This is a genomic window from Mesorhizobium sp. M1399, assembly GCF_040317735.1.
In the GTDB taxonomy this organism is placed as follows: Bacteria; Pseudomonadota; Alphaproteobacteria; order Rhizobiales; family Rhizobiaceae; genus Mesorhizobium.
Map to the genome: position 1 here is coordinate 55,231 of NZ_JAMYKZ010000019.1, position 40,647 is coordinate 95,877.

Annotated in this window: 37 protein-coding genes (1 of these 37 only partly in view); 21 read left to right on the top strand and 16 right to left on the bottom strand. The window is 60.1% G+C overall.

The genetic code is table 11. The features are described from left to right. The 16 genes from NKH05_RS27140 to NKH05_RS27215 form a co-directional block, all read left to right on the top strand. On the top strand, positions 1 to 919 hold the 3' portion of the coding sequence (locus NKH05_RS27140; protein WP_352590940.1) for a LysR family transcriptional regulator. 53 nt of this gene lie to the left of the window's left edge; only the last 919 of its 972 coding nucleotides appear in the window; the start codon falls outside the window, past its left edge; its stop codon occupies positions 917 to 919. Beyond that, positions 916 to 2,370 carry an NAD(P)-binding domain-containing protein gene (locus NKH05_RS27145; RefSeq protein WP_353026470.1) on the top strand — a complete coding sequence of 485 codons (1,455 nt, stop codon included), beginning with the start codon at positions 916 to 918 and terminating at the stop codon, positions 2,368 to 2,370. Before NKH05_RS27140 ends, NKH05_RS27145 begins: the two co-directional genes overlap by 4 nt. An 8-nt stretch (positions 2,371 to 2,378) precedes the next feature. Next, positions 2,379 to 2,849, top strand: coding sequence for a CMD domain-containing protein (locus NKH05_RS27150; protein ID WP_198023648.1), 471 nt, complete (start codon positions 2,379 to 2,381; stop codon positions 2,847 to 2,849). Then, positions 2,846 to 3,409 carry a peroxidase-related enzyme gene (locus NKH05_RS27155; protein WP_352590934.1) on the top strand — a complete coding sequence of 188 codons (564 nt, stop codon included), beginning with the start codon at positions 2,846 to 2,848 and terminating at the stop codon, positions 3,407 to 3,409. The genes NKH05_RS27150 and NKH05_RS27155 overlap by 4 nt, the downstream gene beginning before the upstream one ends. A gap of 55 nt (positions 3,410 to 3,464) precedes the next feature. Then, entirely contained in the window at positions 3,465 to 4,205 is a 741-nt protein-coding gene (locus NKH05_RS27160) for an amino acid ABC transporter ATP-binding protein (RefSeq protein ID WP_031212966.1), read from the top strand. Between the two features lie 24 nt (positions 4,206 to 4,229). Next, positions 4,230 to 5,057 carry a transporter substrate-binding domain-containing protein gene (locus tag NKH05_RS27165; RefSeq protein WP_352484295.1) on the top strand — a complete coding sequence of 276 codons (828 nt, stop codon included), beginning with the start codon at positions 4,230 to 4,232 and terminating at the stop codon, positions 5,055 to 5,057. A gap of 69 nt (positions 5,058 to 5,126) precedes the next feature. Then, positions 5,127 to 5,843: an amino acid ABC transporter permease gene (locus NKH05_RS27170; RefSeq protein ID WP_352484294.1), complete on the top strand. Its 717-nt coding sequence runs from the start codon at positions 5,127 to 5,129 to the stop codon at positions 5,841 to 5,843. Positions 5,844 to 5,862: 19 nt separating this feature from the next. Continuing rightward, positions 5,863 to 6,555: an amino acid ABC transporter permease gene (locus NKH05_RS27175; protein WP_352484293.1), complete on the top strand. Its 693-nt coding sequence runs from the start codon at positions 5,863 to 5,865 to the stop codon at positions 6,553 to 6,555. A 784-nt stretch (positions 6,556 to 7,339) separates the two neighbouring features. After that, on the top strand, positions 7,340 to 8,251 hold the full coding sequence (locus NKH05_RS27180) for a carbohydrate ABC transporter permease (protein ID WP_352590931.1): 912 nt from the start codon (positions 7,340 to 7,342) through the stop codon (positions 8,249 to 8,251). Beyond that, positions 8,251 to 9,150: a carbohydrate ABC transporter permease gene (locus NKH05_RS27185; protein WP_352590928.1), complete on the top strand. Its 900-nt coding sequence runs from the start codon at positions 8,251 to 8,253 to the stop codon at positions 9,148 to 9,150. Before NKH05_RS27180 ends, NKH05_RS27185 begins: the two co-directional genes overlap by 1 nt. Before the next feature lie 47 nt (positions 9,151 to 9,197). Beyond that, on the top strand, positions 9,198 to 10,727 hold the full coding sequence (locus tag NKH05_RS27190) for an ABC transporter substrate-binding protein (RefSeq protein WP_352548605.1): 1,530 nt from the start codon (positions 9,198 to 9,200) through the stop codon (positions 10,725 to 10,727). Between the two features lie 65 nt (positions 10,728 to 10,792). After that, entirely contained in the window at positions 10,793 to 12,322 is a 1,530-nt protein-coding gene (locus NKH05_RS27195) for a xylulokinase (protein WP_353026473.1), read from the top strand. Beyond that, positions 12,315 to 13,640 carry an iron-containing alcohol dehydrogenase gene (locus NKH05_RS27200; protein ID WP_352590922.1) on the top strand — a complete coding sequence of 442 codons (1,326 nt, stop codon included), beginning with the start codon at positions 12,315 to 12,317 and terminating at the stop codon, positions 13,638 to 13,640. The genes NKH05_RS27195 and NKH05_RS27200 overlap by 8 nt, the downstream gene beginning before the upstream one ends. 80 nt (positions 13,641 to 13,720) lie before the next feature. After that, positions 13,721 to 14,803, top strand: a complete 1,083-nt coding sequence (locus NKH05_RS27205) for an ABC transporter ATP-binding protein (protein WP_023722153.1) — start codon at positions 13,721 to 13,723, stop codon at positions 14,801 to 14,803. Beyond that, complete coding sequence (locus NKH05_RS27210) at positions 14,804 to 15,859, top strand: hypothetical protein (protein WP_352590919.1); 1,056 nt, start codon at positions 14,804 to 14,806, stop codon at positions 15,857 to 15,859. 99 nt (positions 15,860 to 15,958) lie between these two features. After that, on the top strand, positions 15,959 to 16,957 hold the full coding sequence (locus NKH05_RS27215) for a sugar-binding transcriptional regulator (RefSeq protein ID WP_023722155.1): 999 nt from the start codon (positions 15,959 to 15,961) through the stop codon (positions 16,955 to 16,957). Positions 16,958 to 17,009: 52 nt separating this feature from the next. On the opposite strand, the gene NKH05_RS27220 is transcribed toward NKH05_RS27215, so the two are convergent. The 5 genes from NKH05_RS27220 to NKH05_RS27240 all read right to left on the bottom strand — a co-directional run bounded on the left by NKH05_RS27220 (position 17,010) and on the right by NKH05_RS27240 (position 21,892). Further along, entirely contained in the window at positions 17,010 to 17,741 is a 732-nt protein-coding gene (locus NKH05_RS27220) for an ATP-binding cassette domain-containing protein (protein WP_031194992.1), read from the bottom strand. A gap of 2 nt (positions 17,742 to 17,743) precedes the next feature. Next, positions 17,744 to 18,724 carry an ABC transporter permease gene (locus tag NKH05_RS27225; protein WP_352590914.1) on the bottom strand — a complete coding sequence of 327 codons (981 nt, stop codon included), beginning with the start codon at positions 18,722 to 18,724 and terminating at the stop codon, positions 17,744 to 17,746. Positions 18,725 to 18,928: 204 nt separating this feature from the next. Beyond that, entirely contained in the window at positions 18,929 to 19,912 is a 984-nt protein-coding gene (locus NKH05_RS27230; protein ID WP_352484285.1) for a sugar ABC transporter substrate-binding protein, read from the bottom strand. A gap of 39 nt (positions 19,913 to 19,951) precedes the next feature. Next, positions 19,952 to 21,157 (bottom strand): mandelate racemase/muconate lactonizing enzyme family protein, encoded by a 1,206-nt coding sequence (locus tag NKH05_RS27235; RefSeq protein WP_353026478.1) that lies wholly within the window; start codon positions 21,155 to 21,157, stop codon positions 19,952 to 19,954. A 15-nt stretch (positions 21,158 to 21,172) separates the two neighbouring features. Beyond that, complete coding sequence (locus tag NKH05_RS27240) at positions 21,173 to 21,892, bottom strand: FadR/GntR family transcriptional regulator (protein ID WP_352484283.1); 720 nt, start codon at positions 21,890 to 21,892, stop codon at positions 21,173 to 21,175. Positions 21,893 to 22,243: 351 nt separating this feature from the next. On the opposite strand from NKH05_RS27240, the gene NKH05_RS27245 reads away from it, so the two are divergent. Next, complete coding sequence (locus NKH05_RS27245) at positions 22,244 to 23,233, top strand: Tim44 domain-containing protein (RefSeq protein WP_352591060.1); 990 nt, start codon at positions 22,244 to 22,246, stop codon at positions 23,231 to 23,233. Between the two features lie 276 nt (positions 23,234 to 23,509). On the opposite strand, the gene NKH05_RS27250 is transcribed toward NKH05_RS27245, so the two are convergent. From NKH05_RS27250 to NKH05_RS27270, 5 genes are all read right to left on the bottom strand, one after another. Further along, positions 23,510 to 24,625 carry a Fic family protein gene (locus tag NKH05_RS27250; protein WP_352885455.1) on the bottom strand — a complete coding sequence of 372 codons (1,116 nt, stop codon included), beginning with the start codon at positions 24,623 to 24,625 and terminating at the stop codon, positions 23,510 to 23,512. A 128-nt stretch (positions 24,626 to 24,753) separates the two neighbouring features. After that, complete coding sequence (locus tag NKH05_RS27255) at positions 24,754 to 26,766, bottom strand: AAA family ATPase (RefSeq protein WP_352590905.1); 2,013 nt, start codon at positions 26,764 to 26,766, stop codon at positions 24,754 to 24,756. Beyond that, positions 26,763 to 27,902 (bottom strand): metallophosphoesterase family protein, encoded by a 1,140-nt coding sequence (locus NKH05_RS27260; protein ID WP_352790344.1) that lies wholly within the window; start codon positions 27,900 to 27,902, stop codon positions 26,763 to 26,765. The genes NKH05_RS27255 and NKH05_RS27260 overlap by 4 nt, the downstream gene beginning before the upstream one ends. 168 nt (positions 27,903 to 28,070) lie before the next feature. Then, positions 28,071 to 28,322, bottom strand: coding sequence for a BrnA antitoxin family protein (locus NKH05_RS27265; protein WP_352590899.1), 252 nt, complete (start codon positions 28,320 to 28,322; stop codon positions 28,071 to 28,073). 479 nt (positions 28,323 to 28,801) lie between these two features. Next, the gene (locus tag NKH05_RS27270; RefSeq protein WP_031194806.1) at positions 28,802 to 29,014 is read right to left on the bottom strand and encodes a cold-shock protein; all 213 of its coding nucleotides are present in this window, start codon (positions 29,012 to 29,014) and stop codon (positions 28,802 to 28,804) included. Between the two features lie 520 nt (positions 29,015 to 29,534). Here NKH05_RS27270 and NKH05_RS27275 point away from each other — a divergent pair. Further along, the gene (locus tag NKH05_RS27275; RefSeq protein ID WP_352496499.1) at positions 29,535 to 30,407 is read left to right on the top strand and encodes a ferritin-like domain-containing protein; all 873 of its coding nucleotides are present in this window, start codon (positions 29,535 to 29,537) and stop codon (positions 30,405 to 30,407) included. Between the two features lie 342 nt (positions 30,408 to 30,749). Here NKH05_RS27275 and NKH05_RS27280 read toward each other — a convergent pair whose 3' ends face one another. The 6 genes from NKH05_RS27280 to NKH05_RS27305 all read right to left on the bottom strand — a co-directional run bounded on the left by NKH05_RS27280 (position 30,750) and on the right by NKH05_RS27305 (position 37,553). Then, entirely contained in the window at positions 30,750 to 32,381 is a 1,632-nt protein-coding gene (locus NKH05_RS27280) for an ABC transporter ATP-binding protein (protein WP_353026482.1), read from the bottom strand. Next, a complete protein-coding gene (locus NKH05_RS27285) occupies positions 32,371 to 33,237 on the bottom strand; it encodes an ABC transporter permease (protein ID WP_502896978.1) in 867 nt (288 codons plus the stop codon). The genes NKH05_RS27280 and NKH05_RS27285 overlap by 11 nt, the downstream gene beginning before the upstream one ends. A 14-nt stretch (positions 33,238 to 33,251) precedes the next feature. After that, positions 33,252 to 34,298, bottom strand: a complete 1,047-nt coding sequence (locus tag NKH05_RS27290) for an ABC transporter permease (protein ID WP_031194803.1) — start codon at positions 34,296 to 34,298, stop codon at positions 33,252 to 33,254. A gap of 100 nt (positions 34,299 to 34,398) precedes the next feature. Beyond that, positions 34,399 to 36,006: an ABC transporter substrate-binding protein gene (locus NKH05_RS27295; protein ID WP_352590893.1), complete on the bottom strand. Its 1,608-nt coding sequence runs from the start codon at positions 36,004 to 36,006 to the stop codon at positions 34,399 to 34,401. 99 nt (positions 36,007 to 36,105) lie between these two features. Further along, positions 36,106 to 36,459: a Rieske (2Fe-2S) protein gene (locus tag NKH05_RS27300; protein ID WP_292653661.1), complete on the bottom strand. Its 354-nt coding sequence runs from the start codon at positions 36,457 to 36,459 to the stop codon at positions 36,106 to 36,108. Between the two features lie 11 nt (positions 36,460 to 36,470). Next, positions 36,471 to 37,553 carry an amidohydrolase family protein gene (locus NKH05_RS27305; protein WP_352496495.1) on the bottom strand — a complete coding sequence of 361 codons (1,083 nt, stop codon included), beginning with the start codon at positions 37,551 to 37,553 and terminating at the stop codon, positions 36,471 to 36,473. 134 nt (positions 37,554 to 37,687) lie between these two features. On the opposite strand from NKH05_RS27305, the gene NKH05_RS27310 reads away from it, so the two are divergent. From NKH05_RS27310 to NKH05_RS27320, 3 genes are all read left to right on the top strand, one after another. After that, positions 37,688 to 38,545, top strand: a complete 858-nt coding sequence (locus NKH05_RS27310; protein ID WP_352496494.1) for a LysR family transcriptional regulator — start codon at positions 37,688 to 37,690, stop codon at positions 38,543 to 38,545. Between the two features lie 88 nt (positions 38,546 to 38,633). Next, positions 38,634 to 39,713, top strand: coding sequence for an FAD-binding oxidoreductase (locus NKH05_RS27315; RefSeq protein WP_352790339.1), 1,080 nt, complete (start codon positions 38,634 to 38,636; stop codon positions 39,711 to 39,713). A gap of 513 nt (positions 39,714 to 40,226) precedes the next feature. Beyond that, entirely contained in the window at positions 40,227 to 40,469 is a 243-nt protein-coding gene (locus tag NKH05_RS27320) for a hypothetical protein (protein WP_352590887.1), read from the top strand. Positions 40,470 to 40,647: the final 178 nt, after the last annotated feature.

Sequence of the window (40,647 nt, forward strand, 5' to 3'; positions counted from 1 at the left end):
TACCAAGGCGGCTGATATGCTCGGGCGTTCCCAGCCCGCAGTGACACGCACCATTCAGGATCTCGAGGCCGAGCTTGGCTTCCAATTGCTGCACCGGGTCGGTCGACGGGTGCAGCTGTCTGAAGAAGGTGTCGCCTTCGAGGAAGAAGCGCGGCGACTGCTGATGTCCTTCACCGAACTCGCAGCGCGGGCCAAAATGATCGCCGCCGGCAGGGGGCGGATCCTGCAGATCGTCACTACCTCTGCGATCGGTACTGGCTTGATCCCGACGGCAATGGCTGAGCTCAAAGGTGTCGAGCTTCCGCACGAGACGCATCTCGGGCAGTTTCTTCCCTCGATCGTCGCCCAGGAAGTGCGCAGCGGACGTGCCGAGATCGGGTTTTCAAGCCTGCCGCTCGATACGCCCGGTTTGGATGTCCTGCGGCTCTATTCGGCACCTGATGTTGCTGCCGTGCGGGAGGACGATCCGCTGGCTGAACTTGATGTCATACCGCTTTCGGCTTTTGCCGGTCGCCGCGTCGCGACGTTGCTCAATCCGCTGCGTTTTCAGTTGCATGTCGCCAAGGCACTGGCGGCCCGGGGCATCGACACCGGACCAGTGATCCGGACCAACACTGCCTACGGCGCGTTGCAGATCGTGCGCCATACTGGTGTCGCAGCCGTCATCGATCCGCTCACGGCCTACGGCGTGGCCCTGCCTGGGGTCGTCATTCGCCCGATCGACGTAACCGTTCTCTTTTATTGGGGCGTTGTGGCTGCCGAAAAACGTCCCCTTCGCCCAGTCGCGCAGGCGCTGATGGATGCGGTCGAAGCGGTGGCTGAACGGTCGATCGCCGGTTTCAGGAAACTCGATCCAGCTTTGGCCGGCCAATTGGTCACCGATCCCGCCTCGGGCACAAATAACGGAACTGGAATATGAAGCATACTCCCACCCCGGCAGCATCGACGGGCCTTGCCGCGTTGGAAGCCCAACTCGCGCAGGATCTCGACGTGCTTGAGTTGCCCGCCAAGCCTTGGGTCCCCACACGCATGCAGGAGGGCGCCCCGGTCCGTGATGTCGTTGTCATTGGCGCTGGCATGTGCGGACTTGCCGCCACAGCAAAGCTGGTGCTGACCGGGATTACCAACGTCGTCGCCTATGATGCGGCGCCTGCCGGGCTCGAAGGACCGTGGGTAACGTTTGCCCGCATGCAAACACTCCGGTCACCGAAGACCCTCAACGGTCCGTCGCTCGGCCTGCCGCAGTTGACGTTCCGCGCCTGGTTCACGGCACAGTGGGGCGTCGAAGCCTGGCAGTCGCTGGACAAGATCCCCAGGGGCCAGTGGATGGATTACCTGGTCTGGTATCGCAAGGTCCTTGCTCTGCCAGTGCGCAATAGCGTGCGCATGACCGGCCTCGCACCCGTTGGAAATCTGATTGCGATCGATATCGAGGGCGCGGAAACCGGCCGGGTTCTCACTCGTCATCTCGTTCTGGCCACTGGTCGGTCCGGCCTGGGCGGTTTTGCCGTGCCCGATTTCCTTAAGGGTATCGATCGCGCCTATTGGGCCCATTCTGCCGACGACATCGATTTCGGTGCGCTGAAAGGTAAGCGTGTCGCGGTCATCGGCGCTGGTGCCTCGTCCATGGACAATGCAGCAACGGCGCTCGAGGCTGGCGCCGGCTCGGTGGACATGTTGATCCGCCGCAAGGAAATGCCACGCATCAACAAGCTGACCGGCATCGGCAGCCAGGGCGTTGTACACGGCATCTATCACCTACCCGATGACTGGAAGTGGAAGTTTTTCGACTACACCGCCTCGACCCAAACACCGCCGCCGCGTTCATCGACCCTTCGCGTGTCTCGTCATGCGAATGCTCGGTTCTTTCTGGACTGTGGCATAGTCGCGGTAAAGCAAGATGCCGAAGGCCTTCTGGTCGAAACCACACAAGGGCCGATGCGCTACGATTTCATGATCGCGGCAACCGGCTTTTCCAACGACTTCAGCGACCGCCCGGAATTTGCAGCACTCGCCCCATACATCCGCACCTGGTCGGATGGTCGATATTCGCCGGATATGGGGCCGGCTCGTACAGGCATGTCGGAGGCGCCAGATCTCGGTCCCGCCTTCGAATTTCGCGAACGCGTTCCCGGCTCCTGCTCGATGCTAGCACATATCCACTGCTTCAACGACGCCGCCATGCTGACCCACGGCAAGGTCTCCGGCGATATCCCGGCCGTCAGTGCCGGCGCCGACCGTCTGGTCCGCGGCATTGCCGCGTCGCTGTTTGCCGAAGATGTCGAAACCCACTTCGCCAATCTGATCGCCTACGACACGCCCGAGCTTCTGGGCGACGAATGGGTCGATTCAACAGAGGCCGCGCTGTGATCGACGCAATGGACAAGGCCGCCGGTATTTCGCCGAACGATGCACTTTTCGCTGCGCGGCGGTTTCGGCCCGAATTTGTGCAAGGGGCGGAGGAATGTCGCCTCTCCGTCCTGCAGCCGGCAAACGATCAGGGGCTGGCGCCGAATTTGAGGGTTGCTCTGGCCCGTCGCATGGCCGCTCTGAATGCCGATCCCGTCCTGATGGCCGAATATGATGTGCAACTGGCCCAACTTGGTCCGACAGAGCAGCTCAGAGCATTGGCTCGGGGCGAAACGGATCTCGATGAGCCATTGGCGACCATCGCCCGTCACGTCGACCTGATCACGCTGATGCCGAAAAAGGCGGAAGCGAGCCATATCGCCCTCCTCGCCAAGGCCGGATTGAACAATCCTCAAATCGTCGCGCTCTCCGAACTGATTGCCTTTGTGAACTTCCAGACACGGGTGGCGGCCGGCTTGCGCCTGATGAGGTCGATATGATTTCCTCGGTTCGCCTGAAGCCATTGAATTGGCACCCGTACATCGCGCCGGTCGAGCTCTCCGGGGCGACGCCGGAACAGCTTGAAGCGATGAAGGTTACGCCATCGGCCAAGAAAGTTTCGGAATATGTGCGCACCCTTGTGCATGACCCAGAGAGCTATCTTGCCCGCACGATTCTGTTCAACGCGATCATGTATGTCGAAGGCGGGCTTGCCCGTCCCGACCGCGAACTTGGCGCATTGGGTGCCTCGATCGTCAATGGCTGCAAATTCTGCGCCGTTGTTCACGCCCGCCGCCATGCAGAGCTGACCAAGAGCGATGATGTGGTCACCGCGCTTTATCTCGACAAACCCGAGGCGCTCGGGCCGCGCGATGCGGCAATCTACAGCTTTGCCCGCCGTCTGTCGGCGGCGCCGTCGGAAGCAACGGTAGACGACATCGCCTCGCTGCGTGCCGTCGGCATGAATGATGCCGAGATCATCGACCTTGTCCACGCCATAGCGATCTTCGGCTGGGCAAACAGGCTGATGCACGTTCTCGGCCACGCGGAGAGCGGATGATGACGTCGCATACGGTCAAAGCAGTCCGTCCCCCACTCTGAAGGACCAACCAGAAATGCTTGAACTCAAAGATGTAAAGCTGTCTTACGGAAGCACGCAGGTCCTGAACGGCGTCAATCTCTCGGTAAAGCGGGGTGACGTGGTGTCGATCATCGGCCCCAGCGGCACCGGCAAGACCACGCTGCTGAAATGCATCAACTACCTGGCCAAGCCGTCGTCAGGAACCATCGCGTTCGACCAGATTCGGATGGACTACCAGCGCGCCGACAAGACCGCTGTCCAGGCGATCCGGCTTCGCACAGCGATGGTCTTTCAGCAGTTCAATGTCTTCAAGAACATGACCGTCCTCCAGAACGTGATGGATCCGCTGGTCGTCGTGCAGCGCAAGTCAACGGACGAGGCGCGTGAAATCGCGCTGCGAGAGCTTGACCGGGTCGGTCTCTCAGCGAAGCGGGACAGCTATCCGTCCCAGCTGTCGGGCGGCCAGCTCCAGCGCACCGGCATCGCGCGTGCGCTGGCGGTTCGTCCCAACGTGATGCTCTTCGATGAGCCTACGTCATCGCTGGATCCTGAACTCGTCGGTGAAGTTCTGAAGGTGATCAAGGATGTCACGTCGTCAGGGATCACTTCGCTGCTCGTGACCCACGAGATGCAATTCGCAAAGAACATCTCGAACCGGATCGTCTTCATGGATCGTGGCGTGGTTGCCGCCGATGGCAGTCCAGCTGAGATCTTCGATGCACCATCCAGCCCACGACTTGCTCAATTCCTGCAGTCAGAACTCGCTTTTCAATAGCTCAACAAGAAGGGAACCTAAGAAATGTCTGCAATCACATCCAGTTTTTCCCGTCGCGCTGCCCTGGCTGTTGCCGGCGGCATCGCAATTGCTCTTGCAACCGCGGGGATCAGCAATGGTCAGACCGTTCGCACGATCAAGATCGCGACGTCTGCCGAATCCAAGCCGCTGGCATGGGGTGCGATCGGCGTAGAGCCGCAAGGCTATGAACCCGATCTTCTGAGAGCGATCAACGCAAAGCTGCCGCAGTATAAGTTCGAAATGGAAGGTGTTTCGGATATCGCGCAGGAAACCGGCCTCGCCACGGGCAAGTACGACATCGCCGTCGGTGGCTACTACAAATCCCCTGAGCGCGCCAAGCAGTTCTTCATTCCGGAAAACCCCATGGGCGCCAGCCTGATGAAGATCTACAGCAAAAAAGGCAGCGGCATCAAGGAAATGAAGGACCTGGTCGGCAAGAGGATCGTTCCGACCACGGCCGGCGGCGGCACCTACAAGTTCATCATGAACTGGCAAAAAGAAAATCCACAATACAAGCTTGATGTTACGGCATCGAGCGCCGGTATTCCCTATCCCAACCGACTGGACGAAGTTCAGAACGGCAAATTCGACGCGCTTGTTCTGCCTTCGAATCTCGGTGAGCAGACCGTCATCGAGGAAAAGAAGCTCGATATCGTGGCGTCCGATCCGGTCTTCAGCAACAACACCTACATGCTGATTCATAGGTCGGACGAAAACAAGGTTTTAGCCGACGATGTGAACAAGGTTCTCAAGGAATTAAAAGACGATGGCACGATCGAAAAGCTCTCGCAGAAATGGTTCGGCGAGGACATCGTCAAATACATGAAGTAACAGGACCTTTTCCCAACCATGTAGCGATAGCCAGCGGTAAGGCTGAATTGCAAGAAGGAGCGTTTCAAAGTGGATGTTTCTGCTATGATTCCCGAGTTGGTCTCGGCGTTGCCGCTGACTCTCGCCATCACCGTTACGGCCATGGTCGTCGGCTTTTGCTTGGCTCTCGTCGCGACAACACTCCGAGTTCAGAGGATACCGGTGATCAGTCACCTGACTGACCTCTACGTGTCCTATGCCCGGAGTGTTCCCGTCGTCCTGCAGTTATTCGTCGCGTTCTACGGGCTGCCCTTGTTGGTGATCCTGTTCGGCGCCGAGGATTTTATTTCTGCAACGATCGCTGCGATGGTGGGGCTGAGCCTCTATCATGGAGGGTATCTGTCGGAAGTCATGCGACCTGCATACCTGGCCGTCGATCGCGGCCAGCATGATGCGGCCGACAGTCTGGGATATACCTTCCGACAGAAGATCACCCGCGTAGTCGGCCCGCAAGCGGTGCACTTCGCATTGCCGGGCTATGGAAACGCCATCATCTACCTGATCCATAACGTTGCGCTGGTCATGTACATCGGGGCAGCGGATGTGATGGCGACCGCGCACTTGATCATGGAGCGCGACTATAACCAGTACCAGTTCGAAACGTACCTCGTGCTGGCGGTTATCTATTCGCTGATGTGCCTCGTCGCGTGGCTCATCGTGCGCTTCTTCGAGCTTCGCTCGCCAATGCAAGCGCCAGAGGCGACGACAACAGCTCAGCTCAAGAACGCGGCCGTCGCGAGCGTGTGACGTAAGGGGTAATCCGACCATGTTTGATACCGATATTCTGCTCCAGGACTCGCAGGAAATTCTGGGCGCCGTACCCGTGACGCTCGGCATGGCTTTCACGATTTTCATCCTGTCCACGATCGTCGGCAGCCTTTTTGCGCTCGTCGAACATAGGCGGATCCCCGTGCTGCGACAGCTCATCATGGCCTATAAGGTCGTCTTCAAAGGCGTTCCGATGGTGATCGTGATTTTCCTCGCCTATTTCGGTCTGCCCCCGGCATTCCAGTTCCTGCTCTCGTTGCTCGCGATCAACTTCAACGCCCACGAAACGCCCAACTGGGTAATCCTTGTCATTGCAGTCACCGGCTGCGTTGCGGCGTTCCAAGCGGAAATCATCAAAGGAGCCCTGAACGCCTTCGACACCGGTCAGTCGGACGCCGCCCATTCGCTCGGCTATACAAGCGGCCAACTGTTCCGACGGATCCTATTTCCCCAGGTGGCCCTCACCGCAATTCCCGACCTGACAACCTCGATGATGGTCATCATGAAGGCGCTTTCCCTCGGGTTCGCCATCGAGGTTGTCGATATCTTCGCCCAGTCCCAATTGACCGCCGCGCTGAACTACTACTACCTAGAAGCCTTCGTGATTGCCGTCGTGATCTACATGGTGATTGCCTATATCGTCACCCAGATTGCCGACAGGCTGGAGCAGGCGCTGAGGGTGCGGACGTGATAAGGATGCGGGATAGAATCGCCAAGCTTCGGATATCGAGCCGCACCTGGGAGACAATTCTTTCGGAGATGAAAAGCTTGAGGAGAAACCCGAGTAGCCGATGTATGTACAGATGATTTTGGTGCGATTTGATTGACCGCATTGTTTGCGCTGCTGGCTGGCTTCATGCCGACTGGAGCCACTGATCGCCCCGACGCAACGTTGCGCATGTACCGACGATAGCGGCAACCCGTAGGAAGATCAGCTTCTCCTCAACTGAAACGCGCGTCGATTCCGTTTATGTCTCCCATTTGCGCAGCAAATCGACCGGCGGTCCTCGGAAGCCCACCATAAATCAACAATATCAATGCGCTACTCGAAGGTTCGCCAGCTACGGACTTGGCTAACTGAGCCAAAATATAGCGCTAAACCATTGATAAATAACGACAATGATGGGCCTGGAGGAGTTCCAAAAACCCCGGGCTGTCCTCCCGATCTCCTCGATGATTCTGTAGCTTTCCTTGGGCTGCTAAAGTTGGCGGCGGCCCTGAGCGCTTTCGATGCTGCTACACGGCATTTACTGCCGCGTTCCCTTCAAAAACAACTCCATGCCCGGCCATGACCGCATCCTCGGGGACCACGAGCAAATCCCTTGAGCGCTGATGGAACCGACACTTGACAAATTGGCGGTCGTCCGACACGTTCTTAACAAAAGGCACAACAAACTTACAAAAGTTCAAGTTGGCACAATCTGGCCGATAGGGAGAAGGCCGATGCATCTCGGTCACCGAGCGGAGACTTGCGCGTGAGCAGCGCAGCCCTCACGCGGCCGACCTCCAGGTGGGCGCTACCCCGGTTCATGACGGCCGAGCATCCTTTCCCCTGGCTCGCGCCGATCACGGTGATGCTTCTCGTTTTCGGCATCTATCCCCTCGCCTATTCGGTCTGGCTATCGTTTCACAAACGCAATGTCGTCTCCCGGCAGCTTGACTTCGCCGGGCTCCACCAGTGGACGCGCGCCTTCTCGGATGCGCGTATGTGGTATTCGCTGGAAACCACGCTGATCTACACCTTCGTCGCGCTTGCGGTTCAGCTTGCGCTCGGCATCCTCATCGCGCTTCTGCTTGACACCGATCGCAAAGGTTACGGGGTGCTGCGGGCGCTGATGACACTGCCGCTGGTGGTGCCGCCTGCGGTGACCGGAATGATGTTCCTGCTGATGCAGGACGGCTCTTTCGGCGTCCTGTCGTTCTACCTCTATGCCGTCGACCTGATCTCGCCGGCGCAGCCGATCCTGACGCAGCCCGGAACCGCATTGGCGGCGATCCTGCTGGCAGACATATGGCAATGGACGCCGTTCATGGTGCTCATCATCCTGGCAGGGCTCAGGGCGCTGCCGAAGGAACCTTTCGAAGCCGCGGCGATCGACGGCGCCAGCGGCATCCAGACGTTCTTGCGGCTCACATTGCCGATGCTGCGCAAGGTGATAGCGGTCGCGGTGCTGATCCGCGGCGTCGATCTCTTTCGCATCTACGACTACGTCTACATCATCACCGCCGGCGGGCCTGGCACGGCCACCGAGACGCTTTCATTCTACGCTGGCCGTATCTACTTCACCGGAGACTTTCCCTATGCGGCGACCCTGTCGCTGATCGTGCTCGTCGTCTTGATCGTCGTGTCGAACCTGTTCGTCAGGCTGTTCAAGGTGAGGTTCTGATGGAACCGTCGCGCGCCCAAACCATCGCCCGTGACGTGCTCGCCGTCCTGGTGGTGGCGATTTTCATGTTCCCGATCGCGTGGTGGGCGCTGTCGTCCATCAAACCCTATTCGGCGATCTTCGACCGCAGCGGACCGGTCTACGTCGATTTCACGCCGACGCCGGACAATTACCGTGTGACCTTGCTTGGCGTTTCGCGCGTCGACATCGGCATGGAACAGGGCGGCGAGGCGGCCGGGGTCATCAAGGGTGGCGCCAGCTCCTACGATTCCCGCCAGTCGCTGCTCGACAGCGCCGTCATAGCCGTCGGATCGACGGCGCTGACGCTGCTGCTGGCCACTCTGGCCGCCTATTGCCTGTCGCGAATGCAGTTCAGCGGCCAGCAGTCCTTCCTGTTCTGGATTCTCTCGCAGCGCTTCATGCCGCCAATCGCGATCGTCATTCCGATCGTTTTCATGTTCCGGGATCTCGGCTTGCGCGATACCTATACGGGGCTCATCCTTGTTCACAGTTTGATCAACCTGCCGCTGGCGGTTTTGCTTTTGAAGTCGTTCTTCGACGATGTTCCGCGCGAGGTTGATGAAGCGGCGCTGATTGACGGCGCGACGCGCTGGCAGACGTTCCGACGCGTGGTCCTTCCCATGGTCAAGGGCGGCATCGCTGCGACGGCCGTGCTGTGTTTCATTTTTTCGTGGACCGAGTTCCTGCTCTCACTGTTCCTGACAACGTCGATCCGCACTGTGCCGGTGAAGATCTCGACCTTTGTCACCTCGACCGCGACCGAGTGGGGCTACATCACAGCGCTCGGCACGTCCGCGATCATACCCAGCTTCATCTTTATCCTGCTGGTTCAACGGCATCTGGTCCGCGGCCTCACCCTCGGGTCCCTGAAGGAGTGAGGCGCAGACGAGAACAACGACGACAAAACCGCAACGGAGGAACGATCATGAGCTTCAGTGAACACGACAAGAAGACATTCGTCACCGATACCTGCAATGACTTTACGGCGCGCCGAATAACCAAACGCGACTTCATGAGGAAGATGGCGCTCGCAGGTGTCGGCTTTTCTGCCTTCGGATCGGCTATGCTAGGTGGTGGCCGCACCAATCGGGGGATGCTGGGCCTCGGGGTTGAAGAAGCCCGCGCCCAGGACGCCGATATGCTGAAGTGGCTGGCCGACGTCGGCAAACCATACGCCGGCACCAAAATCCGCTACACTTCGGAAGCGACGCCGCCAACGATCGTGGCCAACCAGCTTGTCGCGGGTGAATTCACCAAGGCAACCGGCATTGAGGTGGAAGTCGAGATCGTGCCGCTGGAGCAGGTTCTCGCCAAAGCTACGCAAGACGTACAGGGCCAGCTGGGCACCTACGACGTCTACTATCTCGACCAGTCCTGGATGGCGACATTTGCACAAGATGTCGTCGATCCGCGCGAATATTATGACCAGAACAAAGAACTGGCGATGCCCAACTTCGACTGGGACGATTTCTCCAAGCCGCTGGTCGACGGCATTGCCATGTACAACGGCAAACAGTGCGGAATTCCATTCGATATTCCGATCTTCATCCTGATGTACCGCAAGGATCTTTTCGATAAACACAATATCGCGCTGCCGACAGACCTCGACGCCTATCTCAAGGCCGTGCAGGCGCTCACAGAGGCAGAAAAAAGCAACGGCATCTTCGGCACAGCGTGCCAGGCGAAGTCCGGCCACTATTCGCTGGAATGCGACTGGACCTTCGCATTGTGGGGCCATGGCGGTTCGATCTTCAACAAGGACAAGAAGTTTGTCGGCAATGACGAGCGCGGCGTGGCCGGACTGCAATTCTATCAGGAGCTGGTCAAAAACTCGCCGCCCTCGGCGACGACTTGGACCTGGGACGGTCAGGGACAGGCGTTGACACAGGGTCAGGCCGCCATGGCAATCACCTGGGGCGAAGATTTCCCCGGCTTCGACGCCAACGATTCCAAGGTCAAAGGCCTGTTCGAGGCCCTGCCCGCGCCCAAGGAGGTTCCTGGCCGCCGCGCCGCCGCCGATTGCGGCTTCAACGAAATCCCGGCCGTCGGCCACCAAGGTGGCTCGACGATCTCGCTGTCGCAATATTCCAAGAACAAGGAAGCAGCATGGCTGTTCATGCAGTGGGTCTGCTCGAAGGATGTGATGGCGCGGGTATCGACGCTCGGCGGCGGCGCCTCGCCGATGCGCAATTCCTCTTTTACAGATCCTCGGGTCAAGGCGAAGGCCGTTGTCGGGCCCGGAACGACACGCCATTTCGAGGCGATCAAATACACTATCGACAACCAGATGGGATCGGAGCCGGACATGCCGATCTGGGCGGATCTGTCGAACAACGACATCCCGGTTGAACTCGGCAAATTGCTTACGGGCCAGGACTATGGCGGCGATGCCAAGGCATGCCTGGATGCCATTGCCGGCATTGTCGACGGCAAAGTCAAGGATGCCGGTCTTTAGCGGCTAGTCGGTGATTTGGGCGAAGGCGGCTTCGGCCGCCCTCGCCGTTTGGCAATGTGGCGGCAATGGTTCCGGATCTCGTCATCGGCATCGATTCCTCGACCTCGGCAACCAAGGCGATCGCCTGGGACCGCAGTGGTCTGGCCGTGGCTGAAGGTCGTGCACCGCTTGCAATGTCCAACCCGCGTTCGGGCTATTTCGAGCAGGATCCGGCCGAATGGTGGGCCTCGACGGTCACGGCGCTTCGTTCTGTCGCGGCAACAGTTTCGCCCGCACGCATTGCCGCCCTTGCGATTGCCAACCAACGCGAGAGCTTCGGCCTTTTCGACGAGCAGGGCCAAGCCGTCGGGCCGGCAACGCTCTGGCTCGATGAGCGCGCCCGGCGGAAAGCACGCCGCTTCGGCGAGAGCTTCGGCGCGGCACGCGTCCACGCAATATCCGGCAAGCCGCTGGACGTCATTCCTTGCCTTTACCGCATGATCTGGTTTCGCGAGGAAGAGCCCGAGATTTTTGCCCGCGTGGAGCGAATGGCCGAAGTCCACGGTTATCTGGTCTTTCGCTTGAGCGGCCGGTGGGTGACGTCCACCGCATCCGCCGACCCGATGGGCATACTCGATATGCGAGCTATGGACTGGTCGAACGAAATACTCGCCGCAGCGGGCATCGCCCGGCGCATGATGCCGGACCTGGCAAGGCCCGGCACCGTTCTGGGCCAACTGACTTCGGAAGCGGCCATTTCGACCGGCCTGCGCGAGGGCACGCCGATCGTCGCCGGCGGCGGCGACGGTCAATGCGCCGGAACGGGCGCTGGTGTGTTGCAGCCGCGATGCGCTTACATCAACCTCGGCACGGCGGTCGTCTCCGGCAGCTTCGGCACGGACTACGTCCACGACCAGGCCTTCCGCACCGAGACGGCGGTCGCCGATGACGGCTATATCTATGAGACGTGCCTTCGCGCCGGCACTTTTCTCGTCGACTGGATGGCGCGCGAAATGCTTGGCGTCGATCTGCATGGCGCAAGCGATGCTCTGGAGGCGCTCGAGGCCGAAGCCGCTGCGAGCCCGATCGGCGCAGGCGGCATAATGCTCCTGCCCTACTGGCAGGGCGTCATGGACCCGCACTGGGATAGCGCGGCCCGTGGTGTGATTGCCGGGCTATCCGGCTCCAGCCGCCGCGGCGACATCTATCGCGCCGTGCTGGAAGGCATAGCGCTGCATCAGGCCGCGACAAGTCAGCGGGCCGCTGCGGCTGCCGCCCAGACCATCGACCAGTTCATAGCCATCGGTGGAGGAGCGAAGTCCGACCTGTGGATGCAAATTCTGGCGGATGCACTCGATCGTCCCATAAAGCGTTCGACGACGGTGGAAGCCTCCTCGCTTGGCGCGGCGATGGCGGCGGCAAAGGGCGTGGGCTGGTTTTCCACCATCGCCGAAGCGTCCTTGGCAATGGCCAGCGAGCCGGCCAAAACCTTCGAACCGGACACGAGACGGGCCGAGCTCTACGCCGAACTTCTTGCGATCCATGCCGATCTTTGGCCAACGCTTTCAGCCTGGAACCAGCGCCTCGCGGCCTTCATGGGGACCGATCATGGCTGAAACGACCAACTGGAACGCGTTGATCGAGGACGTTGTCGCGGGACGCTGGACAGATCCCAAGACCGGCGCGGCCACGATCCTGCCGTTCCAGACGATCGAATTGCTGGAGACGACGGAGGGCCGCGAGGCGGATCTCGTTGCGCCCCTGGCGCTAGGCAGCCGCATCGCAGTTGTGTCCGATATCAACACCGTCGATGTGATGGGCCGGCGCGTCGCGAAGGCGCTGCGTGCCATCGCCAACATCGACGAAATCGTGCTGCCTGACGGACTCGACTGCGATGAGGCAACGATCCAGATGGTCAGAGAGAAGACGCGTCATGCCGACGGGGTCGTCGCCGTCGGGTCCGGCGTCCTCAACGACAGCTGCAAGCATGCAACCTTCCTCGACGAGCGGCCCTATGCCGTCTTCGGCACGGCCGCCTCGATGAATGGCTACGGCGCCTCGACAGCATCGGTGACCTTGGCCTCCGGGCTCAAGATCTCGCTGCCCTCGCACGCGCCGCGGGGCATCTTCCTGGACCTTGGCGTGTCGGCTGCAGCACCCGCCTGGCTCAGCGCCGCCGGGCTTGGCGACAGCCTCTGTCGTCCCACCGCCCAGATCGATTGGTGGGCTTCGCATCGGCTGTTCGACACCTACTATTCTGCCGTGCCCTACCTGCTGCAGGCGGGCGATGAGGAGCCGATGCTGGCCAATGCGCCTGGCCTTGCCAGGCACGACATCACCGCCGTCGGGCATCTCCAGCGCGTCCTAACGCTGTGCTCGATGGGTGTGTGCTTCGCCGGCGTTTCCCATCCTGGATCCATGGGAGAGCACCAGATTTCCCATTGGGTCGACATGTTCGCGCAAGACCATCATCCCGGCACCACGCACGGTCAGCAGGTGGGGGTTGCGTCGATGGTCATGGCGCGTCTGCAAGCGCGGCTGCTCGACATGGACGAACCGCCGCAGGTGAAGCCGACCGCCATCGACGAGGCGGCGATGCTGGCCCGCTATGGCGCGCAGCTCGGACCACTTTGCATTGCCGAGATGAGGAAGACGGCTCTCGACGTCCGCCAGACGGAAATCTTCAACCGCAGGCTTGCGGAAATCTGGCCGGCGCTGCGCCAGGAGGTTCGGCCGATGGCGATGCCGGTCGCCCGCATGGAGGCAGCACTCAAGGCTGCGGGGGGGCCGGTCACCGGCGCGGAACTAGGCCTGCCGCGCGCGCTTTGGCACGATGCCATTCGCTATTCGCGGGAAATCCGTGGCCGATGGTCCTTTGTCAATCTGGCCGCCGATGCAGGGCTGCTGGAGGAGTTTCTGGAGAGCGAATGGTGAGACCGCATCCGACCGTCGCCAATGACTCGCATGGCGAAAGTTGAACCCAACCGGCAAGGGCAATCGAAGGATAACAATTTATGGCGTCTGTCACCATCAGCAACATAAAGAAAGACTATGGCGCCCTCTCGATTATCGATGGACTCGATCTCTCGATCGAGGATGGCCAGTTCGTCGTTCTGTTGGGGCCGTCCGGGTGCGGCAAGTCCACACTGTTGCGCATGATAGCCGGTCTCGAGCCCATCACGTCCGGTGAGATCACGATAGGAGACAGGGTCGTCAACACACTTCATCCCAAAGACCGCAATATCGCGATGGTCTTCCAGAATTACGCGCTTTACGCGCATATGACCGTCTTCGACAACATGGCGTTTTCCATGCAGTTGAAGAAACGCCCCAACGAAGAAATCAAACAGAAGGTCGGATGGGCGGCATCGATCCTCAATCTGACCCCTTATCTGGAACGGTATCCCCGCCAGCTTTCGGGCGGCCAGCGGCAACGCGTCGCCATGGGTCGCGCTATCGTGCGAGACCCAACTGTCTTCCTGTTCGACGAGCCGCTGTCCAACCTCGACGCCAAGCTGCGCGTGCAAATGCGCACGGAAATCAAGGAGCTCCACCAGCGGCTGAAGACCACCACCGTGTATGTCACGCATGACCAAATCGAGGCCATGACCATGGCCGATGTCATCGTCATCATGCGCGACGGCCAGATCGAGCAGATCGGGCGCCCGCTTGATGTCTACGATCGCCCGGCAAACCTCTTCGTCGCCTCCTTCATCGGCTCGCCCGCAATGAACATGTTCCATGGCGAGGTGGCTTCCGAGCGCGACGCCTGGGTGGTGCGGACCGACGAGCTATCCCTCCCGCTTCCGCCAGAGGCTGCGGTCCGGCCCGGCCAAAAGGTGATCTATGGCATTCGGCCCGAACATCTTCGACCTGTGGCAGACGGGCGCGGCATCCCGGCGAGAATTACGGTTGTCGAGCCGACTGGCCCCGAAATCCATATCTTTGCCGCCATGGGCAACATTGCGATCTGCTCGGTGCTGCATGACCGCATGGAGCTCTCTCCTGGAGCTGTGATCCACCTGGAGCCAGCGCCTGAGCGAATCCACCTGTTCGACCAAGGCAGCGGCGAGCGGCTGGACAAGGAAAGAAGCTGAATGGCGAAGATCATTATCCTCGGCGCTGGCGTCATGGGCTCTGCGATGACGCTTCCGGCCGCTCACGCGGGTAACCGCATCACTCTTGTCGGCACCCATCTCGACGAGGAGATCGTCAGCTCTGTGGCCGACACAGGTCATCACCCTCGCCTCAACATCACTCTGCCTGACGCGGTAGCCGCCTGTTCCTGGACCGAATTCGGGACGGCGATGAACGATGGAGCCGACCTGCTTGTACTCGGCGTCTCGTCGGCCGGCGTTCCTTGGGCGATCGACCGCATTGCTGAAAGCATCAAGTCGCCCATGCCGATACTTATGATTACGAAAGGACTCGCCGCGAGCGACGAAGGCATCGAAATCCTGCCGCATCTGCTTGCCCGCGAGATTGAGCAACGTACTGGCTTGTCGATCTCGGTGATGGCCGTCGGCGGACCTTGCATTGCCGGCGAACTGGCCGCACAGCGCGATACCTCCGTGATCGTGGCTGGGCACGATCCCGACCAGCTGGCCGCGGCGTCACGCATCCTGCGCGCGCCTTTCTATCATGCGCGACCATCATCCGATCTCATTGGCGTCGAGATCTGCGCCGCTTTCAAGAACTTCTATACACTCGCCGTTGGGGCTCCCGTCGGGCTGCTTGAGCGAGACGGCAAGGCGCCCAACGGTGCGCTCATGCACAACCTTGCCTCGTCGCTTTTCTCGCAGTCCCTCGCCGAGATGGCGATTCTGGTCGAAGCTCTGGGTGGAAAAATCGAAACAGGGCTGGGGCTGGCCGGCTCCGGCGATCTTTATGTGACCTGCCAGGCGGGCCGTAACGGTCGCATGGGACGCCTGCTCGGCCGCGGCCTGCCCTATTCCGTGGCGAAGCGCGAACATATGAGTTCGGACACGGTTGAGGGGGCGCAACTGGCGCTGGACCTTGGTCAGGCTTTGAAGAATATGATGGGCCGGGGTGTACTTCCCCATGATCGCCTGCCGCTGACGACTGCCATCATCGACGCGATTTGCCATGATGCTCCGCTGGTTTTGTCCTTCGACCGCTATCATCGAGGCTAGCGGAGCCGGGGAAACTCGATTGATGCCTCATATCGATGAGCACATGGCTCGGCCGAGCCCGCTCTGAACCCGCTGCCGCGGAGTGGACAGGATGATCTGATGGAGAAACCAGCACGAAAGAAACGCGACGGCCGCCAAGCCGTAACGAGTTCCGTCACGGCCGATCGCGAGGAAGGGCTGCTCGTGCGCGCCGCCTGGCTTGCTTATGTCGGTGACCTCACCCAGGCGCAAATCGCCAAGTCTCTTGGCCTGACCCGCCTTCGCGTCAACCGGATGCTGGCGCATGCGCGCCAGCGGGGGATCGTTCAGATTCGCATCAATTCCAAGGTGGCGAACTGCATCGAGTTGGAGAACCGGCTGCGGGACGCCTATGGTGTCTCGGATCCAATCGTGGTCCCGACACCGCCGGATCCTGCTCTGGTGCCACAGGTCATCGCAGCCGCCGCCGGCGAAGCCCTGTCGCTTAGAATCCGTGACGGGATATCGGTGGGCGTGGGATGGGGGCGGACGCTCCAGCTCAGTCTGCGGTCGGTGACCGTGCGCCCGGTCAAAGGAATGTCGATCGTTTCCCTGCTTGGCGGGCTCACACGTGGATCGGCGATCAACATCTACGAGATCGCTTCCCGGCTCGCGGCGCTCTTCGACGCGGAATGCTTCTACATCGCAGCACCGGTGTTCACGGATACCGAGGCCACACGCGATCTGCTTATGCGCCAGTCAATTCTGGAAGATGCTTTCACCCATGCCCGCGACGTTGACGCCGCTTTCGTTTCGGTAGGCGCGGTGCACAAGGACGCCACCATCTTTCGGATCGGACTGGTAGGGGACGATGATCTCAGATCGCTCCGCCAAGCCGGAGCTGTCGGCGATATTTGCGGCCACTGGATCGGCGCCGACGGACAACTGGTCGATCACCCGCTAAACAGTCGCGTCATCGGCCTCGCCCCCGAACATCTGCGCGACGTCGACACTGTGATCCTGCCCTCCGGCGGCCTCGACAAGGTTCCGGTGCTGCGCGCCGTGTTGCGCTTGGGTGTCGTCGATGTGCTGATCACCGACGAGAAAACCGCTGAGGCGATCCTTACGGAAAAGCCGTAGCGCAGACTGATCTCCACCAGCAGAGTGGCTCGCGAGTGATTGCTTCTTCACGTCACAGCACCTCGTGGATTTCCTCGATCGAAGTCTCGCCGATCGGCTTGTCCAGAACGATCTCTCCGCGCGCCATCGCCACGACCCGGTCACAGCATTCGAAAACATGATGCATGTTGTGGCTGATGAAGACGCTAGTGATGTTCTGGGCCTTGAGGCCACGAACGAAGCCGATCACCTTTCGCGTTTCCTTCACCGAGAGATGGTTGGTTGGCTCGTCGAGAATCATGACTTTCGACTTGAAGTGCATGGCCCGGGCGATCGCCACGCCTTGGCGCTGGCCGCCCGACAGTTCGCCGACCAGCGCGTCGGGCGACCGCAGATGCAGGTCGACGTCGGCGATCGCCTTGACGCTTTCGTCACGCATGCGCTTCTGGTCCAGGATGCCGATACCGAAAACCGAACCCTTCACCGGCTCGCGTCCGATGAAAACGTTGCGGGCGATGGTCATGGTCGGGACCATGGAATTGTACTGGTAGATCGTCTCGATGCCGCGTTCCATGGCGTCGCGCGGGTTAGAGAAGCGGACCGGTTCACCTTCGATCCTGATCTCGCCGCCATCGGGCTTTTGGGTGCCTGAGAGGATGTTGATCAGCGTCGATTTGCCGGCGCCATTGTCGCCGACGAGGCCCAGTGCCTCGTCGGGATAGATATCCAGCGTAACGTTTTTCAAGGCGTGGACGCCGGAATACCATTTCTGGAGTCCCTTGATCGCGATGATGGGGGCCGCCATGATCAGGTCTCCACCTTCATTGCCCTGCCCCGCTTTCGAAGCCATGCGTTCATGACGACCGCGAAGATAGTCAGAAAGCCGATCGCCATCTTGAACCAGTTGGCGTCAACCTGGCTCAGCACCAGTCCGTTGTCGATGACGCGGATAAGGGCAGCCCCGATGATGCCGCCGAAGATGGTGCCGATGCCACCAGTCAACGAGGCGCCACCGATGACGGCAGCCGACACGGCCTGCAGCTCCAGCCCCTCGCCGATCGACGGCAGCGGGGCGCCGAGCCGCATCACCTGAATGGTACCGGCAAAGCCGGCGAGCACCGAACAGATCATGAAGCAGGCGACCTTCACCCGGGCCGTCGGGATGCCCATCGATTGCGCGGCGGGCAGAAAGCCGCCGGTGGCGCGCACCCAGTTGCCGAAATTCGTGTGCGACAGGAGCACGGTCACCAGGATTGCCACGGCGAGAAACCAGAAGAACGACATGCGAAAGAGGTCGCCCGGTCCCACATAGACCGTAAACAGCCATTTGGGCAGAGCGTTAGCTGGTATGACAGGAGGGAAGCCGCCGGAGATTACCACCGTCAGCGAACGCGCGATGAACAGCATACCAAGCGTGGTGATGAAGCTTGGTATCGCGAAACGAATCGTTATGAACCCGTTGAAAAAGCCGATGAGGGCAGCGATCGCGAGGCCGGCGGCAAAGGCCGGCGCGAACGGAACGCCTGCCGCGAGCATCACCGCCATGGTCATCGGGGTCAGCGCAAAGACCGAGCCCACCGAAAGATCAAACTCACCGCATATCATCAGCAGGGTCACGCCGATCGCGACCAGCCCCATTTCGGGCAGCAGCCCAAGCATTCCGCGAAGGTTCTGTGTGTTCAAAAATACGCCGTTCGAGCGAATCTGAAAGACGATGAGGAGCAGGAGCAGGAACACGACCGCCGCAAGCTCCGGCTTCTCCAGATAAATCTTCATCAAACGCTTCATCATTCGCTCCGGCTCGGGATCGTTTCCGCTGGTTATCGCATCGGCAAAGGGGATGGCGGCAGTCTGTCTTCTACCGCCCTTGACGGGGAAGATGCCGCTGGAGGATGGGGACGGAGCCAACGCCCAAGACCGTGTTGCCTGGCCCTCCCCCTTGTCCAGCCGACCTCTCCCCGTAAGAACGAGGAGAGGACGCCGGCTTCGTGCCTACCGCACGCCCTTTGCGGCCAGTTCCTTGAGCTTTGGCACGTCTTCCTTGACGATGATGCCCTTGCCGGTGTCGATGTCTGCCGGCAGCAGACCGACGTTCTTGGCGAGATAGGCTTCCATCACCGGCATGAAGCCCTGCATGTAGGGCTGCTGGTCGACCTGGACCTGGATATAACCCGCTTCCATCTGTTGCAGGACTTCCGAGACGATATCAAAGCCGCCCATCAGCACCTTGCCCGGCTCGATGCCGCGATCGATCAGTACCTGGGCGACGTAGGCATGCCAAAGGCCGGTGTCGAAATACACCGTGGTGTCCGGGTGGGCAGACAGATAGGCGCCAACACGATCGGCGACGACGGCGCCATCTGTGCCGGTGTCGAGCCGTTCAATGACCACTTCGCGTCCGCCATTCGCGGCCTTGTATTCCTCAAGAAACTTCATGACGCCGGCAGCGCGCTGTTCCGACCAGTTCTGACCGGGCGCGGAGACGCCGACGAGGGCCCTGATCTTGCCTTCCTTGGGGAAGAACTCGGACATCTTCTTGCCGAGTTCGTAGCCGGCGGGAATGAAGCCCTGGCCGATGAAAGCCTGGCGGGCATTGCCGGCGGCTCCCTCGGTGTCGTCGACATTGGATGCGATGACCGTGACGCCGGCAGCGCGGGCGTCGGCGATGATCTGGTCGAAGGCATTGTTGTCGACGATCGAGGTGATCAGCGCGTCCGGGTTTGCCGCGAGCGCCGCCTGCATGTTGGCCGATTGTTGCTCGATCGAGCCTTCGGTCTGCGTGAAGACCATCTGGCAATTGGCCTGGATCTTGGCGCAGGCGTCGTCAAACCCCTTCTTCACAGCTTGCCAGAACGGGTTTGACGCCGACGAATGATGTGTGAAGACGATTTTCATCGGCTCCTGCGCGCGTGAGCCGATTGCCGAGCCTCCAGCCAGTACTGCTCCCAAGGCTGCCGAGATAAGTAGCTTCTTCATGGTTCTCCTCCTCCGTAGAAAGCTGCTTCAGGTTCATTTTCAGAGAGTCGATGCGTCGGTCACCCGTCGAAGCGCCGTGAAGGCGCGATCGATCTCCGGGTTCAGTTCCATGCCGAGGCCCGGTCCGGAAGGCACGGTGATCATGCCGTTCTTCACCTGCGGCAAAGCGGTCACAAGGTCGCGGTACCAGGTCTTGTAGAAGGCCCTGACACTCTCCTGGACGAGCGCGTTCGGCGCATTGAGCGCCAGGTGGGTCGATGCGCCGAGCACAACTGGACCGGTGCAGTCGTGTGGCGCGACCGGCAGGTGCCATGCTTCAGCCATGGCAGCGATCTTGCGCGCCTCCGAGAGCCCGCCGCACCAGCTGATATCGAGCATAATGACGCCGGCCGCCCCGGTCTCGAGAAGGTCACGGAAGGCCCACCGGGAACCGAGCGTCTCCGAAGCCGATATCGGCGCCAGCGAAGCCTCGGCATAGCGTTTCAGGCTGGACAGGCTGTCCATCCTGATCGGATCTTCGTGCCAGAAGGTCTTGTAGGGGGCAAGCTCGCGGGCGATCTGCATGGCCGGCAGCAGCTGCCACATTGAATGGAATTCAACCATGATGTCCATCTTGTCGCCGACCGCATTGCGGATTTTCTCGAATGGCGCCAGCGCGGAACTCAAATCAGGCTGCGAAATATACAAGCCGCGCGTTTTCTCGGCGGCCATGTCGAAGGGCCAGATCTTCATGGCCGTGATGCCTTCCTCCAACAACGAATGCGCCAGTTCGTCGGCGCGGTGAAGGAAGCCGTTCAGATCATCATAGGCGTCGCCGGGCTTATCGAGCCCGTAATTGGCCGTCGTCTGGCCGGTGGTCTTCTTGATGTATTCGGTACCGGCACAGGTGTTGTAGGTCCTGATCTCGTGCCGGGTGAAACCGCCGAGGAGTTGTGCGATCGGCTGACCCGTCGCCTTTCCGAACAGATCCCACAGTGCGATATCGAAAGCGGAGTTGCCCCTGACTTCCGCGCCCGTCGATCGGAAACCGAGATAGCCGACGAGATCGGCGGCAAGCAGGTCGATCTGCAAGGGGTTGCGCCCGATCACGCACGGCGCGACATATTCGTGCAGATAGGTCTCGACGGTTTCGGCCATGAAGAAGGTCTCGCCCAGCCCAACGAGGCCTTCGTCCGTGTGAACCAGGACCCAGAGAAGGTTCGGCCGCTCCTTGAGCCGCAGCGTTTCCAGTTTCGTGATCTTCATCGCGCACCCCGCTCCTCAGGCGATGCCAGCCGCCAGCAGGGCCTTGACGCTCTCGTCAAAATGCCTCGCCATCAGGTCGCGAGCGGACTGAGGATCACCGGTCTCGATTGCTTCGGCGAGATCGATATGGATTTGGATCATCTCCAACTGCTCGGCATCCGAAGGGCGGCTCCGCCAGCCGATCGGCCAGGTCTGGCGCGATACGCGCTCGAACGCGCCGACGATGAGGCTGAAAACCGGATTCTTTGCAGCCTTGGCGATTTCGAGGTGAAAGGCGAGATCGTGCTCCATGACCTGTTCCGGCCGCTGGAAATTCTCGCGCATGGCGAGCGCATGCGTCCTGATCCTTTCCACTTCGTCGGCTGTTCTGCGCAAGGCCGCCAGCATGGCGGTGCGGGTCTCAATCGTGCGGCGCACGTCGTAGATTTGCTGCACCGTGATCTGCTCGGTGTGGACGCCATGCTCGATCACCAGCGACATGGCGCCATAATCCAGCTCGGCGACGGTAGCCCGTCTGCCTGCCCTCAGGTCGATAAGCCGCATGGCGGCGAGCGAGCTGAAGGCCTCGCGAACCACGGTGCGCGAGACGCTCAATTGTCTCGAAAGCGCGGCCTCGCTGGGCAGCCGGTCGCCGGGCCCGAGTTCATGCGCGCGAATATGGCGCGTGATCTCGCCGATCGTATTGCTGACCAGGCTCGCTGCGTCGGAATGTTTTGCGGATACCGCCGTGCTCACGCAATCTCCAGTTCAGGGGGCCAACCTGTATGGCAGGTTTGCCTGAGGTGTTGATAGTATGCGAGAAAGATGTATGTCAAGATCAGGCGGGCCGGCGTCGTCGCCAAGAGACCGATGGCAAGAGGCTTGCACGAACGATGCTCTTGACGCGACCGTCGCCGGGTCGGCCGGGTGCAGGAGCCCGCGCGGTCGAGCAGGCGATTGTCTGCTTGGTGCGCTCGACATTCTCGTCGTGAACAGCGGCGTGCCGCCGACCATGTCGTTCGAATTTTCTTGGCGGATGATTCACTGATATTTCGATCGACGCACCCCATATGAGCGGAAAGAGTGTCACTTGAGGACTTGCCTATGCTGATTTCGCGTTCAGGACGGTTTGCAATTTTGTTTGCGGGATTGTTCCTGGCATTTTCCATGGTCGCTGTGGATCACGCCGATGCGCGCCGTGGCGGCAGCTTCGGCAGTCGCGGCATGCGCACTTTCCAGCCGGTCCCGCCGACCAGGACGGCGCCACAGCCTTCCGCACCGGTCGAGCGCTCGATGACGCCCAATGCGGCAACGAACAATGCGGCCCGCCAGCCGCAGGCATTCCAGCGTCCAGGCTTCTTCAACGGCCTCGGTGGATCGATGATGCGGGGGCTGCTGCTCGGCGGCTTGATCGGCGTTCTTTTGGGCCATGGGTTCGGCGGCTTGGCCGGCATGTTCGGCCTTCTCCTTCAAGTGCTGCTGATCGGCGGCGTGGTCATGCTGGCCATTCGCTTTTTCCGCTCGCAATCGGCGCAAAACCCAGAGCCCGCTATGGCCGGTGCCTCGCGAGGTGCTGGGAGCTTTGGGCGAAGCGCAGCAGCCCGGCCCGAGCCGAGCAACGTCCAAGCATTCCCCATTCCAGGCATCGGGTCGGGATTTGGCGGAACGAGCCAGGCCAGCCCTTCCGATGAGATCACGCTCACTAAAACCGACCTCGACACGTTCCAGCAACGGCTGACGGAAGTTCAAGAAGCATTCGGGCGCGAGGACCATGCTGCCTTGCGCCGGTTGGTGACGCCCGAGATGGTTTCCTATCTGTCCGAGGAACTTGCCGATAATGCCAAAAAGGGCGTCCGGAATGACGTGTCGGACGTCAGCCTGTTGGAGGCCGATATTGCGGAAAGCTGGCGGGAGAATGACCGCGACTACGCGACCGCTGCTTTGCGCTACGAGTCTCGCGACGTGACCCGCGATCGCATCAGTGACAAGATTGTCGAGGGCCAGGCCGATCAGCCGACAGAGACAACCGAACTGTGGACCTTTACGCGGCAGAACGGCGGTGACTGGAAGCTTGCCGCAATACAGCAGCCGAGCTGATGTGCCCGGCCTTGATGTCTGCCAAGAGTTTGTTCAGGTTTCTCGCTACCACTCGAAGGCCAGCGCGCCCCTTCCGCGCGCTTCTTTCCCCCAACGCGCGTTGAGGTAACATTATACCACCGGCTTCAACCGGGACCGGACAATCAGCATCGCACCGCGCGACTTTTTGCGTTTCCGGTCTCGTGTAACCCAATCGACGAACCTCCTGCCGGGTTGCAGCCCGCCACCCCTCGATGCTCAGGCAGGCAGGCTCTTTGACAGCCTGCCTCTTCTGGTTTACGTGGGGCCATCAAGAATGTTCAACGCGTAACGTGTGTGTCGCCGTTCGCCGGTTCTTATCAGTGCACCGTTGGCAACGAGGTCCTGCAAATCTCTTGTTGCCGTCGCGCGCGATGCCTGCGTGATGGCGATATAATTCTCGGCGCTGAGCCCCCCTTTGAACCCGTCGATGCCCGCGCGGAACATCCGGGCGATGACCTTTTCCTGGCGCTCGTTGAAGTGATCCCGGTAGCGTTCGTGAAACTTGGCCTTGACGACGGAGAATTCGACACGAGCGAGCGTTACGCGCTGCGCTTCGAGGATCGTGTTGGCGAAGTAGAGCAGCCAATCTGTTACCGCGTTGCTCGTGTTGCTGGCCTCCAGATGGTCGTAGTAGGCCTTGCGGCGGCGCTCTATCGTATAGGCCAACGCGATGAGGCTGGGCTCACCCAGATTTTGCGCCAGCGCCTTTTCGCAGAGGGCACGGCCTATGCGACCGTTGCCATCCTCGAACGGGTGAATGCTCTCGAAATAAAGGTGCGCGATAGCGGCACGCGTCAACGCTGGGAGCGGTGTCTTGCCTTTGGGTGAGGTATCGTTGAACCAAGTAGTGAAGGCATCCATTTCGGGTTTCACCCGCGCGGAGGGCGGCGTTTCGAAATGAACTTTGGGCTTATCCAGCCGATTGGAAACGATCTGCATGGCATCGGCATGCTGGCGGTAGTTGCCGATGGTCTCGATACGACGCTCACCCGACATCACCATCGTATGCCAAGCGTAAAGAGTGCGATGCGTCAGCGTATCGGCAAAATGCAAGTAGACATCGGCCATCATTTCAGCGATGCCCCGCTCGGCAGGCGGAATGCGCCTGGTCTCGCCGCCCAGACCAAGTTGCTGGCGCAGGGATGATTGCAGGCTCTCGCGGTCGAGGTACTCCCCCTCAATCGCGGATGTCTTCAAGGCCTCTTCGCTGATAAGATCGATGCGGATCTGGTCGCGATCGTCGGAACCGACATGACGAAAGACGCCTAGGAACTCGCCCGATCGCAACAGGAACTCGCTTTCCAGCGGTTCCAACGCCTTCTTATCGTAGGTAAAATGCGGCCAGTCCGCTTGCTCCCAATTCCATACCATGAGTGATAGGGCACCTTGCTATAACTCACGATAGCAACAATTGTGAGCTATAGCAATCTTCTCTATGCCTCAGAAGTCGCGGCTTTGCCCCGGCGCGATCCAACGGCTAACCATCCAGATCAATTTAATCATGCTTGTAGGGCCGCCGCATTGCGGGCCGCGCTCAATCGTTGCTCGAACGTTTCGGTTTTTTCTCCCAGCTCAATGAGCGGCTTAAGTTCTTCATACCCCGCACGTGCAGCGACACGCGACGTGGTGCGACGGGATGACAACGGCGTGTGACCAGGCCGCATGCTTCCAGCCGCTTGAGCAACGGCGTCAGCGTGGTCGCGGATACGTGTGATGGCGGCTGTTGTTTCGGTGAGGCTGCGGAGCGTTGTCCGGATCTCCGCGAGCTCTCGCGCGTTGGCCAGCCGAACCGCTGCAACACTGTCGTCACGCGCCAATAGCGCCTCGAAATCGTCAGCAGTTTGGCCAGTAAGTTCGCCCCGATGCCTGGCCCACGCCTTGTCTCGGGCGCGGCGGATGGCGGCGGCGGCTTCATCGTCGGGCACATCGATCGAGGCACGAAGCGCATCCAGGCGAGCCGAGAGCAGGTCGTGACTCTCCTGGTATTCGGCGAGACGTTCGCAAAGGACAGCCCTGCCCTTTCCCAACCCAGCTGCCCGCACCTTCCATGCACCAACTTGCGTGACACTCGGGACGGGCACCCTGGCCAGTGCCCCGGCGTCTCCGGACCAGGGATGCAGTCGAGCGATTGCCGCCTCCCATCGAACCGTGCTCGCGTCCTCCGCCTCGCGGGCCATCCTGAGGTCTTTTAGGTGCCCGCTGGCTCGCGCTTTCGACAAGGCCGAGGCCAGCCTTGCCCTGGCAGGTTCGGGCACCCCCCTCTCTTGCCCAACCCGCTCGCGTGCCGCCTGAAGTGCATCGAGCGCCGCCGCGCATTCGTTGCGGGCAACGCGTACGCCGGTGGTGATTCCCGATCGCTCTTCGAGCATGGCGCGAACAGCGCCGACTGTGGCAGCAGGCAAAAGCAGCGCAGCCGGATCTGCCTCGGACGATCTTCCAAGGGCGGCAAGGCAATTCGCCACGGCGCTGTCGAGTATCTGCAGCTCGGTCCTGCGGCTTGGCAGGTCAAGGCCTGCGGAGACATGGCGCACTTTGCGATCCGCGAGCGCCCGAACCCGCTCGGACATTGCCAGGATCGCCTCGTCCACATCGACCGACACGATTTTCGTCGTCACTCGCTCGGCGTCGTCGATGTTCCCTGACAGCCGCGTTCTCAGGCTGGCGTCGTCATCGATCAATCCGGTGACGGTGCCTGTCCAGGTCCGCAATGGTGAAGCGATGTCAGGCAGCTCGGCAAGCTGGGCCGCCTTGCGTCGAATGTCGGCGAGGATCGGCATAGCGCGAAGGTACCTGGCAATGGTGTCAAGCCGAGCCGACAGCAATGATCGTTCAGCAATACTGCGGTCGTATTTTTCCGCCGCGTCAAGACGTTCGGCCTCAAGGCTCTCAAAAGTCGAGGCCAAGGTGTCGATCGCGTCCCTGCGCGACTTGAGTTCCGCAAGGCGCTTCTTGAGCAGCGCAAGTTCGGTTCCGTGAGCCTGCTTGCGATAGAGCCCGTCCGCTTCGGTCTCTAGCGCGCTCAACATGTCGCTCGCATGCCCAAGACCGGCGCTGGCCGTGAACAGGAGCTTGCCCAGGTCGCCACGCGACTCCAGGATTGATTTTCCGCCTGCTTCCAGCGTCTCGTCGTCCAGCGAGAACATGGTCTCGTATGCGTCCCGCGACAGACCTGCGAGATGGGCTGCTATCGCCACCTCGCTCACCGGTTGCTCCATTGCGTTCAGCAGCGAGTTGGTGCGCTGCTTCGTGCGCGTGAATGTGTGCTCAGTGCCGGCGAGTTCGAGCACCCCGCCTATACGCATCGCGCTGTACTCGTGCAGGAAATTGTAGCGGCTGCGTTCCTCGATACCGAACAGCAGGTCCAGATAACCGGAAAGTGCGGTCGACTTGCCGGCCTCGTTCAGCCCGAACACAATGTGGAAGTCGGGACCGGACTCCGGCCTTGGGCCGAATTCGATCGTCCCGTCGGTGAACTTTCCATAACGAATAAGATCAAGGCGCCGGAGCCTCATTGCGCTCCACCTGCTTTGAGGCGGGCCGTGACCAGGTCGGCACCGCTGGCAAGCACCTTGTCGATGAACAGTTCCAGCCCAGCTTCGTCCCGTCCGGCGAAGTCGCGCCCGTCCGGCGGCAGATCGGCAATCATCTTTTGGACAAGCGCCCTCGCCTCGGCGCGGAAGGCCTCAGACTTGACATTGGCATGCATGGATTGCGCGAGTTCGAAAATCGGATCGGCGACGTCATCGGCTGTTTCCGCGCTCTGTGGAGCGAGATCAAGCTCAAGTTTTTCGACCCATGTGTCGCCCGTCTGCTCCGCCGCCTGCTCGGCTTCGGCCAGCAGCAGGTCCCTGTCGCGGATCAGCGCCCATGACAACGGCGACGCCCCGGCCAGTCCGAGACGGACCACAACGTGGCGGGATCTGACGGAACCCCGGATACCTTCGAGCGCGGAACGGACACGGCCGACGACCTCAGACCATTCGACCGTCCCGGTCAGATCGACGCTCGCCCGCTCGAACTGCGCGATACTGGTCAGTTTTTCCTCGATCTCGACGGACCGGTCTTCTCGTATCGTGACCAGAGTGGCGGATTTCTCTCCGGCCTCGTTGATGTCCCTGCCCTGCGGCATTCCCGTCATCACAACGGTGCTTGCTCCAGGATGGACTTGGCGCACGTGGATGTGCCCAAGCGCCCAATAGTCAAAACCATGGCCGTGCAGGTCAGCGATGCTGCAAGGGGCATAGACATCGTGACCGGGCGATCCAGCGAGGCTGGTGTGCATGATGCCCACATTGACCGCCCCTTCCCGGGCCGCCGGATACTTGGGCAGCAGGCTTTCCGGCGCCTTTGGGTTCGCGAAGCTCAATCCATGGAATGCGACGTCAAGCCCGCCGGCCGTTTGCAGCACCGACTGGGGGCGGCCGCCGAAGATCGTGACCGTGTCAGGAAAAACGAGCTGTTTCGATATGCGCGATAAGGCAATGACGAGCGCATCGACACGTTCCGCAAGGCAGAGGTCTATTATCGAGACAAATGCCTGGCGACTGGCGTCCCCCACGAGTTCGGCAAGATCAGGGTTTCGCAGCACCAGCGAACGTAGCGGCGAGTCGAGGTGAATGTCGGCCGTGTGTACGAATCGAAATGCCATTCGGGTCTCCGCCCGGAGCATAGAGGGGTTCGGCCGCGGCTCGATGAAAAAATTCCAGGATGCGCGTTGTCGGTTGTCCAAATGGTGCGCAATCGCTTACGCTTATACTTCCGTTCAACTCCATCTGCGTCGCCGCTATCAGCGCCGTGCCGATCAGTAGTCGTCTGATCATTTGTCATCGGCATTGGTCGGTTCTTTGGAGATAGCGCGCCGCAAGGTGTCGTTGATCCGATCCTGCCAGCCTGGTCCATCTTCCTGGAAGTGGTCCAGCACCGCCCTATCGATCCTGATCGAAACAAGCTCTCTGATATTTGGAGCAGCCGACGGTTCGCGAACCGGCGCCGCCGGCTTTTTGATCGGCTTGAAGGCGGCTTCAGCGGCTGACATCGGATTTGTGGGTCGGCGTGGAGGATTTGCCATTTGGATGATCCTGACTGGTCATAATGCTTGTCGAGCGCCTCATAGCGAATGCGCATCATAACCAATGTACCGCAGCCCACACAAAAAGAAAAAGGCCGGACTGTTGAGCCTGGCCAAGTATGAAGGCAGCTTAAACCTACAAAGGGGGAGGAAAAATCCGACGCGATGTCCATGTGGGGCCAAACTCAGGCTATCTTCAATGACATTGCTGTAGGATACAACAAGCCAAAGTGCTCCACGGGGCAACACCACGTCGCCAACCATCCTACGCTGGAGGACGCAAACGCGAAAAACGCGGGGGACTTCCCGCCTTCCGTTACCTGACAACCTGGTTCACACGATCGTTTCTGAAGCGTCGCAGCAATCTGCTGCCCAGGTCTCTCCATCACACCAAGCTTCGCGCGCTTTTTTTACACGGCGGTCAGTACATTCGCGACTTGCCGCGCTCCTGCGGCTTTCGCCACGGCGCGCCAGAGAAATCAACCCGCTTTGCGGAGATTGCCAGCAGAAGACTTGCCGGTACGTCGGTCCTGCTCGATGTCGTAGTTGATCTTTTGGCCCTCAACGAGGTTCGACAAACCAGCGCGCTCGACGGCGGAGATGTGAACAAAAACGTCCTGACCGCCATCGTCGGGTTGGATAAACCCAAACCCTTTAGTGCTGTTGAACCACTTCACGGTTCCAGTTGCCATGTGCATATACTCCTTGTGACTTCCCAGCGTGTTTGATCCGACGAAGAGGCCAGACCGGTTCATAGATAGACGCAGCAAAAGCGAGAAATCGCAAGGCCGGATGGATCGACCAGAATACCAACTTCTCTCGGATGGCCCACTCGTCTCACAAGTCGACAGGAATTTTCCTTTCCGGCGTGAAGCCCCTCCAGCCATCCTTGCTGTCCTGGGTTATCACGGCCCGCTCGTTTCCCTCCGGCCCTTAGCTTGCCGACTTGCGTTTCGAGTTCTTGGTCGACCGTGCTGACGCGGGCGTAGCCTATCCGGCTCATAATGTGTCACCTCAATGTCTGGACTCGAGGCTTGGTCACAAATAGTCGATGCCAACTCCGACGTTACGCTGCCCAAAAAGCCATTGATCCGGGAGCAACCCCTGCAAAGTCCGACCTTTACAGGAACATTTCGCCTATGGCGGAGTTGGGCGCGTTGCCCGCGATAAGGTGCCAAACAGGTGACGCCGGCGGGCTTTTGGGAGGAAGCCATGATACGTGCCATCCCTTCACTCCACCTTTCCCGTCGCCGCGCATTGCAGTTTGGGCTGGGAGCCAGCCTCGCCGCCACGACGGGCCTGGCGCCGGTTTCTCGCGCCTATGCCAAGGAGGAACTGCAGGACGAGGACATTTTCCGCTTTGCGCTCAACTTGGAATACATGGAGGCCGAATACTACCTTCGCGGCACCACCGGAAAGGGCATCGACGCCGCCGATGCCGGTTCCAAACCCGGCGATGTGGTCGGCGGAAAGAAAGTGTCCTTCGAGACACCCGCCATCGGCGAATTCATGCAGGAGGTTGCTGAAAACGAACTCGCGCATGTCCGGTTCTACCGCAAGACGCTTGCAAAGAACGCAGTCGACAGGCCGGCCATCGATTTCGATGCTGGGTTCAAAGCGGTTGCGGAGGCAGCGGGCCTCGGGCGGGACTTCGACCCCTTTGGCAACGAAACGAACTTTGTTCTCGGCGGCATGCTGTTCGAGGATGTCGGCGTCACCGCCTATGCCGGTGCTGCGACGCTTCTGAAGAACAAGGACTTCCTCGCCGCCGCGGCGGGCATATTGGCGGTCGAGGCCTACCACATGGGAATGGCGCGCTCCACTCTATACCGGAAGGGAGAGAAAGCCTGGAAGGCCGCCAACGCCGTCTCCGATGCACGAGACAAGATCGACGGGCCGGAAGACAAGGACCAGGGCATCCAGGTGAATGGCAAGGCCAATTTCGTTCCCTCGACGCCCGACGCGATCGCGTTCACCAGGACGCCGAAAGAAGTGCTGCGGATCGTCTATCTCACCGACAAGGACGGCGTCAGCAAGGGTGGCTTCTATCCGGAAGGGATGAACGGGACCCTGAAGAGCACCTGACCCGCTCGCGACCGGCGATCGGATCGCCGGAAGAGACGCAGCGGACCTGCGGTCGGCACTGCTGGTACGGCTGCGCGACGATCACGATTCAAATCCGCTGCAGGAGTCCCCACCCAAGATTGATTGAATTCCGAACCGCGATCATTGCGGCGTTCACAAGAACGTCAGGAAAGTGCGCTCGGTTCGTTCCGATGGACGGAACGAACCGACCGCTTTGCCGAGAAGCAGGCTCTGCAGTTGGTGCGGCGAGAACCGCCAATTTCCCCGCATTGTTCCGTACGGCCGACCGCCAAGCTGTAAAATGGTGGCGATATGGAAGACACGCGACGCTCTGCCCGACGATCACATCCTCCGGCTGGCGAGCAGCCTTGTGAGCCAATCCGGATCCATTTCCGGCACGGAGGACAAAAGCCGTTCGGTATAGGGGGCATGCGGCGGCGTGAGAACTTCGCTCTTTAATCCCTGCTCAACGACTTTCCCCTGGTGCATGACCACAATCTCGTCGGCGATCGCTCGCACGGTGGCAATGTCATGGGTGATGAAAATGTAGCTCATGCCGAGCTCGCGCTGAAGCCGCATTAAGAGCTTCAGGATTTCCTCCTGCACAATCTGGTCGAGCGCGGACGTGATTTCGTCGCAGATGATGAGTTCCGGATCGGCAGCCAACGCTCGGGCGATGCAAACGCGCTGCTTCTGACCCCCCGACAGTTCGGCCGGCAGACGATCCAGGTAAGTTTCGCTCATCTCGACCATGTGCATGAGTTCGCCGATCCGCCTATCCCGCTGTGCACCCTTGAGGCCGAGGTAGAATTCAAGCGGACGAGCTATGACTTCTTCGACCGTCTGCCGCGGATTTAGGGCGTTGTCGGGCATTTGATAAATCATCTGTATGCGGCGCAAGATCTCTTTTGGGCGCGCCTTCAGGGTCTTGGAAAGGGCCTGGCCAGCAAAGGAAATCGATCCCGAAAGCGGCGGCAGCAGGCCGGTAACAACGCGAGCGAGCGTCGATTTCCCGGAACCGGATTCGCCGACCACAGCCACTGTTCTTCCACGTGGAACGTTGATGGAGACATCCTGGAGCACCTTAACCGCCCGGCCGTAGGCCGCCGTGACGTTGTCTATCGTAAGCAGATAGTCATCGGCCGGAACTTCGGGCTTGGCGAGCTTGCGCACGGCCCAGAGCGTCTTGGTATATTCCTGGCTGGGCGAGGCGAGCATCTGGCGCGTTTCTGCCTCCTCCACGGTAAGTCCATGGCGCAAAACCATGATCCGGTCCGCCATTTGCGCCACCACCGCCAGATCATGCGTCACATAGATTGCAGCGGTGTTGAATTCCTCCACGATGTTGCGAATGGAGGCGAGAACTTCGACCTGCGTCGTCACATCGAGCGCCGTCGTTGGCTCGTCAAAGATGATGAGGTCCGGACGGCAAGCCATCGCCATCGCGGTCATTGCCCGTTGCAACTGTCCGCCGGAAACCTGATGAGGATAGCGAAAGCCGATCGTCTCCGGATCTGGAAGCTGAAGACGGCGATAGAGATCGACGGCATTCCGGTTCGCTTTCTCGCGGCTGGCAATCCCATGGGCCACGACTGTTTCGACAGTCTGGTCAAGGAGTCGGTGGGCCGGATTGAAAGAGGCCGCTGCGCTTTGCGCGACATAGGCAATGCGGGAGCCTCTGAGGCGACGCCGCCCTGTTTCGCTGAGTGCCAGAAGATTGATTCCGTCGAACAGGATCGAGCCCTGTGTAATACGGCAGCCTGGCTTGGCGTAACCCATCGCGGCGAGGCCAATGGTGGATTTGCCGGCGCCTGACTCGCCGATCAGGCCAAGAACCTCCCCCCGCTTCAGCGCCAGATCGACCCCGCGGACAATGGGATGCCACCGCTCGTCCGAGAAACCCTCGACATGTAGGTTGCGGATCTGCAGCAGATCCTTGCCTTTTTCGCGCGAGCCCGGACCGCTACCTTTCATCGCGCAACCCGCTGGTTGCGTGCAGGAACCAGTCGACGACGAAATTCACGGAGACTGTAAGGAGGGCAATCGCGCCGGCCGGCAGCAGCGGCGTGACATCACCGTAGGTGATCAGGGTCGCATTCTCGCGCACCATCGACCCCCAATCAGCGGTCGGCGGCTGAATACCGACGCCCAGGAAGGACAGTGCCGCGATCGTGAGGAATACGAAGCAAAATCGCAAACCGAACTCCGCGACCAGCGGCGGCATGACATTGGGAAGGATTTCCTTGGCGATGATCCATTTCGGGCCTTCGCCGCGCAATCGCGCCACCTCGACATATTCCATCACTGCCACGTTAAGCCCGACGGCGCGTGCGAGCCGAAAGACGCGGGTGGAATCGAGCAGCGCAATGATGATTATCAGGCTGGTGATCGACGAGCCGAAGATCGAGAGCAGCACCAGGGCGAAGATCAGGCTTGGGATCGACATCAACACGTCCACCGCACGCGACAGTATCTGGTCGAGCCATCCCCTATACAATGCGGCAAGAAGGCCGAGCGAGACGCCGACCGCGAAGGACAGCAATGTGGTCGCGACGGCGATACCGATGGTGTTGCGCGCACCGTAAATCAGGCGCGTGAGCATGTCCCGGCCGAGCTGGTCGGTTCCCAATTTGAACTGCTGGCTCCACGGTGCAAAGGCTTCGCTGAAGACCTGCGTTTCGCCGTATGGGGCTATCCAATGCGCGAACACCGCAACGATGACATAACCGAGGATCACGAGGATGCCGAACCATGCACTGAAGGGTGCCTTCTTCAGCGCCGTTTTCGCACGGGTGGCGCGCGAGCGCCTCAGCCTGTGAACCTGAGCCATGGGTTCGTAGCTGGTCATCGTGGATGCAAGAGTCTTGGATTGGTGGCGATGGAAATAATATCGGCGGTCAGATTGAGCAGGATGTAGGTCGCGGCGAAAATCAGGGCGCAGGCCTGGACCACCGGAACATCCCTTGATTTGACCGCGTCAACCATCAGCTGACCGATGCCGGGATAGACGAACACCACTTCGACCACGACCACTCCGACGACGAGATAAGCAAGATTGAACGCCACCACCGTGACGATCGGAGCCCATGCGTTGGGCAAGGCATGCCTGAGTACGATGGCCATGGGCGACATTCCCTTGAGACGCGCCATGTCGATATATGGGCTTGCCAGCATGTTGATGATCGCCGCTCGTGTCATTCGCATCATGTGCGCCACGATGACGAGCGTAAGAGTGATCGCCGGCAAGGCTACTCTCCAGACATGTTCCCAAAACGGCGTCTGATCGTTCACATTCGACAATGTCGGGAACTTAGGAACTGCATTGAGTATCCAGTTCAGCGAGACCGCGAGCCAGTGCGGCAGGGATTGTGCGAACTCGGATCCGATGAACGTGTCGCGCGAGATGACGAGGTAGGCAAGCATATAGGCGACGAAAAACTCGGGGAACGAAATGGTCGTCAGCGTCACTGCGTTCACCAGCCGGTCGAACCAGCCATTGCGGTAGAGCGCAGCGAGGATGCCCAATCCCAGGGCCAGCGGAACTGCTATCAGCGCGGTCATCGATGCAAGGAACATCGTATTGTAGAGGCGCGGGGCGATAATCTCGGCGACGGTGCGCCGGTATCCGGTGCGGCTCGCGAATGAAGAGCCGAAATCACCGTGGAGCATCTGCCCGACCCAGACGAAGTAGCGCTCGACAGGCGGACGGTCGATGCCGATTTCTCGCTGGAAGGCGACGACCGTTTCGGGTGTCGCCGATTGCCCGAGCATCGCCTTGGCGAAGTCGCCCGGCAGCATTGCAATCGCAGAGAAGATGATGATGGACACGATGAACAGCGTGACCAGGCCGAGGCCAAGGCGCTGCAGAACCGTTCTTGCGACGGGGTTCATGGGTACGCGTTTCTCGTTGCTGCCGCCGCCCTGCCACACCAGTCAGGGCACGCGGTTGCAAGCCGGAGCCTAATAGCCATCGCGGGTCCGGCCCGCACTCTCACGCAGTGGCGATCCACCAGCGTTCGGCCATCTTCAATCCATCATTCTCCCAGTTCGGCGCCACCTCGCCATGTGCGAGCTTATTGGATTTGGCGCTGACGAAATTATTGAAGACCAGCACGATGCTGCCGCCATCATCATGGGTCAGTTGCTGCATCTCGGCATACATTGCCGCCCGCTTGGCCTCGTCCGTCTCGGCGCGCGCCTGGACAAGCAACTCGTTGAAGCGGGGATTTTTCCAGAACGACTCGTTCCAGCTGGAGTCTGCGGCGAAGGCTTGCGTGAACATCCAGTCGGCCGTCGCGCGACCGCTCCAATAGGAAGCGCACCAGGGTTTCTTGAGCCAGACATTGTCCCAATAGGCGTCCTCGGCCTCACGCACGACGTTTACGTCGATGCCGCACTGGGCTGCCGTCTCGCGGATGAGGGCAGCCGCGTCCACAGCGCCGGCAAAGGCGGCATCGGCGACCGAGAGGTCCATCTTCAGCTTTTCCATTCCGGCCTTTTTCAGGTAATGCTTGGATTTTTCCGGATCGAAACTGTGCTGCGGCTGCGGATTCGTGGCGAATTTGATCGCCGGGGCGATCGGGTTGTCGTTGGCCACCGTGGCGTGGCCGAGAAAGATCTTGTCGACGATCTCCTGACGGTTAATCGCCCATTTCAAAGCCATTCGGACGTCTGGATTGTCGAACGGCGCAACCGTGACATTCATCGGCAAGGTATAGTGGCCATAGCCGGTGACCTCGACGATCTCCACCTTGGGATTGCGTTTCAACATGCCGAGGGTCTTGAGGTCGGCGCGGCCAATATAGTCCACCTCCCCTGTCGATAACGCGGCCATGCGAGCGGCGAGATCGGTGATGGCGATGAACTCCACCTCGTCGAGATAGGGCTTGCCGTTCTTGAAATAGTTCGGATTGCGCTTGAGTTTGGCCGAGACGCCGGGCTGGAAATTCTCGAGCACGAAAGCACCGGTGCGAACGCCCGATCCCCAATCCGCCTTGCCGTCCTTGGCCGGCATGATGACCAGATGGTAGTCACTCATGATGTAGGGGAAATCGGCGTTGCCGCTCTTCAGCGTGAAGACAACCGTCTCCGGGCCATCCGCCTTGATGCTGGCCACGGGCTCAAGCAGCGGCTTCGCCGCCGATTTGGTTTCGTCGCCCATATGATAGCGCAGCGAAGTCACGACATCGTCCGCCGTCACATTCTTGCCATTGTGGAAGGTTGCGCCCTTGCGCAGCTTGAAGACCCAGGTTTTGGCGCCGTCGGATGATTCAAAGCTCTCGGCAAGATCCGGTTGGACGTTACCTTTCGCGTCGACCTCGGTGAGGCTGTTGGACATCGAGCCGGAGAATGCCGTTTGTGTGAATGTGTCCGGGTAGCCGGCCGGATCGATCGAATCCGTCGTTGCGCCATGTGCCATGCCGAGCTTGGCGAAGCCGCCCTGCAGCGGTTCGGCCCGGGCCGTGCTGACAAAGAGCTTGTCCGCAGCGGTGACCGTCAGCCCAGCGGCCAGCCCAAGATGAATGAAGTCACGGCGGGAAATCTTGCCGTGACCGATCAGGCTTTGAGCGATACCAAGCTTGTATTCAGATTCTGACATTTGACTCTCCCATTACGGATTTTCCGCGTTATTGTTCGTCAAGCACCTGTGAAGTTAGTTTCGATCACCTTTCTTCTACTCTTCGAATCCGTACCTCAATCAGGCCGTCACATAGATGCTGCCCGCTTCGACGGTTACTGGAAATGTGCGCGCGCGAACGGACGGATCGACCAGGGCCGCGCCTGATTTGATGTCGAATTCCCAGCCATGCCAGGCGCAGCGCACGATCTCGTTTTCGCGGTGATAGATGAATTGCGCCTCTTCGACCGGTGCAGTTGTTCCGCATTGCGGCCCCTCGCAAAGCGGAGCGCCGCGGTGCGGACAAACATTCAGCAGCGCGTGGAATGAGTCTCCGATGCGAAAAACGCCGACCGAAAGGCTGCGGATCTTGGCGATGAAGGGAGATCCGGTTTCGATCTCGTCGACGCGGCAGATGTATGTCTTCTCGGGCATCGTCTGCTTCCTCAGGCGGCATTCGCCGCTTGCGCGCGGGGGATGCGTTTGTAAACCTCCAGCGCATTCAGCCCCATGATCTTGCTCTTCCAGGCAGGAGGGATTTGCAGCGTGTTGGCATCGTCGTAATCCCAATGCGGATAGTCTGAGGCAAACATCAGCGTATTTTCTCCGTCCATTGCCTCGAGAGTGGACCAGAGATGCTGAATATTTGCGGGCTGCTCCAGTGGCTGCGTGGAAAAGCGGATGTTGCGCCGGCAGTATTCGGAAGGCAGCATTTTCAGCCATGGCGTCTCTTTGCGTAGGGCTTTGTAATCGGCGTCCAGGCGCCACAGCACCGACGGCACCCAGGCGACGCCGCATTCGATGACCACGAAGTAGAGGTCCGGCCATTTTTCGAAGACGCCATGCGCAATCATGCTTGCGACATGCGAAATCGCCGACATGTGCAGGATGGCATGGGTCTCCCAGAAGAATGTCGTCGGGGCCGGAGCAATCGCGGTCGAATTCACGCCGCCATGGCCGCCCAGATGTATGGCAAAGGGCAGCCCCACCTCGGCGCAAGCCTCGTAGATTGGATGGTAAAACGGATCGCCATAAGGCTTGACGGAGCCTTGCGAAGCGAGAACCTGAACCATGCGCGGATGATTGCCCAGACGGCGTATCTCGGCGGCCGCGAGCTTCGGATCCTGTGGCGCGATGATGATCGAGCCCATGAAGCGATCGTCCTTCGGCAGCCATTGGTCGATCTGGTAGTCATTGTAGGCGCTGACGAGGGCGCTGGCATAATAAGGATTGGCGAGGGTGGAAGCCTCGATCGGCTCATCGCCGGTCAGGATCGCCACATCGACCTTGTACTTGTCGAGGTGTTTTTCCTTCATGATGAGATAGTTGTCGGCTTCTGTTTTCGGACGGACGTCCTTGCGGGAGAAGTCCTGCGGATGAAACCAGGGACGATGGCCATGCGGGAAGGCGCCAACGGGGCCTGTCTTCTCGCCTTCAACGAACATGTCCTTCCATAGGCCGGAAAGGTAGGACTCCAGTACGGTCGCGCTTGACCAGTAATTGTGACAATCGCAGTCGACTATGAACACGTTGCTCAGCTCCGTAGCTTCAGCCTGGTCGATCTGCCGGCCGATTTCACCGAGGGCAGCTTCCGCCTTGAGTATTGTTTGATCAAGCTTATGATCCTGCGCAATATGATCGACTTTTTCGATCGGGAGGTCCCGTGCAGCTAGATCACATCGAAACCTTTCTCGACATCATCGAGTCGCGAAATTTCAATCGTACCGCCGATCGCTTGGGGTTGACCCAGTCGACGATCAGCACCCGCATCAAGAACCTCGAGAGCGCGATCGGGTCCGAGCTCTTTCAGCGCGGGCGCGCCGGCGCTGAGCCGACAGCCGCGGGACGGCGGTTCGAAGCGTACGCCAGATCCCTGCTGTCAACCTGGTCGCAAGCTCGCCACGACGTGCGGGCGTTCAACCGTTTCGAGGGCACCTTGCGCATCGCCGCACAGGTGGGCATGACCCGCTCGGTCCTGCCCGGATGGGTCGAGACACTATGCCAGGCCCTTCCAAAGTCCTCGATCCATGTCGAGTCGGATTATTCAAACCAGATGGTCAGCGATCTTAGCATGGGAAATCTGGATATCGCCGTGCTTTATGCGCCTCGCTACCTGCCTGAGATCGCCTACGAACATCTGATGGTCGAGGAATATGTGATGGTTTCGACGGCTGCCAGAACGCTGTCCGACGTGGACCCTGAAACGTACATTCGCCCGGGCTATACCGCCGTGCTGGAAAAGACGCACGCAGAGCTGCTGGCCGAGCTGGCGATCTGTCGGCTTTCGACGGGATCGGAAACTCTGGCGGAGATCATGCTCCGACGAACGGGTGGCACCTGCTATATGCGTAGCGACGATGCGCGCAGGTTCACTGCTGAACTCCGATCGTTCCTGGTCGAGGGAGCGCCGACGCTGCACCAGCCAGTCCACACCGCGATACTCGCGCGCCGCAAACACGAACCCATCATTCGCAAAGGCATCCGAGCCCTCCAGGTCGCTGTGATGTCACTGGAAGTTTAATCGAAATTACCGATCATAAAGGCAGGATTGCGCGGCTGTTCAGCGGGGTTTGAAATGGCATCTTGGCTCGACTCCAAACCTGAGTTGAATGATGAATGCATACGCGGCCTTTGCAGCCTCCGGCTTCGTCCCAACAAAGCGTCACCGGCAGTGGGCACAGACCACACCGCAGCTTGTGCACTGCCGGCGCGTGATCGACGAAACGCACGATGTGAAAACATTCGTTCTCACACCCGCTTCAGATCGAATCTTCTGCTTCAGCGCTGGCCAGTATGTTCTGGTGCACCTGAGGATCGACGGTGCCGCGGTGACGCGCTCCTACTCTGTTTCGTCACCACCGACGCGACCGCTCGACCTTCAGATTACCGTGAAACGGACGCCGGGCGGGCTCGTTTCGAATTGGCTCCATGACAATTTGATGCCGGGCGATGCGATCGAGATCGAAGGGCCGCTCGGCTCGTTCAATCTCGACGATCTGCCGCATGGAAAGTCCCTCTTCCTTTCAGGTGGCAGCGGGATAACTCCCGTCATGTCTATGTTGCGGGCACTTACCGACCGCGCAGCCGCCCAGGATATCCACTTCATTCACAGTGCGAAAACGCCGGACGACATCATCTTTCGGCTCGAACTGGACGCACTTGCCGCTCGCTTTCCCAATGTTCAAGTGACTTGCATTTGCCGTCAGGAAGACCCAGCCTGGACGGGTCCAACTGGACGCATTAGCAGTCAAATGCTCCTGAATCTGGTTCCCGATCTTCACAGCCGGACCGTTTTCGCCTGTGGGCCGGAATCCTACATGAAGGCGGCACGCCGGTGCCTGGAGGCAATCGGCCTCGCCCCTTCACAGTTTCATGAGGAGAGCTTCGGAGGCGGCAACGGTTCGCGTTCGGAACTGGCTTCAAAGATTTCGTCTTCGGTCCGCTTCGCCCGCTCCGGCATTGCGCATCACTGTGCGCCCGGAGAGACCCTGCTGGAAGCGGCGCGCCAATGTGGCGTCCACATCCCCACCGCCTGCCAGCAGGGAATTTGCGGTACGTGCCGGATCGCCAAGCTGTCCGGCGAAGTCGTCATGGATGACCTAGGCGGGCTGACCTTGGAGGATCAATCGGCAGGCTACATCCTAGCGTGCTGCAGCCGCCCACATGGCGACGTTTTGCTTGATCTCTAACTGTACCGCATCGCGGGACGAAATCGGGTCAGCCTTTGCGTTCCACGACCAAGCCATACTAATGCGACCGCAAGTGGTTAGCGTTTCGGAACCTGTTTTTCCGCCTATCACTTTCACCAGCGAGATCGTCTCGTGCACAATCGCTAGGGAACGAGTGCCCAATTGGCTGTCTTTGCAACCAAGAGCATGAAATCCCATAGCACGCTCTAATTCGCTTCGAACACATTACTTGCTGTTCGACGTTCCGGGCGTGGAGTTATTGGAAACGCAATTCTGTTTGTTTGCACATTCGCCGGTCCTGATAGTCACGGTCTTGACCTTTTTCGGCGTAACCTTGCTTGGCTCGGCCGGCTGAGCCTCGGTTTGCTCCGCATGCACACCCTTGCTTTGCTCGGCGGGTGGAGTAGTGCCCACTGCCTCGCACCGAAACTGATCGTACTCCTCCATCTCCGAGTTCACGCCGTAGAACTTGCGCGTGTTGGTTTCCCCGAAGCGTATCTCTAGGGAGCGAGCATGATCACGCCGCCGAGACGACAGGGCGAATATGCCGACCGCGAGATCGATTGCCAGGAGGCGATGGAGCCAGGCTTTCAGGCGATCATTGATTGCATGCTCGAAGCAGGTTGGACGCGCGGCGAAATCATGCGGTCGCTTCGGCGGCTGATCGCGGCCGACAACATGACGCAGAAGGAAAACGCCAAAGTCGAGGCGCAGCTCGCCATCGCGCGCGCGATGATGCGTGCTGGCCGGCCTTGACGATCGCCACCGCAGCGCCAGTATCCTGACGATGGACGAGAACTACATTTATGAGGCCGTAGCGTTGGTTTCCCCCTAAACAACGCTACCAGACATTTAAGCACGACCGCGTAGGATCGATGGTCTTGTGAATTTTTGGATTCGGCAACGCGACAGCTACTCCCAGAGGGATATTCCC

Bases quoted from the DNA above. Each gene is read 5' to 3' on its own strand.
- NKH05_RS27145 (WP_353026470.1), top strand. From the start codon at position 916: ATGAAGCATACTCCCACCCCGGCAGCATCGACGGGCCTTGCCGCGTTG.
- NKH05_RS27150 (WP_198023648.1), top strand. From the start codon at position 2,379: ATGGACAAGGCCGCCGGTATTTCGCCGAACGATGCACTTTTCGCTGCG.
- NKH05_RS27155 (WP_352590934.1), top strand. From the start codon at position 2,846: ATGATTTCCTCGGTTCGCCTGAAGCCATTGAATTGGCACCCGTACATC.
- NKH05_RS27160 (WP_031212966.1), top strand. From the start codon at position 3,465: ATGCTTGAACTCAAAGATGTAAAGCTGTCTTACGGAAGCACGCAGGTC.
- NKH05_RS27165 (WP_352484295.1), top strand. From the start codon at position 4,230: ATGTCTGCAATCACATCCAGTTTTTCCCGTCGCGCTGCCCTGGCTGTT.
- NKH05_RS27175 (WP_352484293.1), top strand. From the start codon at position 5,863: ATGTTTGATACCGATATTCTGCTCCAGGACTCGCAGGAAATTCTGGGC.
- NKH05_RS27185 (WP_352590928.1), top strand. From the start codon at position 8,251: ATGGAACCGTCGCGCGCCCAAACCATCGCCCGTGACGTGCTCGCCGTC.
- NKH05_RS27190 (WP_352548605.1), top strand. From the start codon at position 9,198: ATGAGCTTCAGTGAACACGACAAGAAGACATTCGTCACCGATACCTGC.
- NKH05_RS27195 (WP_353026473.1), top strand. From the start codon at position 10,793: ATGGTTCCGGATCTCGTCATCGGCATCGATTCCTCGACCTCGGCAACC.
- NKH05_RS27200 (WP_352590922.1), top strand. From the start codon at position 12,315: ATGGCTGAAACGACCAACTGGAACGCGTTGATCGAGGACGTTGTCGCG.
- NKH05_RS27205 (WP_023722153.1), top strand. From the start codon at position 13,721: ATGGCGTCTGTCACCATCAGCAACATAAAGAAAGACTATGGCGCCCTC.
- NKH05_RS27210 (WP_352590919.1), top strand. From the start codon at position 14,804: ATGGCGAAGATCATTATCCTCGGCGCTGGCGTCATGGGCTCTGCGATG.
- NKH05_RS27215 (WP_023722155.1), top strand. From the start codon at position 15,959: ATGGAGAAACCAGCACGAAAGAAACGCGACGGCCGCCAAGCCGTAACG.
- NKH05_RS27220 (WP_031194992.1), bottom strand. From the start codon at position 17,741: ATGGCGGCCCCCATCATCGCGATCAAGGGACTCCAGAAATGGTATTCC.
- NKH05_RS27225 (WP_352590914.1), bottom strand. From the start codon at position 18,724: ATGAAGCGTTTGATGAAGATTTATCTGGAGAAGCCGGAGCTTGCGGCG.
- NKH05_RS27230 (WP_352484285.1), bottom strand. From the start codon at position 19,912: ATGAAGAAGCTACTTATCTCGGCAGCCTTGGGAGCAGTACTGGCTGGA.
- NKH05_RS27235 (WP_353026478.1), bottom strand. From the start codon at position 21,157: ATGAAGATCACGAAACTGGAAACGCTGCGGCTCAAGGAGCGGCCGAAC.
- NKH05_RS27250 (WP_352885455.1), bottom strand. From the start codon at position 24,625: ATGGTATGGAATTGGGAGCAAGCGGACTGGCCGCATTTTACCTACGAT.
- NKH05_RS27255 (WP_352590905.1), bottom strand. From the start codon at position 26,766: ATGAGGCTCCGGCGCCTTGATCTTATTCGTTATGGAAAGTTCACCGAC.
- NKH05_RS27260 (WP_352790344.1), bottom strand. From the start codon at position 27,902: ATGGCATTTCGATTCGTACACACGGCCGACATTCACCTCGACTCGCCG.
- NKH05_RS27265 (WP_352590899.1), bottom strand. From the start codon at position 28,322: ATGGCAAATCCTCCACGCCGACCCACAAATCCGATGTCAGCCGCTGAA.
- NKH05_RS27270 (WP_031194806.1), bottom strand. From the start codon at position 29,014: ATGGCAACTGGAACCGTGAAGTGGTTCAACAGCACTAAAGGGTTTGGG.
- NKH05_RS27275 (WP_352496499.1), top strand. From the start codon at position 29,535: ATGATACGTGCCATCCCTTCACTCCACCTTTCCCGTCGCCGCGCATTG.
- NKH05_RS27280 (WP_353026482.1), bottom strand. From the start codon at position 32,381: ATGAAAGGTAGCGGTCCGGGCTCGCGCGAAAAAGGCAAGGATCTGCTG.
- NKH05_RS27285 (WP_502896978.1), bottom strand. From the start codon at position 33,237: ATGGCTCAGGTTCACAGGCTGAGGCGCTCGCGCGCCACCCGTGCGAAA.
- NKH05_RS27290 (WP_031194803.1), bottom strand. From the start codon at position 34,298: ATGAACCCCGTCGCAAGAACGGTTCTGCAGCGCCTTGGCCTCGGCCTG.
- NKH05_RS27295 (WP_352590893.1), bottom strand. From the start codon at position 36,006: ATGTCAGAATCTGAATACAAGCTTGGTATCGCTCAAAGCCTGATCGGT.
- NKH05_RS27300 (WP_292653661.1), bottom strand. From the start codon at position 36,459: ATGCCCGAGAAGACATACATCTGCCGCGTCGACGAGATCGAAACCGGA.
- NKH05_RS27315 (WP_352790339.1), top strand. From the start codon at position 38,634: ATGATGAATGCATACGCGGCCTTTGCAGCCTCCGGCTTCGTCCCAACA.
- NKH05_RS27320 (WP_352590887.1), top strand. From the start codon at position 40,227: ATGATCACGCCGCCGAGACGACAGGGCGAATATGCCGACCGCGAGATC.